Genomic DNA, 53,545 nt, shown 5'->3' with positions numbered 1-53,545 from the left:
AATTATTAATTTCTCAATGAAATTTTTTTGATAATAAAAAAACAACATAATTTAGTCATAAATTATGTTGTTTTTATCTGCTAAAAATTGATCTTAAGAAAGAATTATCTCTTTACCTGTTTTTTCCTTACTTTTTTAAATATAGGTTGTTTTTTATTCAACTTGAAATTAATTCCACATCCCTGGATTTCAGATTGTGTATTTTGGATAAGGATAACTGAAATAGTTGAATTAAGTGGTATGACAACAGATAAATAGGATAATAAGATGGTAGATAGAATAAATAAGTGCTGCCAATCAAGGCAGCATACTTAACAGTAAAGGATTATATCAATAATCCCGATCAGTAGCATACAAAGACCAAATACGACGAATGTGTACAGTAATCTCTTCACGATCGTGATACAGGTGTTTCGCCTGAATCTGCGCATTCACACCATTCTCTTTCAATTGCTGTTCTATTTTTTGCAATAGATGAGCGACTTCCTCATAACGCTTTTTCATCGGCAACTTAAGATTGAATATCGCCTCACGGCACCAGCTTTTTACCAGCCAATCTGTTATCAGATGGGCAACTTTAGCGGGTTTTTCAACCATGTCACAAACCAGCCAGTAAATATTTTTCACTGATGGTTCAAATTTAAAACCATCCACACGATGATGCTTTACCTGGCCTGTTTCCATCAAACTATCAGCCATCGGGCCATTATCTACCGCATGAACCATCATACTGCGTTTTACGAGTTGGTAAGTCCATCCTCCCGGACAAGCACCGAGATCCACTGCATAAAGGCCACTACCCAGACGCTCTTCCCATTCGTCATAAGGAATAAATATATGAAAGGCTTCTTCCAGTTTCAGCGTTGAACGGCTTGGTGCATCCGAAGGGAATTTAAGGCGCGGAATGCCCATATAAAAACGGGAGTTATTATTACTGTAGGAATACCCGACATAGCAGCAGCCCGGAGCAATGAAAAAGACATGGATAACCGGACGACTATAATTTTCCTTTGCCAGCAGAAGTTTTTCCTGACGCATTGCATTACGCAGCGGAACAGTAAACTTACGGCAAAACTTCATCAATTCCTTGCTTTCATTGGTATCCGGTACCTCGACACGCAACTCACCTGCCCTCTCAATAACCCCGCTCAACATGCCAACAATCGGGGTAATGCGATCTTCCTGCGGCAAATCTTTCAGCAATTCTCCCACAACCAACATTTGACGAGCAAAAACCAATTCACCAAACGGTGTTTCACGGATCAGGCGATCCGCATCATCGGGCTGATAACACTCAAACAACACATATCCACTGTTCTCTTTCACACGGGCGAAACCGTAAATTTCTTTTTTACCCGCCTTATCGGTAATCTCTGCCGCACACTCTTTTTCAAAACCAGGGCGGCAATATAAAGCAACTTTATTCATGGCTAAGCGCCGATTTCCTTAGACGCAGAGCGCCAATTAATACACATAACCAACCAATGAGAAAACTGAACCCACCGATTGGTGTCAAATAAACCAAAAATTTTAGCGGTAAAAAGGCCAGACAATAAAGACTGCCACTAAACAGCACAATTCCCGCCGTAAAAAAAATCCCACTCCAACCAAACAGCGCTACAGGCTGGCGCATCAACAAAACAGCCAGAACCATCATGGCGAGTGTATGTAGCCCTTGATATTGCAGGCCGGTATGAATCCATTCCATCTGACGTGGTGTCAGGATAGGTGCCAACATATGCGCTCCCATCGCGCCCAATGCCACGTAGAAAAAACCACTGATCCCAACAAAAATAAGCATGGCTCGACTGCTCATCACAGGCTCCTGTTTCTGTTTGTCAGCTATTGGGTATAACTATTAAGTGTGTTGAGTAATAAATCCTAACCTTTCTTGCTCAGTTGCAGCCTGGGTTAGTATCCATTTGCGGAATGCCGCAATCTTACCCAATTCTGCCTGATTATCGTGACAAACCAAATAAAATGCATTCTTGCTAACCAAAACATCATTAAATGGGCAGACAAGACGCCCTGCATCAATTTCATTTTGTGCCATAACATTATTGGCTAGCGCAACACCTTGACCATGCACAGCAGCCTGAATCACCATCGCACTATGGCTGAATATTGGCCCCTGCTGGACATTAATTTGTTGCTGCATATCAAGCTGGCGAACATAGGCTTGCCAATCCCGGCGGGATGAATCATGCAACAAAGTATGCTTGGCAAGGTCTGCGGGCGTTTTCAATGGGCGATCACCCGTCAGCAGAGCAGGAGAACAGACAGGCAACAGATATTCGGGATAAAGACGATCTGTTCGCAACCCCGGCCAGTTGCCTCTGCCATAAAAGATCGCGACATCAACATCATCAGCCAGTTTATCTTCTTCCCGATCCACTGCCTGAATGCGAACATCAATCCCTGGAAAGCTCTGATTAAAACCTGAAAGCCGAGGTACTAACCACTGAATCGCAAAACTGGGGGATAAACTGACCGTTAACGCCCCCTTGGCACTACGAGCTTGAAGTTTGCGTGTTGCGTCATTGATAGCAGTAAAAATCTCCTTGATGTCGAGATAGTAACTCTGCCCCTCTTCCGTCAACAATAGCGAACGATTACGGCGACGAAAAAGCTTTAATCCCAGGAAATCTTCCAGACTCTTCATTTGATGGCTAACAGCGGCCTGAGTCACAAATAATTCTTCTGCCGCTTTAGTAAAACTTAAATGACGAGCCGCGGCATCAAAAACGCGTAACGCATTGAGTGGAGGTAAACGTTTAGACATGTTCGTTTCTTATGTGTTCTTTTCCTATGTAGTAGTGACGATACCGGTAACTCTTTTCATTCAGTTATTAGTTTTTATAATCCGAAGCATTATAATTTGTCCATTGATGATATACCAGCAAATCCCTATAGTGTGCGCACTTCCTAAGCCGGAACGAAAAGTCTCTTTGTAGCGATACATTGAAGCTTTTGGCTTTGTGGTTGTGATGTTGTGTTTGCAAGTTGTCTGGGAAACCAGGCTTTGTAGCATAAGCTACTGTTTTTTTTCACTTCCTGTACATTTACCCTGTCTGTCCATAGTGATTTTTTATTGCACCGCAGTTGCGGTGCTTTTTTTCCCTGCTTTCTCCTGTAGAATCCTTCTTCTCTTGGTTAAAGAAAAACTTATTCTTTATCACACAACGATTAAATTAGCAGCGTTTATGAAAGCCTTTGACTCAGAAAAATTCCGCCAGCAATTTCCTGCCCTGCAACAATCCACCACATTTCTGGACAGTGCCGCTACGGCATTAAAACCGGCATGTATGATTGAGGCGACCGGGCACTATTACCAAAACCACAGTGCAACAGTACACCGCAGTCAACATGCCACTGCACAGGCTATGACGGCTCGTTATGAACAGGCTCGTTCACTGGTGGCGGAATTAATCAATGCGCCATTGCCTGAAAATATTATCTGGACAAAAGGCACCACTGAGTCCATCAATCTGGTTGCCCAAAGTTACTTTCGCCCTCGCCTGAGTATCGGTGATGAAATCATTGTCAGCGAGCAGGAACACCACGCTAACTTGTTACCGTGGCTGATTCTGGCAGAACAAACCGGCGCCAAAATCGTTAGATGGCCGATTGGCAATCGATGCCAACCAGAAATCGATACCCTGGCAGAACTCTTGAATGAAAAAAGCCGCTTAGTTGCCATCAGCCAGATGTCTAACGTTACCGGCGCCGCAGTGGATTTGGCACAAGTTACCGCACTCGTCCATCAATATGATTGCCGTGTTCTGGTCGATGGTGCTCAGGGTATCGTTCACGCACCGATCAATGTACAACAACTGGATATCGACTTTTATGCCTTCTCTGCACATAAACTGTATGGCCCAAATGGATTGGGTGTGTTGTATGGCAAAAATGAATGGTTGAATGCGATGTCACCGTGGCATGGTGGCGGAAAAATGCTAACTCAAGTCTCGTTCGATGGTTTCACACCGGAAGCCGTACCTTATCGTTTTGAAGCGGGAACACCCAATGTTGCCGGTGTGGTCGGGTTTGCAACGACGCTGGAATGGTTGAAAACGCTTGATATCCAGCTCGCAGAATCCCATGCGATTGCCCTCACGGATTACACCGAACAGCAACTCAGTACGTTGGCGGGATTTAACAGTTACCGTGTGGCGGGTTCCAGCCTGCTAGCTTTCAATATTGCCGGAATACACCACAGTGATTTAGCAACACTGATTGCCGAACAAAATATCTCTCTGCGTTCAGGCCAACACTGTGCTCAGCCATTGCTGAATGCCCTTGGGATCAGCGGCTGTCTGCGCGCTTCGTTCATGCCCTATAATAACCAACAAGATGCAGATAGATTGATAAGTAGCGTAAAGCTGGCGCTAGCGTTGTTGATGGATGATTAATATTGTCTTGTTATTAATTATACCTCATATAAAAACCTATCAAATATATTTTGGTGGGTTTTCAGCTTAATGGCGGATCACTATCAAACTTTAAAACCCCCTTTTGCCGATCAATATTTAATTAAATTATTTTGAGTTTATAAATTTGGTTAATATAATAAATACGACATCATTAATCTAGAAATAAAGTAAAATCTGTACTCCTTTAAATAATCCATAGTAATAGTCCTTGCTGTATAAAACATTACACAGCAAGGACATAGCTTCTATTAATCATGTGGGCTTAACTTAAATTATAGATAATAACGAATTAACTCCATGAACCTTTTCCACCACCAACGCCTACTATAGTGGAAATAGCGGCGCTTTGGAAATGACCAAGCAGATGACTGTGTGAATCAAAGAAAAGTAAACTAAAGTATGCGAGCGTTGCATTAAACTCGAAACTTACCGTATCAGAATAAAGTTTACCTAAATCGTCTGTATAAATATAGCCTTCCATCCAGGCAAAACCAGCAGAAGTCAGCCCACCCGCCTTCCCGCTAAAAGACTTTTTATCAATATCTGTTTCCAGGCTAAACAGCAGGAAAAAAACGATGCTTTGTACATCACCTGTAGCGAAATACTTATCGTTCCTTGGAGAAGCTATTTTTTTTACGGCCTCACCGATAATATCGGGTTCCAATTTACCCTTTGCATCTCGTTTAAAATCTTCAATGATTTTAAATTTTATTTTATTGTGTTCTACTTCGTTCATAATATTATCCTCTTTTATATTCCATAAAGTGGAGAAAAAACAACAGATAAAATATATGATTTTATTATTTTATTTAATAACTTATAATAATAGGACTTCCTATATGTTAGCGTTATTCATGATGATAAAATACATCTATGTAACTATATAGTATGGGGAGTTATTTATCATAGGCCAAATAATATTTTATTATATTTATAATATTCTTATATATAATGATAATAGATGAGTTTTTCCATTGGGAAATATTTATAAAAATCAATAAATAATATCTATTAAAAATAGGAAAATATCCAAATAAACTCTCAAAATATGGTCATGCTCCCAATTTATTGATCATGAAGGATATTAAGATAATGCCTAATAACTTTGTCCAGCATTGTGCTAACGCAACTGTCTGAGGGCGTTGAGTTTCCTGATCCTGATGGGTTATTTTTCGCCCAATCAGCACAAATAACTTTAGCTTAAAAATATAACTGCTATGATCCTGAAACCTCACTCAGAGGAAATCAGCAACAAGCCCACTGTAAGATAAATAACCCATGACACAACTCTCAGACACTATCCTGGCTCCGCATCCATTCGGAACAGAAATTACGCAACAGCAACTTATTGAAAACTTCCAGCAATGCAAATTGTGGGAAGATCGTTATCGGCAGCTCATCGGCCTAGCCAGAAAACTGCCTCCTTTAGCGGATGAACTAAAACAGCAAAATATCGAAAGATCCGGCTGTGAAAATCGCGTCTGGTTGGGGTATCAACCACTTGCAGACGGCCGATTGCATTTTTATGGCGATAGCGAAGGCCGTATCGTCAAAGGGTTATTGGCAATCCTGCTGACTGCCGTAGAAGGCAAAACCCCAGAGCAGGTTGTGCAAATACCTTTGGCCGAGCTATTCCAACAACTCGGCCTGGAACAACAACTCAGTGGCTCAAGGCTCAATGGTGTGAAATCCCTGATAAATGCCCTTCAGGAAATAGCGAGCACTTACATTCATTAGGTTCGTTTAAAGCGCATTTTCCCGTTCAGCTTTCGCCACCATCTTTTTCAATGCGTGGGATACCGCAACAAAACCAAAAGTCGCCGTAACCATCGTTGCGGCACCAAAACCAGAAGCACAATCCATTCGCTTGGAACCCTCCGCAGTGCTTTTGGCAGCGCAAACTGTACCGTCAGATTGCGGATAAACTAACTGTTCCGTTGAAAAAACGCAGTCAATACCTAACTTACCCTTGCCATTTTTCACTACACGGTAATCCGACTTCAAGCGCTCCTTCAATTTCGCCGCTAATGGATCTTGCACCGTTTTTGCTAAATCCACCACCTGGATCTGGGTAGGATCAAGTTGCCCACCCGCTCCGCCCGTCGTCACCAGCGGGATCTTATAGCGGCGGCAATAAGCCAGTAACGCCGCTTTTGGCCGAACGCTATCAATGGCATCGATAACATAACTAAACGCTGTGGACATCAATTCAGCCACATTATCAGGGGTGACAAAATCATCAATGCAAGTGACCCGACACTCAGGATTAATCGCTCGTATCCGCTGTGCGATGACTTCCGTCTTTGGCAAGCCCACATTCTGTACCAACGTGTGCAACTGGCGATTGGTATTGGTGATGCAAACATCATCCATATCAATCAACGTAATAGCACCAATACCGGTGCGCGCCAGCGCTTCTGCCGCCCATGAACCCACGCCGCCAATTCCTACAACACAGATATGAGAGCGGGCAAATAATGAAAGCGCTTTCTGGCCATATAACCGCGCCGTGCCAGCGAAACGCTGAAGATAAGTATCAGAGAGAGAAACTTGCATTGCTAAATAAATCCTGCATAAAACCCACCTCTATTGAGGTAGGTTGTCGATTGATCGTTTAAACTGGGGAGATCTTACTGGTTTGCCGCTAAAAAACCAGATGATGCTTTCTTCAATACCCAAACACGGCCATAGTGATTATAAAAACCCGCCATTTCACCCGCTTTTTCCCCAACACCGTGATAAATATCGAAATGGTTCCCTTTGATGGCACCACCAACATCCAGCGCTACCATCAGGCGCATCCGATACTGGCCGGTAAATTTGCCCTTTTCATCCAGCACAGGCACTTCCGCCAGCAAAGCTGTTCCGGGAGGGATTAATGATTTATCAGATGCTACCGACGCTTTTGCAATAAGAGGCACGGCACTGGCTCCCCTCACAAGCGTATAGGATTCAGGCTTAAAGAAAACGAATGAAGGATTCTGCTCCAACACTTCTCTCACTTCGGCTTCACTATGCTGTTCTCCCCATTGACGGATAGCTTTCATCGACATTTTTTCGCTCGGTACTTCTCCACGGTCGATCAGTACCTTGCCAATACTGCGATAGGGATGTCCATTCTTTCCCCCATAACCAAAAAAGGTCAACGGACGCCCATCGCCAAAATCGACATAGCCACTCCCCTGAACTTCCATCATAAAATTATCCATCAGGGAGTTACTGTACCCGATAATAAATTTCTTGCTCAGTGCGCCTCTGTATATCTCAGCACGACTTGGCAAGCGGGAACGTGAGTAAGCAGGCATACGATACAGTGGATATTTAAACTCGCCTTGCTGAGTATGCCGTGCTTGCAAAACAGGTGTGTAATAGCCGGTAAACTTCACGTTGCCGTATTTATCTTCACCTTCCATCTGATAAGCCAGTAAACCAAATTCATTTAAATCACGAGTATCACCACCAGACAGCATCCAGTGCTCAATTGCATTAAATAATGCACGGTTATTGTCATACAGACGAGGAGAAGATTTGCTGATATATTCAACTTGAGTAACAAAATCCTTGGCATTAACCGGAGAACCTTCGGCATTAGGGATATTAACCAACTGAAGGTTTTGGGTAATTCGTCCATCTTTATACTGCTGCGCCTGATCAGTGGGTCGAAAATGGCATCCCGATAATAACGAAATGAAAAATCCAAATAAAAGATATTTGCCCCAAATTCTCATATTACTGCCTTATCTTTAGCCATCACTTATTCAGATCACGAACAATATCAAACAGTAATAAATAATGAAATGGAGTTAACCCAAATTCTGTTTAAACCATCACGGGAAGATTGTCTTCTAAATAGAAAACTTTCAGTGATGGTTTTTTCCATTAAGGTGGCAAGCAATCAAACCGTCTAAAACGGTAGGACAAGATCGCGAATAGCTTGCCTCATTGTTTTGTCCTTGATGTTGTCCTTGGTGGTACAGAAGGTTGGAACAAGATGGGAAAATCGTTGTAGTGATATTTCCAAAGGTGTTCCAGATAGAAACCGGTTCCAGAATTCGGGTTAGTTAGATAAAACAGCTTACCGTTTTAGCCAAATCAATCGAGCAAAAACAAAACAATCAGGCTGCTTTTAAAGCAAAAAACAAACAAATTTAATAAAAATCAATAAAAAAACTTGCAACCGTGTCGTTCCAGAGTATAGTGTGCCGACATCGGACGCGGGGTGGAGCAGCTTGGTAGCTCGTCGGGCTCATAACCCGAAGGTCGTCGGTTCAAATCCGGCCCCCGCAACCAATTCGATTGCATGTTGCATCGATTTGCTCTGGTAGCAAAGACAATCTGGCAGTAAAAAATATCATCATTTAGTATTTGCATTCATGGTTACTCATCAAGATTTGCAGATAGACGGACGCGGGGTGGAGCAGCTTGGTAGCTCGTCGGGCTCATAACCCGAAGGTCGTCGGTTCAAATCCGGCCCCCGCAACCAACGCTATATGATGTTATTACTCAGTGTTTGCATTCATGGTTTCTAATCAAAATTTGCAGACAGACGGACGCGGGGTGGAGCAGCCTGGTAGCTCGTCGGGCTCATAACCCGAAGGTCGTCGGTTCAAATCCGGCCCCCGCAACCAAATATTTCTTTTTCATTTTTTCCCTTCAATTTTCATCTGATTCTTATTTTCTATTCTATTACCTGATTTTCACTGATGTTTAAATTAATATTTAAATCCGGTTTAAACATGAATATAAAGTAAATAACCATCATTGCATCATAAGCAATAAGCTTTAGCGGATATTTCACCGCCGTGCCAATTCAGCCCCATTCTTGAAATACGCCTTAATGCCAGCAAAAATAGATTCTGCCACTTGTTGCTGGAATTTCGCCGTCTTAAGTTTGCGTTCTTCTTCCAGATTACTGATAAATGCAGTTTCTACCAAAATGGAAGGGATATCTGGCGCTTTCAACACTGCAAATCCCGCCTGATCGACGCTATTTTTATGCAGTTTATTGATTTTTCCCACCCGTTTGAGCACTTCGTTACCAAATTTCAAACTATCATTAATCGTTGCGGTTTGAACCAAATCCAACATGGTATGATCCAAATATTTATCACCACTTTTACTGACGCCACCAATTAAGTCTGCCTCGTTCTGAGTTTGGGCGAGAAAACGGGCCGTATTGCTGGTAGCGCCCTTAGTTGACAGCGCAAACACGGATGATCCCCGTGCAGAACGATTTGTAAAGGCATCCGCATGAATAGAAACAAAGAGATCAGCCCGCATCTTACGAGCTTTTGCCACCCTCACCGTCAAGGGAATAAACACATCTTCATTTCGCGTCATGTAAACTTTCATGCCCGGCTCACGTTTGATGAGCGCCCGTAAACGACGGGCAATTTGCAACACGACATCTTTTTCACGGGTTTTATATTTCCCAATCGCCCCAGAATCTTCACCACCATGACCAGGATCGAGCATAATCACAATCGGCCTGTCTTTGCCTGCCTTGCCGGGTTTGCGTGTCTGTGCAGGTAAATGCTGTTCTAAATTCCCACTGTTGTACTCTTCAAGCAGAGCCAATAAAGGATCATTAGCCACATCAACCGCCTTTTTGGGATACAGATCGAGCACCAGACGATGTTTAAACTTTGCAATTGGTGGCAATGTGAAAATATGTGGGGAAACGGGTTGTTTGATTTCAAAGACTAAACGCACCGTTTTAGGATTAAATTGCCCTGCCCGCACTAATTTTAAGTAAGGATCACGCCGCTGAACCTGTGCCCCCATGCGGCTCAAAATACTGTTAAGCTGGATACCCTGTAAATCAATGACAATACGATTAGGGTTTGCAAGCGAAAATTGGCGATACTTAAGTGGAATATTAGACTCCAGCGTTACTCTGGTATAACTTGATGCAGGCCAAATACGCACAGCAATAACTTTTGAAGTCGCTGCATAACCTATTGGGCTGATGCTTAATAACCATACAGCGGCTGCGCCTTTCAGCAGGCGACGACGTGAAGTATTATGGTCTGAATGACTCATTGTTTATTCCGCTTAAAAACAACCAAACGCAGTAATCTTTACCAAACATAATAGTTAGGCAGGAACTCTAATTAATTAGTAAACGTCTGTCATCAAAAACCGTATTTTCTGATCCTCTCATTTATTTATACCAATATAAATAATAACGTTATTTTTATCCATATTTCCCCTTGCCATTTCCCTTCAAAAGGAATAAAAATACAAAAAATACGAATAAAAATTCAATCAGAGAGGGTTTCATGAACGAACGCAGTACCGAATTGGTTGAAGTCTTACGTCACTCGGTTCCGTATATCAATGCACATCGAGGTAAAACCTTTGTCATTATGCTGGGAGGTGAAGCCATCGCCCATGAGAATTTTTCTAATATCGTCAACGATATTGGATTACTGCATAATCTGGGCATTCGTTTAATCGTTGTTTATGGCGCCCGTCCACAAATCGAACAGAATATTGCCGAACACCATTGCCAATCGGTTTACCACAAACACACCAGAGTAACCGATGCCAAAACACTGGATTTGGTCAAACAGGCAGCAGGCTTATTACAGCTAGAAATTACAGCACGCCTTTCCATGGGATTAAATAATACCCCATTACAAGGCGCTAATATTAGTGTCGTCAGCGGAAACTTCGTTATCGCCCAACCGTTGGGAATCGATGACGGCATCGATTATTGCCATAGTGGCAGAGTCCGTCGTATTGACGAGAAAGCAATCAACCAGCAACTGGATAATGGTGCTATTGTGCTGATTGGGCCAGTTGCCGTTTCCGTTACAGGAGAAAGTTTCAACCTCACTTCCGAAGAAATTGCAACACAACTGGCAATCAAATTAAAAGCAGAAAAATTAATTGGATTTTGCTCATCTCAGGGCGCACTTGACGCTAACGGCAACACTGTATCAGAGATGTTTCTTAATGAAGGAGAAACTCACCTGCACAAATTAGAAAACGCGGGTGACTATCATTCAGGCACCGTGCGTTTCTTAAGGAGAGCGATTAAGGCTTGCCGCCGTGGTGTTCGCCGCAGCCATTTGATCAGTTACCAAGAAAATGGCTCATTGGTTCAGGAATTATTTTCCCGCGAAGGTATCGGCACTCAAATTGTTATGGAACGTTCCGAACAGATACGCCGCGCCAATATTAATGATATTGGTGGCATTCTTGAGCTTATTCGCCCATTGGAGCAACAAGGTATTTTGGTACGCCGTTCACGTGAACAATTGGAAATGGAAATTGATAACTTCACCCTGATTGAACTCGATAATATCACTATCGCTTGTGCTGCCCTATATTCCTATCCCAATGAAAAACTTGGGGAAATGGCCTGTGTTGCCGTACATCCAGACTATCGAAACTCTTCCAGAGGTGAAATTCTGCTAGATGCCATTTCCAGTCAGGCGAAACAAAAAGGGTTGGAAAAACTTTTCGTACTCACAACCCGTAGTATTCACTGGTTTCAGGAAAAAGGCTTTAAGCCCGCAGAAATAGATATGTTGCCTGTGGAAAAACAAGCGCTGTATAACTATCAGCGCCGTTCCAAAATCTTGCTGCTGGATTTACAGGCTTGCTGACGTCAGACTAACCCAATGATCCTTAACCATAGCGCTTTCTATTGCGGGTTGAACCAATCTGCCAACCCGCTCCGCCGCTGTGTTGCTGTAGCTACCGCTCTATCCAAAACGGGCTTATTGGCATAAATCGTCAATTTTTCCCTCGCCCGCGTCAGGGCGGTATACACTAATTCCCGACTGACTATGGGTGAATGTTGGGTCGGCAACACCAAAGCCGTATGCTCAAATTCAGATCCTTGAGATTTATGCACTGTCATCACATAAGCCGTTTCATGTTGGGGCAACCGACTTGGCTGAAATCCTTTAATCTGCCCATCAGACAACTGAAAATAGGCTTTCAACTCATTATCCTGATTTTTAAGCATAATCCCGATATCTCCGTTAAACAGCCCAAGCGTGCTGTCATTACGCAATATCATGATAGGGCGCCCGACATAACCACGGCTCTCCACATTTTTAGGGAGGGTAATGACGCCTTTCCTGTGCAGTAATTGCTCCACTCGTTGGTTCAACCCCGTCACACCAAAAGGACCTTCCCTTAACGCGCACAACAATCGAAAACGGTTAAACGCCGCCAAAATCGCTTCTTCCGCTATCCGTTCATTTGCCATGGCTAAATATTGAGAATAACTCGCCGCGGTTTCCGTCAACAGACGCTGATAATCTTCATCCGCTGCAAGTGGGTAAAAATCAACATCGGGAAAAGATTGATCCAGCACTGCCGTGACGCCTCTGCGATCCCCTTGATTCACAGCTGATGCTAATCGCCCAATGCCGGAAGCCAAGTTGAAGCGATAACTTTTGCGTAGCAAACACAGGCTATCCCGCACGGCAGGCATATTTTTATCGGAATGTAAGGTGGAATAAGAGGTTAACTGACATCCCGTCAGTCGCGCCAATTGCTCAACCCGCTTGGCGCTATAACCTTGTTCAGCAAAACGGCAAATATCGCCCAATACCGCTCCAGCTTCAACCGATGCAAGCTGGTCTTTATCCCCTAAGAAAATCACTTTCGCCCGCGGCGGCAAAGCATCAACCAAGTGAGCCATCATCGGTAAATCCACCATTGAAGCTTCATCAATGATCAAAATATCAAGGGACAGCGGATTATCACGCCCATAACGCAGTTTCTGGCTATCGGGTTGCGCGCCCAGTAAACGATGGAGAGTTTGCGCCTGTTCTGGAATGCTATACCACTGGTCTGGCGTCAAATCGAGTTTCTTGACCGCTTCCCTCAGCGATTCAGTTAATCTGGCCGCTGCCTTGCCGGTTGGCGCAGCCAATTGAATACTTAATTTTTTCCCTTCATGCAACTTGATCAAGGCGGCCAGCAACTTAGCGACTGTCGTGGTTTTGCCGGTTCCTGGCCCACCAGAGATCACCGAAATACGGCTCGTTACCGCCACGGCTGCGGCAACCTTCTGCCAATCAATTTCCCCTTCAACAGTGACACCAAAAAGCGCATCTAAAATGCGACGTAACTGGAGTTCATCAAGCGCCGTTTGATCGTGGGAAGGTTGAGCAAAAGTGTCGGTCAACTCCACAGCAGCAAAAAAATCTGCAACCCGCCGTTCACTTTGCCACATACGTTGTAAATACAGGCGGTAATCACGCTTTTTTTGACAGGAAAGGATCATCGGTGCCGGCGTTTCCCCCATACTGACCGCCGGACATGTCTGCAAGACAGCCAGAATTTGCTGTTGATCAGGTTCGCCGGCCAAAGACCAAAGCGATGCAGCCAACTCCGGCTGCCTGCCTTCAAAAAAATATTTTGGCGAAATCCGCTCCAGTGGCAAACAGACATGCCCCGCGCCTGATTCAGCACTTAACAAGGCCGTAATCAACAGTAGTAGCGGGTTTTCATTTTCAATCATCGCATAAGCAAACTGCACATCCAAAGGACGTAGCAGCTTCTGGTTCACCGCCTGTTGCAAGAATGACATCATGAAATTCATACGCTTTGTTCCTCACCAACAGCACTGAAAAGCGTATCCAGTTCGTCAATAAATTCAAAGGGAGGCAAGTAGGAGTAAATACCATGTCCTGGATTATCTTTATCAATACCCCGCAGAAATAGATAGATCACGCCACCAAAATGGCGGCGATAATCATAATGAGCTAACCGATGACGCAAATAACGGTGCAGCGCTAAGGTATAAAGCTGATACTGGAAATCGTAACGGTGCTCTATCATCGACCTTGCCATCGCTTCTTGTGTATACGACTGGCTATTCTCACCTAACCAGTTTGATTTGTAATCCACGACGTAAAACTTATCTTGCCAGCAAAAAACCAAATCAATAAAACCTCTTAACATGCCTTTGACTTGATGAAAGGATAACGGAGCACATTGCGCAGACAGCGGATCATAACGACGGGTTAGTGCATCCATTTCCTTTGCATGTAATAACTTATCTACTGGCAGGTAAAACTGCATTTCACTTTGCTGGTGATGACGGGGTACATCGGCAAGTTTCATTCCCTGCTCATTGAGTTCTGCGCCCAAAATATCCTCTGTCCACTGTTCCAATACCGGTGCCCAGTTTTCATCAAATCCTGATGCTGTCAGTTTTTCCACCAACCACATCTGATCCGGGGGATTGCCGAAATCCAGATCTTCTAAAATACTGTGCAGGAATGTGCCCGCAGACGCCCCACGTGGAAAAGTATGCGGAGTCATCTGTAACGATTGTTCTTCCTGCTTTTCACCACTCGCTTCAATATCCAGCTTAGGCGAAATGGATTGCACAATCACATCAACTGATTCCCCAAGTGCACCCGCATAAGTGGAAGAAGTGGCATGGGAAGCGGAATATTGTAACCCCGAATAACTCGTTACCCGCCAATCATCCCGAACAGGACGTTGCAATTTTTTGGCTTCCAGCGACAGCGTATTTTCACTTTGTGGGCACCATGGCAAGTCAGTGGTATCTCCCACTTGCCTTACCTCAATGCCGTTATCGCAAAGCTCATTCAAACTGTTAATCAAAAGTTCTGCATCACCTTTCTGTCCCTTTTGCAGCAAGTACCCAAGGGCAGATAAATGCAAATCAGTATCGCCTGCTTTCCCTCTATTTCCTTTAATCAGCGGGGCTACCCCGACGCTACAGTGATAAACCGAACGTGTTAATGCAACGTAGAGCAAGCGTAAATCCTCAGCCAGGCGTTCTTCATCAGCCAGCTCCAACGCTTCTTTCAACGCTTCATCATCATGAGAAATATTAAGATGAGTCTCAAAGTTATGGCGATCATGATAAACCGCCTGCTTCTGCTTTCTGTAACCACAAACAAAAGGCAAGCAAACCAACGGATATTCCAAGCCCTTAGATTTATGTATGGTACAGATCTGCACCAGATGCCGATCACTCTCCAGTCGCAGTTGCTGATTTTCTGATTGCGGATTTGGGCGTGAAATCTGTTGTGCCAGCCAGCGGGCAACGGCATGTTCGCTATCTAACTGTTGAGATTCCTCCTGCAACAGCTCACCAATGTGCATAACATCGGTAAGCCGGCGTTCACCGTCATCACCTGCCAGCAGATTTTCTGCTATCCGGTATTTCACCATGACTGCCCGCAACATGGGTAATACGCCACGAGTACGCCATAAACGGGCATAGCCATCAAATTCATCAACCAGACGATCCCACGCCCTTTCGTCATTATTCAACTGGTCAATTTGTTGTGCACTTAAGCCAAATAGACTACTGGCTAATGCACTTCTCAATTCGCGTACTTTTTCAGGTGCCAATACTGCCTGTAATAACCACAGCAAATCTTTCGCTTCCGGGGTATCAAACACACTTTCTCGATTGGAAAGATAAACCGACGGTATCTTCAATGCGTTCAATTCATTACGGATCAATGCTGCTTCTCGGCGATCACGCACCAACACGGTAATATCTGCCGCCATCACTGGTCGGCTTGCTTCTGTTGGTTGATTTTTTGCCTGATATAAAAGCGCTTTCCCTTCTTGCCCAGCCTGCAACCAATCCCGTATTTGAGCAGCACATTGTCGGGCCATGGTTTGCTCATATTCCCCTTTGGAAACACCATCACCCGACTGTAACCAAAATCGTAAAGCAGTTTGATCTTCACCATACAAGGAAAATCTCAAACCCTGATTTTTCTCTGCGGCATTAACGTCAATAAAAGGGATTTGTGCAAACAAAAATGGGCGCTCTGGGCGAGAAAACAGTGTATTGACAGCCTGCACCATTGGTGCAGAAGAACGCCAGTTCGTTTCCAGCGTGTAACGGGCCTTAACGTGAGAACGCGCACGAATGTAAGTAAAAATATCTGCCCCACGAAACGCATAAATCGCTTGTTTGGGATCGCCAATAAACAATAAGCCAGTTTCGTTTTCAGCCCGTTCATTTTCTGCTTGATGGCAATATATGGCCTGAAAAATGCGATATTGTTGTGGATCGGTATCCTGAAATTCATCAATCATTGCAACGGGATAACGCTGCCGAATGGTTGCTGCAAGCTGTTCTCCTCCTGCTCGTTGCAAGGCACTGTCCAGACGGGTCAGCAAATCATCAAAACCCATGTAACCACGGTTAAGTTTCTCCTGATTAACCGATTGGCGAACTTCAACAATTGCTTTGGAGAGAAGGATATCTTTCAACGTCAATGGGTGCTGATATAAACCCTCAATGGCTGCAAACAACGCATGTTGAGGAGCTTCCCCTTTTTTCGTTTTTTCTAACAAGCGTGACTGACAAAATTTATCCAACTCTTTGGGCAACAGGTAATCTTCGGTGAGTGATTTAGCCCACTCAGAAACACTATTCAGCCAGTTAGGTAAATGTTTTTTGCTGTAACTGCGCTTATCAACACCTGAATGAGTAATCAGCTCCTCTAACCCAGAAGCGGCGCTATTCCACTGGTGCTTTATCGCCTCAATCTGCTCAATGATTTTCTGATGACGGCTAAACAGCGTTTCATCACCATCAGGGGCATTGACAATATAAGGCATGTCTCCGTGCAAGTAGTCTGAAATATCTTTCAATAATGCTTCCGGCCCATGCCATATCCGGCTGATTTCCGCAGCAATGGGCAATGGCAGGGGATAGCAGTGACGGCGCCAAAAATCAGCGCAGCCTTGTTTACGTAACGGGTTTTCATCCTGAATTAAGGTTTGATCAAACAGGACACCAGACTCAAACGCATTGTGGACCAACATGCGCTGGCAAAAGCCGTGGATGGTATAAATCGCCGCCTCATCCATCTGGCGTTCAGCAGCTAATAACCAGCTGGCCGCGATTTCCCTATCAGGAATTTCAGCCAGTAGTTGCTGATAGATAGGATCGCTAGCCGCTGTTTCTTGCCGTATACAAGCCAAACGGAGCTGGTGGATGTTTTCGCGGATACGTCCACGCAATTCATCCGTCGCTGCTTGCGTAAAAGTCACAACCAGAATCTCTTCGACATTCAGCGGGCGGGAAAAGGCAGCAGAGCCGCCTAATCCCAGTAATAGCCGGAGATACAACAAGCCTATCGTGTAAGTCTTTCCCGTTCCTGCTGACGCTTCGATCAGCCGCTGACCATACAGCGGCAGTGTTAACGGGTTAAGCTTATGAGAGGGTATTTCTTTGCTCACTGAGCATTCACCTTAACCGGTAATTGTTTCTGGAAATCTGACACATAGTCGTAAGTTTTCCAGCCTTTCAGCTCGGCATATTGATGAGCCATCCCTTTTTTCCCAGTAATTTGGGAAACCAGCGCCAATCCCTGACGTTTAAGCACGGCTTTTTCATAAAACGCAATCACCTGCGCTTTAGTGGCTTTCTCCATCGCTGCGATGATTTTCTCACGGGTATCAAATTTGAAATTATTGCGCCCAAAATCGGCATCAAAGCGAGCCACTTCTGAATAGAAAGTCTGTGGCGGCCCACGCATTTCTGTTAGCTGCGATTTTTTATACTGTTCAAATTCAGCATCAGACATCGCTTTCAGTTTTTTATCAGCCTGTTGATAAAAGCTTTGGTAGCGTTGATGCAGGTAATCCGGTTGCTTGCTGTTACTTTGCAGCAAGAAACCCAATCCCCACTGTTTACCTATATTTCCGTTGAAAGCAAAAACGGCATAACCAAGCTGTTCTTTCGTCCTCAATTGATCATAGAACCACGGCGACAAAATGCTACTCAGCAAATTGGAATAAACCGATCCCTGGATACGGTCATACCCTGTTGGAATAAAGATTTCTTCCAGAGCGTTATCCGTGCTGCTCGCCGTTCCATTGAAATTAACCGCATAATTACGATCAATAACAATGCGCTTGCCAGTCCACCATACCGTTCCCTGATTAGCGAGCTGCTTCTGTGCTGACTGAATGATGTTAATACTCTGCTGTTCAGTGAAATTACCGAAGACCAAAGCCTGTAGTGCCGAGTGTTGGATCATGCTCTGACGGTAGTTGACAATATCGTCAACGGTGATGGTATCCAGCACTTTTAATTTTTCTGCCTGTTCAAAGTAAGGCACACCAGAGAGACGGGAAATGGGTTGCATCGCCATTTGAAAAGCTTTGCCATTATTGGCGACTTCCATTTGTTCCCGATACCGCGATTTCGCCTGATCCAGTTCTTCTTGAGTCGGTGTAAACGAAATATATTGATCAATTGCTGAAGTTAACAACGCTGGTAAGTGCTGTGTATAACCATTGACGCCGATTTTCAAACCATCAACATAACCTGTATAAACGCCCATTCCCCCAACCGATGCCTGGTAACTCAGTTGATCAAGTGCAAGCCCAGACAAATAGTTCAATAAGGTATCTGAAACCTGATCTTTGATGTTTTGTAATCCATTTGGATTGCGCATCTCCAGTGCAATACTGCCTTTAGGTTCATCGGCAAAATATTGGCTCGGCATATACAGCAAGCGAACATTTGGCTTTTCCAAAATCATGTTAGGGTGTTCTTGGCTACCCGATGTTTTAACCAGGGATAAATCATCAGGAATATAAGGATTCAACTCAGGTAAAGAGAATAAGTCTCCTTGTTCGAGCTTTTTCCATTCCACCCGCTGTCTTGGCGTAATTTTATTGACTTGATACGGAGCCTGCACAAAGTAAGCTTCTTTATTATGTGGCTCTGTTGGGCTGATAAACCAGATACGCGCATTTTCCGGCGTTAATTCGTCCAGACGACTCGCTATTGCTTTTGGATTGAACTCATCTGCAACATAACCCGCATCCAGCACACGGGATATAGGTAATACCAGCATGGCATCAGACAGCCCTTCAATATAGTCCATATTGCGTAAAATGGACGCATACTGGAAAGACAAATTCAGGACCTTAGCCATTTCATCGAAATAGCTCTTGTTGATCCCCTGTTGTTTTAGCAGGTTAATGTAAGAAAAGATGGCTGCGATAACTTGATCACGCTGTTCAAGGCCCTTATCCGTTAGCGAAACATAAATATTAAACGTCCCGGAATTACCATCAGTTTTGGGATTCGCCCCAGCATCGATACTTTCGATTAATCCCTGCTTTTGTAACCAATCAGACAAGGTATTTTGGCTACGATTGCCAATCAAATACCCGACATAAGCGTCCGTCTTGCTGCGAAAATCTGCGCTGTTGTCAGCAATGCTAAACTCCAGTCGCAACGCTTTGTAAGGTTGTGCAGGCACATAATGGATAATGGTGCCTTTTTCTTTATCTGTGATTGCCGGTACGGTAATGGCAGGCACGGAAGCATGTCGGTTCGGAATACGGCCAAAGGTTTCTGTCGCAATCTGAGCCAATTTGTCGATGGATTGATTGCCGTATACTACCCCTTTCATCAGATTAGCGGAGTAATAGCGTTGGTAAAAATCAATCAGGGCCGTCTGTAATTTGCTGTCGGGTTTGTCTTTGAGCGTCTCTAAATTTCCACCCGCAAAGCGGGCATTGGGGTGAGCTGGATTGATGGTCTCAGAACGGATTTGCCATAAACGATGCCCTTCACCCGCACGAGCGATGGTCATTTCATTATCAACGGCATGGCGTTCACGATCCGCATTAACTGGCTCCAGCAAAGGTTCAGCCAGTGCATCCGCAAGACGATCAACCGCTTCTGTTAAGGCGTCATTTTCAACTTCCAGATAGAATGCAGTACGGTTGGCATTGGTACTGGCGTTACGGTTTCCCCCATGTTTTTGCAAGAATTCAGCAAATCCGCCGGGTTGCGGGTAACGCCTTGAGCCCATCAATACCATGTGCTCAAGATAGTGGGCGAGACCAAGCTGATTATCTGGATTTTCCATATGGCCAACCGGAAGAGAGACGGCAGCCAATGATTTAATCGCTTTTTCATCAGAAACCAGCAGAACGGTCATGCCATTTTGCAATTTAATCGCTTTATATTGACGAAGATCGCGATCACTTTTGTGGATCGTATCTGGCAATGGCTGCCAGGGCGATTGTGCATATACAGTAGCGCCAAAAAATAGCAGAAAGAGCACCGTCATGATGCGGATAAGACATTTAGGCATAACCTAATATTCTCCCTAATTATTTAAATAATGATCCATTGGAATAGCGTGCCATCGGCAGTAAATAGCGCTGAGTTTCACGCTTCATTCGCTCCAAAAGTGATTGATCAACTCGCCGGAAAGCCCTTTGTACGTAGTGATCAGCGCTTTCCCCTTTTCTGTCATGTGTTCCCAGCCAGTGTTCCATTAATTTATTTTCAGCACTTTGTTGAGTCTCTTCGCTAAAATCGATTTCACCCGTTTCCTTATCAAAACAGTCAACTAGCCATGCCCAACCGCTTCGGCAAAACAAAGGAAGAGGTTCAGACATACCTTGAAAATAACCCTCTATCATCTGGTTCAAATAGTGTTTCGCCTCCTCCTGTTTTAACGCTAAGAAGCGATATTCTGACACCTTTTTATCTTCCTTCTCTTTTTTGTCCTTTTTACCTGTTCCATATATGCGGCTTTCACTACTTCCACCTGAAAGACAATAGGCAAGGTGTTCAATCCATAATTGGATACCATCATTGGCCGTTAAGTTCGCTGGTCGCCAACGTAAAATTCCATCCGGCTGTACCTGACTGATTCTGCCAGTCAACACTACCGTGTCTAATGGCTCATATAGGTCAATAGAAGAAGAGGTCATTCTCTCTTCACGCACCCTGGCGGCCAAAGGCTGCATGGATTCCAGTTGCTCCATCCAATAAACTTCACCAAAGGAGCCATAGGGCAGCCCTCCCGACGCACGAAGATGATGAAACAGAGATTCAGGTGCTCCCTGTTCAATCAGGATGCTTAACAGTAGTTGGTTAAATTGGTAACGTTGCAGGTTATCCAGCACAAAAGGTTCTTCTTCAGGTAACTCCATCTCTTCAATGACAAAATGTACCTTCAACCTTTGCTGAAAAAATGCACGGATAGGGTGTCGATAAAAGCGGATCAACTCATCTAATGCAATTTCTTTTACCCCACTGCGATCAAACGCAATCGGCTGGCAAAAATCAGTTGCTGAAATCCCCTGTTGTGTTGCGGCTGGCAACCATTCTGTAGCATAACTTTGTAAGTGATGATTAGGTAAGAAATTTTCTGTCGCAAAAGGCACACGGGTATGCTGTGACAGCAGATATTTTCTGACATTTTTGGCGCTGTCATCAACATTCAACATTTCATCGCCGGATAAGCAAAAACTTTGACAAATATAATCCAGTAATTCGTTGATCAATACAGAGGGATTGCACTCAGTATCATCGCGAATCGATTTGCCAATATAGCTAATATAAAGAAATTGTTCAGCCGAAACCAATGCTTCCAGAAAGAGATAACGGTCATCGTCGCGCCGTTTCCTATCCCCTCGCTGAGTCTTTTCTGCCATCAGATCAAACCCAAGTGGCGGGATAGTACGTGGATAAACCCCATCATTCATTCCCAACAAACAAACAACCTTAAAAGGAATGGAGCGCATAGGCATCAGAGTACAAAAATTGAGTGCTCCGGCGAGGAAACGCTGGCTGATCTTTTCATCATCAAAACGAAGCACCAGCTCATCGCGCAGCAGCACCAAAGGGATGCTTTCGTCATAATGTGCATTCAGGCCATTATCAACGACTTTTTGCCATTGCTGTGTAATAAGCGCCAAAACCAGTTCAACTTCATCATCCACTGCAAAAAAAGTGTCCAGCAGTTGCGGGCATATAACCAACCAATCCGTCAATCGCTGTTCTTCGCTCAAAATTTTACGCCAGCGATTCAGTGCCATTAAAAACTCAGCTAATTGCCCTGCCAGTTCGGCTGCAAGACCACTGGATTCATCATAAGGCAAAACATCATTCCACGGCCCGGCATGGCTATCCATCGCATAACCCAACAGCATACGCGTCAAACCAAAGCGCCAGGTATTCTGCCCTGTGGCAGGCAACGATAATGCTTCAATATTGTCATCATCCAACCCCCAGCAAATTCCCGATTCTTTTACCCAACGCCGCAATAAACGCAACCCTTCTTCCTGAATCGAGAATTTGTTAGCTAAAGCAGGGACTTCCAAGAATGCCAACACCTGTTCTGCTGTAAACCGACTCTGCGGCAAATCCAGCAAGGTAATAAATGCCTGCAAGACAGGATGCGCCTGACTAACTTTACGGTCAGAGATGGCAAAGGGGATATAACGATCATCGGGTGCATTACCAAAAACAGCCTGAATATAGGGGGCATAGTTATCAATATCTGCCATCATCACAATGATGTCCCTCGGTGTCAGTGAAGGATCATCATCCAATAAATGCAGGATTTGATCCTGCAATACTTCGACTTCCCTTTGCGGGCTATGGCATGAATGGAAAGTCAGTGAGCGATCAGCGCCATCAAATGGGCGCTTTTTCAGGCTGTTTTTGAAGGAATTTTCGGTAGAACCAATCTGGGCATGATCTTCAAGATTAAGGATATCTTGTTGAATTTGGTGCAAGACAGAATCTGGTTCTGATTCAACAAAGGCATGAATATCGGAATCTGGCTCCAATTGTGACAACAGGTAGAGGTTATCCCTGCCCAATTTTCCCCAAGATGCCAGCAATGGATTATTCAACTCCTGTTCCCCTTCGGCATTAAACAGCGATGGCACCTCTTCGGGATTTTTGAATCTTTCCAGCAATTGTCTGCTTTTATAATGTCTTGGCTTACGGCTAGTTAACCTGGCAAGAAAAGCGTAACTCTGGATATCACCCCAATAATATTGGCATGGATTCGTGAACATAAGATGAATATCAATATGTTTACCCAATACCTTTAATACTTGCAGGTAAGCGGGAGGCAATACAGATATGCCGCAGATAAAAATACGCGAGGGAAGAGCCCCTAATGGAAAACTCCCTTCTTCTAACGTCGAGATAAATCGTTGGTATAAATTGGCGCGGTGCCACAAAGGTTGTTGTAGCTGGCGGGTATAAGCTGTCAACTCAAACCATAGCCTTTTTTGCCATAACTGGTTACTACCCAAGCCATCAATTAATTGACCCTCTTCCCAGCTTTCCAACCACTGGGGGCGATAAACCAGATATTGGTCAAACAGATCGGCAATTCGGCCAGCCAACTGGTGAATTTTGCGTTTATCAATATCTTGGTCAAGATAATGCCTAAGCGCTGAAAACTCCGGCTCTGTCAACAAATCGGGTAGTAAGGTCATTAACTTCCACTTCATGGCATCCTTACTGAAAGCGCTGTCTTTGGGAACATCAGGCAACACTTGGGTAAACATCTGCCAGATAAAAGTTGCAGGCAGTGGGAATTCCATGTTCGCAGCAATTCCCAGTTTTTCTGCCAACTGAATTTGCAACCACTGTGACATCCCTGGGCTTTGAACCAAAATCACTTCTTTGCCAAATGGGTCAGAAAGGGGATCTTCCCCGATCAATATCGCCATCAATTCCTTGAGAATATCGAGCTGATTCGAATGATAAACGCTAAACATCAATGCTCCCACTGGAATAGAAACAACTAATTAAAACATCCAAGAATAACTCTCTCTGTAAACTATCCGTTATTTTGTCACGCCTCCGTTTCAAACAATATCGTGTTTTTCACTACTGCGATTTGAGATATCAGCAGTGGTTAATCAGCTCACTTCAAGCGTAATAATAGCAACTGGAAAATATTTTTCATCTGACAGGCTGTTCCCTTAAAGAGGGTTGGTGACTTTGCGGGTATCGTGCGTTATTCAAAGTTATCCTGACAGGCAAGGGAGCATGTTCGTAGAAAAAGATATTAACGTCAGACAGGAGGGAGCTAAACCGTTAACGATTCCTGTCAGCCTGATTTTTGCCTGAATTACCGTGCATATTCCGATAATCCCCCTATATCCCGCCAAAACCAGTCAAAAATTGGATTTAATTCGTTAATTAATTTGATGGATTAATGTGTAGAATAAATGTGCTTTACTGTTCAATTACGCATTTGATCTCGCTGATATTCAGCATAATACCGAACTCCAATGGATAAATCATAAGTTAAATTCAATGAAGCACGTCGATGAATTACGTTTTACCTGCCGTATCGCGGGTGTGCCGGAAGACACCTTTGCAGTCGGCGACTTCACTTTGCAAGAACAACTCTCTGAACTGTTTACCCTCAATCTGACGCTGGTCAGGGCTGGTAACGCGACCCCCTTTAAGCCGCAAGCGGAGATTGATTTGGCTTCGCTGCTGATGCAGGAAGCGGTGTTGCAGGTTTTTTATGGTGAAACAGATGTGGCACCATTGCCAATGGTGGAGTTTCCGGCTAAACCGCCATGTGCGCTTCTCGCACAGCAGGAAGAAGAATGATGGAACCGACCGATTGGAAAACCTAGCTGTCCCATCAGGACAGAGGCAATTGCTATTTTTTGGTTAACAGCCTAGCAGAGCCGAATCCCATCCAAACTTTTTACCTTAACGGCTGGACAGAGCGGGCATTTCCGCTCTACAGCGGTACACCAATGAATGCCACCTATGATAAAAGGAAGAAAAGAATGAGTCAGCTAGAACCGACGGATTGCATTGATTGCCAAAAAATACTGAAACACTGGATTGAATTTCAGCTTGTGGATGAAGAAGGTAAGCCATTGACAGGCATACCTTATAAATTAACCAGTCGGGGAAATAAAAGCGTTGTACGAAAAGGCACGACTGATGGTCAAGGGCTATTACGTGAATACGATCTTCCTCCTATGCCTGTCACCTTATCCATATCAGCACAACCACTGGCTGATGAAATTGTCAAACGGACTCCTCGCCTGAAAACGGGAGAAGCAAACTCCTATGTTAAGCCAAATACTTTATCGAATGGGCATGAATACCAATACATCACATTGGGTATGCTCAGTGATGGGTATCCTACAATTCAAGGATGGCAAATGCAGGAATTACAGAATTCAGAACATTTCCGTGGTTCGACGTTACAGGGACTGTCAACCTACCGACTTAAGCAACGGCATGTATTGGAAATGCAGGTAATTCAAGGATGTGCATGTGATAGAGATATTACTCTGGATGAGTTTAAACAAATTGCGATTTATACGAAACAAAAAATATTGCAAGATCACTTAGAAGGATTTAATCAAGGGTTTAAAAAATTTGATATTACTACATGCCGGGAAAAATCTCATTTTTTAGCTCAGATACTCCATGAAACGGGGGGATTACGAGCGACTAAAGAAATTGGAGGAGAAAAGAAATCATATAATCCTTGGTATGGTCGGGGATTCATACAATTAACATACGAAGATGCCTATAGGCGTTATGGTAAATATATTGGTGAAGACTTCACATCTTCTGATCAGGCAAGGGATAAGCTATTGTCTTTACCTCACAACGTGTTATCTGCATTCTGGTTTTATAAAAAATACAAATCATGTGTTGACTCGGCTAAAAATGATGATTTTAATAAAGTAACCGCGCTTATCAATGGAGGATTTAGTCATTATAATGATCGCTTAGATTATCTAAAAAGGGCTATTAAGGCATTCAAAGCTGAACATCTTAATCAATTATTAGATGGTGAAAAATTCGAGTTTGCTAGTAGTGCTATCTACAATAATAGAATTAATTCATTTGCATGGGGACTTTGGCATGATCCTGACAAAAAAGTATTAAAAGGAACATTGAAGGACAAAAATGAAGCTTTGAAAGGTTATGAAAGAGCACAGGAATTGATAACAGCGAGTCCTTTTGGAAAAAAACTTAAAGATAATAAAATATATGGAATATACTATTCTGATGTTCTTTCCTATATAAATAAAAGAATTATTAATCTAAAAGGAAATCAAAATGGTTAAAAAAAATACTCTTTTTTTGTTGGTGCTATTATCTTTTAAGACGTTAGCTTTTGAAGATTCCACTGAGACTATGTGTTTTACTTCATATGGTGAAAAACCAATAAATATAAAATATGTCACTTTATATTCAGAAAAAGATAAAACCTATCTTGGCTATGTTAAGTATGAAAAATCTGATACAGCCATACCTATTAATTTTGTTAAAGATAATGAAATTCCAATAGAAACAAGGCCATCTATTTATACTATAGTGTGGAATGAAATAATTAAAGGGGAAATTAATGGAACATATACAGTTATTTCACAGGGAGCAAGATTCTCAAGATTCACATATAAAAATAAAGAAGGTAAAGAAATTGAGTTTAATGAAAATTGGCGTGCTTATGATGAAAAAATAGGTGATTGCATCTGGAAATAGGAGCTTGTATCCAAATTTGTGTGATCCCTTCTCGAGCCTGTATTGCATTTTGTGCAAATGCAATACAGGCTCTTTTATTTAATTAATTTACTTTAGTAGACCATATTAGATTTCAGTTTTATGCCGCCCATCTGCACAAAACCAGCGTTCCAATTTACTTGGTTTATTGTAATGTACTGTCAGATTAACCGTTACCTGATAGCACCCCCAAGAACGAAATTCTCGCTGAACTTCCACTTTCCATCCCCGTTGTATAACTGTCTCTTCTTCTTTCTGCAAATCAATCTGGCCTACCAAACGTTCATACTGTTCCAACTGATTATGGACATATCGTACCGCCTTAAGCTGCCCCCAATATTGTTGGAAATTAGCTGACAGTGCTTGGTGGTAACGCATTAAACCCAATAAAGAGATCGCAAATACGGCAGACGCAATCATGACTTCCGGTAAACTCATTCCCTCTTGTCGTCTGGTTTTCATAAACAAAACTCAGCTTGAGCAACAGGGCAAAAATCCAACCAACCGCTTTCAATAGGAATAAGTGTATCTTGATTTAAAGGTTTCATCTGTTTCATCCATTGATAAAGTTCGAGCTTTTCTCCTGATGCAAATTGAGCAATACCTTTTAATAAAAAAAGATTGTCTGAATAATACCTAAGGCAACTTTTTAAATTAAATTCAGTGTCTTGTAGACAAATCCAAGCCCCTATTTCTTGCTGATTGATCTGCCATAACTGCGCCTTTCCCCATATCAATGATGATTCAGCTTGCCAAAAAGCCCGCAAATAATTTTGTTCATCCATCATCATAAGCATCGCACTTTCCTGTTGGTAATGGAGCGCTTTCAACATCATCAAACTCAGCGCCAAGAGCATCATTATCGATATCAGCAGAATATTTCCCTGTTGTTTATCTGCCATCTATTTTCTTTTCCCAATATCTTTATTTTCGGATATTACGCAGCCGAATTGTGGCTTGGTGGCGGTACACAATTGATGGGGATTTCAACCAATGGGTATCAATGGACAAAGTGACAAAAATCACCCCGTCTTTTGCTTGTGATTTCTCAAGACGGAAGGCATCAATGACGATCTCTTTTGGATCAAATAACCTTTCCCAACCACTTTCCTGACAATCACCTACCCCTCTCCCCCACTCAAGAGCTCGATTATTTAAACGATACCCAAAAAATTCAGATTCAATGTGGCCCGGTTTTTCCCATTGATTATTTAAATTGAGATCAAAAGCAACAATAAAACAGGAGTTAGTCATTTCTGTATTTTTATTGCTAATTATCAATGGATCACCTTTGCACTGTTCTCTATCCCGACAATAACCTGCCCGCCGAATATCTTTCTCCATCAAATAGGCCGTTCTGTTCACCAAATAATGCAATCTATATTTACGATAGAGATCGAAAATTTGGCTTGATAAAACCGGATACGTTTTTGTCATGGCAACAAAAATCACGCTACTGATTAGCAGAGCTACCATTATTTCCAATAAAGAAAATCCCGCCTGTTTTTGCTTGCAACAGAAAATAGTCAGAATCATGGGGTTTTTAGCCCCTCACATTTAGGAAACGAGTTAATTGTATTGCTGCATGTCCTGATTCGCCCACGTCCAGAAACGATGACACTAATTTCACCTGCTGAGTTTGCCAGCGTGAAACTGGCTGGCATTGCGGTATTTCTGACCCCGTAAAAATCAATGCGATCAATCGTAGAAAATGACACAAACACATCTTCGTGAGGAGAATGAACGCGTTCCCCATCGCCTTCATCACAAGCAACGATTTTGGTGACAGACGATATTAAACACCAAGGCTGCCCTATTACTAACCATAAGGTACGATCCTGATTTAAATAATTTGCTAACGCCTGCTGCCTTTCCATAAAAGACAACACATTATGTACTGCTGATTGCAAACGCTGGCGACTTTGATATTTCCCCCAATGATACAATCCCCAAGACAAGCTAATCGAAATGATGAGCATTGCTATCATTAATTCTAATAAAGTAAATCCATTGTGATTGTTGATATGTTTATATTCCATTATTTTCTGACATCTATATTCAACTCAATTTTTCTCAAGGGGAATATCGACGATTAGAAACTAAATGAACAGTGTCACGATTTAATTATGCGAAGAGCTTTGAAAGGAAAATAGATATTTTATTTTGTTGCATTTTAATTGCGTGATGCTTCACAAAATTAATCAGGTGAGCTATTAATACAGATTAAATGAATTTTCCATCCCCAGATTTGAGGATGGAAAAAGAAGATTAAATGGCAACGGGTGCTTTAATACCGGGATGCGGATCGTAATCCACAATTTCAAAGTCTTCGAATCGATAATCAAACAATGAGTCTGGCTTACGCTTAATCACTAACTTAGGTAATGCACGTGGCTCACGGCTTAATTGCAGTTTGGTCTGTTCCAGATGGTTGCTGTAAAGATGGGTATCTCCCCCCGTCCAGACAAAATCACCGACTTCAAGATCGCACTGTTGGGCCATCATGTGCACCAACAGGGCATAGCTGGCGATATTGAATGGCAACCCTAAGAACACGTCACAAGAGCGCTGGTAAAGCTGGCAGGAAAGTTTACCGTCGGCCACATAGAACTGGAAAAAAGCATGGCACGGCGCCAAGGCCATTTTATCCAACTCCCCAACGTTCCATGCAGAAACGATGATCCGACGTGAATCAGGATCACTTTTCAACTGCTCAATAACCTGGGTTAATTGATCAATTTGACGACCATCCGCAGAGCCCCAGGCACGCCACTGTTTACCATAAACAGGCCCCAAATCGCCATTTTCGTTAGCCCATTCATCCCAAATAGACACGCCATTATCATGCAGGTATTTGATATTGGTGTCGCCATTCAAGAACCAAAGCAATTCATGGATAATGGAACGAATATGGCAACGCTTAGTTGTTACCAACGGAAAGCCTTCTTGCAAATTGAAACGCATCTGATGACCAAAGATAGACAGGGTTCCCGTCCCCGTGCGGTCGTCTTTTGCCGTGCCCTCTTCCAGCACTTTTTTCATTAAATCCAGATACTGTCTCATTTTGCCTCTTGTACCTTGTTATTGCGTGTTTTATTGCCGGGGCATTTATGCGCCCATATCATCAAAAATATTCCCGCTAAAATCATGGGGACAGAAAGGATTTGCCCCATACTGATCCCTTCAAACAGCCCAAGCTGGGCGTCAGGCTGGCGGAAAAATTCGACTATTATGCGAAATGCACCGTAACCAATCAGGAATAAGCCTGAAACACTCCCCATCGGGCGCGGTTTACGGATAAATAAATTGAGGATGATAAATAATACGATACCTTCAAGCACCATCTCATAGAGCTGTGATGGATGGCGGGGCAGGACACCATATTTTTCCAGAATTGGCCATAACGAAGGATTGGCGGTGGCTATTGCAATATCTTCACTGCGGGAGCCTGGGAATAACATCGCCCACGGCGTATCAAGCGTAACACGCCCCCACAATTCTCCATTGATAAAGTTACCAATACGCCCCATCCCCAAACCAAACGGAACCAATGGCGCAACAAAATCGGAGATTTGCAAGAAGTGGCGCTTGGTGCGGCGCGCAAACCACCACATGGCGCAGATAACCCCTACTAGTCCACCGTGGAAAGACATTCCTCCATCCCAAACTTTGAATAGATAAAGCGGGTTATCAAGGAACATTGGAAGATTATAGAACAGGACATAACCGAGGCGCCCACCGACGAAAACCCCGACAAACCCTGCATATAGCAAGTTCTCAACTTCGGTTTTGTTCCAGCCACTGTTTGGCTTTGCTGCACGGCGATTTGCCAGCCACATGGCAAAAACAAAGCCAACCAAATACATAAAACCGTACCAGTGAAGGGATACAGGTCCGATTGAAAATATGACTGGGTCAATATTAGGAAATGCCAGATAGCTAGTGCTCATCGTTCCCCACTAAAAATAATGTTGTGTGAATGAATGATCTTGTGCGAATAAATTATATGACTTGAATGGGTTAAGACAAATAATCGCAGATGATAACACAGGCGAGTGACTTGCTCCCACCATTAGACCACAAGTGATTGTAGTGACTCTTCTTATAAACCCTATTGGTGAGCGCCAATACAAAAAATAGCCATTTTTGTATAACTTCTCTAAATACCCCCCCGAACCAAGCCTCCCAAACCCTGCGATTCCATAAATTCGGCTGACAATACTTTTACTTCATGGCTGGTTTCAGCTTTCAATATCAACTCAATAAGATATTCAAGTTCTTTGGCATCCAAGTGGCGCAATAAATACTTAATACGCGGAATACTGTGACCACTCATGCTCAGGCTACGGTAACCTAAGCCAAGCAATATGAGTGTCCCCATTGGTAAACCTGCCATTTCTCCGCATACGCTAATTGGGAGATCAAAACGCTGACATTCATCAAAGGCGAGTTTCAAGGCCCTAATCACCGCAGGATGCAAATTATCATATAGCGAAGCAACGTGGGTATTATTGCGATCCACCGCAAGCAAGTATTGGGTTAAATCATTCGTACCAATAGAAACAAAATCAATCCGTTGCTTTAATTGGGGCAGCAAAAAAAGGGTAGAGGGAACTTCAAGCATAATACCAATTTGGGGCATTGTGATTGTCTCGGCTAGCATCTGCTCTACTTCGACTTTCGCTCTCTCAATCAGTTTTCGGGCTTCATCAATTTCTTCAATACTGGTTACCATCGGCAAGAGTATTTTTAAATTGCCCGTCTGTGCATTGGCTTTTAGCATCGCCCGAAGCTGAATCAGGAATATTTCCGGTTGATCCAGCGTGATGCGAATTCCCCGCCATCCCAGACAAGGGTTTTCTTCATTGATGGGCATATAGGGAAGTTGTTTATCAGCGCCAATATCCAGTGTCCTCAATATCACTGGCTTATCAGGAAAAAGTTCCAGTATCTCTTGATAGCGATTTTTCTGTTCATCTTCTGATGGAAAACCGCTATGCACCATAAAAGGAATTTCTGTGCGGTACAGCCCAATGCCATCAATATTGTCTTCTATCTGTCGTTCATGTTTCAAACTCAAGCCCGCGTTGAGCTGCACCGATACTCGTTCTCCGCTTTTTAATCGCGCTTGCTTCTGCTGTTCATGCTCAGCAAGCTTACTGAGAACCTGTTCCTCCTCGATGATTTGTTGGTATTCCTGGGTAATCAGAGGCTCTGGTTCAATAAAAATTTCTCCTCGATAACCATCCAGGATGAGTGTCCGATTGTGTAATAGCTCAGGCTGGATATCCGCTCCCATGATAGCCGGAATTCCCATCGCACGGACCAATATTGCAGAATGAGAATGAATCGCGCCATCTCGTACAATCACACCAACCAATTGATCTTGTGGCAACTCAGCCAACAAGTTGGCACTGAGTTCGTCAGCAACCAGTATAAAACGCGCCGGCCACGGTCTGATTCCCGTAGCGGAACCATTCAGATGAAACAGCACCCGCTGACCGAGCGCGCGCAGATCCGATGCCCTCTCGCGCATATAAAGGTCTTGCAAGCTGGCAACCTGTTCAGCATATTTTTCAATCACCGTTTTAATCGCCCATTCCGCCACAAAACCGTTATCCACGGAACAAAACAGATCCCGTTTGAGCTGAGGATCATTTAATAGATGGGAATAGAGATCAAAAATGGCGGCGCTTTCTTTCTGTGAACTGGTAGTAAAGCGCTTACTGATACGACGACATTCAGCGGTTGCTTCTTCAAGAGCCAAAGTCAGCCTGGAGCGTTCAGCCTGACAATCCGAGGTCAATGCTTCAGTCACTTGTTCCAACAAAGGTTGGGAGCAATCTTGCCATCCCGGTGCCATAACAATGCCATTAGAAATAGCAAGTGCCTTAATACGGGTCTGACGATACTGGCCGAATAATCCTTTGGTTTGTGACTGAGCGAGAACAGCAGCAAGCTGCATCGCCAGTGTCACCATGAAAGATTCTTCACTTTCATTAAATAACCGTCGTTCATATTGCTGAACAACGAGTATTCCCTGCAATTGGCGACGATAAATAATCGGTACACCTAAAAAAGCCCGCAGACTTTCTTCTCTTACTTGAGGAATATATTTAAAACTGGGATGGTCACGGACATCAGCGAGATTAATTAATTCGGACAAATGCCCAACTTGCCCCACAACACCTTCATTAAAGGAGAGGCTAATTGCTTGCCCCCTGGGTTTTCTCAACCCTTTGGTTGCCATCAGGTAATAACATTGCCGCTGATGATCCGCCAAATAGATAGAGCAGACATCCGTGTTCATTGCCAGACGTGTTTCATTGACTAATAACTCAAGCGCTTCGGATAAATTAGCCGCCATCGCAACCTTTTCGACAATTTCCCGTAAGCGCATGAGCATAGCTTTGACCTAACTTTTTCTACGACGATGTAAATAAGGTGAATGGAATAATGAAGCCGGCTCCTGCGTTGACATCACAATAGAAGAGAATTCTTTCATCACGCGGCGATAGACATCTCGTTTAAAAGAAACGACCTGCCGAACAGGATACCAATAACTGACCCAACGCCAACCATCAAACTCAGGTATCTTACTGCGCTGCACATTAATATCCGCTTCATTGCACAATAACTGCAATAAAAACCAACGTTGCTTTTGCCCAATACAAACAGGCTTTGTATCCCAACGCACCAAACGCTTGGGTAATTTGTAACGCAACCAACTCCGGGTTGAGGCGAGAACCCGTACATCTTTGCGATTTAAACCAACTTCTTCGAACAACTCGCGATACATCGCTTGCTCTGGTGATTCCCCTGGATTGATACCCCCTTGAGGAAACTGCCAGGAATGTTGCCCATAACGGCGGGCCCACAGAACTTGCCCTTGGCGATTACAAATTACAATTCCTACATTCGGGCGGTAGCCATCATCATCGATCACCAGACTACCTCTCGATAGAACAAATTTAAAAAGATAGCTAATTGTTTCACACTCATCTCAAGCGGTAAACCTCTATGATTAGACTTTGCAGACGTAGCCGAAGTCTCTACAATACCGCTATCTCAACGGGGTGCGGCTGTCGCAAAACAGTACTGCTGAGAATAAACCCGTCGAACCTGAACCGGTTAGTACCGTCGTAGGGATTTGAGACGCTACTCATTGATATAATAGATGTCATTTTCATTTAGCACCTTCTCAGATCCTTTGCTATCTGCTAATAACAAACATTAAGTAATTGATGTATACAACTATCAATTTTTTTAACTATTGATATATGCAACTATAGGAGAGCAAAGTGTTTACGAAATTATTTTCCTGCTTTATGGCTATCAGCCTGATGTCTATTTCTGCCTGTGTTTTTGCTCAGACAAGCCAGGCAAAACCTACCCTGACAGTTTATACTTATGATTCATTTGCCTCTGAATGGGGGCCAGGGCCTGCCATCAAAAAAGCCTTTGAGGCAGAATGTGGCTGTGAGCTGAAACTGGTTGCATTGGAAGATGGCGTATCCTTGCTGAACCGTTTGAGGATGGAAGGCAAAAAAACATCCGCAGATATTATACTGGGGTTAGATAACAACCTGATTCAATCCGCTCAGCAAACCGGATTATTCACACCAAGTCACGTCGATACCTCAAAACTGAAATTACCCATTGCATGGCACAACACGACGTTTATTCCTTACGATTACGGTTATTTTGCCTTTATTTACAACAAAAATACCCTGCCTCATCCACCCAAAAGTATGGACGAATTAATCAATAGTCACCAGAATTGGAAGATTATTTACCAAGATCCACGTACCAGCACACCAGGCTTAGGGCTACTGCTCTGGATACAGGAACTCTATGGCGACAACGCCGCTCAGGAGTGGCAAAAAGTGGCCCAAAAGACACTCACCGTCACTAAAGGCTGGAGTGAAGCCTATGGCCTGTTTCTGAAAGGTGAAGGTGATATGGTGCTGAGCTATACCACATCACCTGGCTATCACATTATGTCAGAGAAAAAAGATAACTACGCAGCCGCTATCTTCAAGGAAGGACATTACTTGCAAATTGAAGTGGCCGCTCAGGTAGCTTCAAGCAAACAGCCAGAACTGGCACAGAAGTTTATGAATTTCATGCTCTCACCAGCATTTCAACAGGTACTGCCAACAACCCAATGGATGTATCCTGTCATTGATATCCCTTTACCCGACGTTTTCAAACAACGTCCTGTTCCTGAGAAATCCCTGCTATTTAACGCAGATGATGTGGCAAAACACCGTACAAAATGGATACGTACATGGCAAAGCGCTGTCAGCCGTTAATTGCGGGTTGGTTATTGCCGGGGGTTATTGCCTCCGGCCTGTTAATTATGGTTGCCCTGTCAGCATTCGGGACGCTGTGGTTCAATGCACCTGAAAGCCATTGGCAAGCATTCTTGCATGACAGTTATCTCTGGCATGTCATTCGATTCACTTTCTGGCAGGCATTTCTCTCTGCCGTCTTATCGGTGATCCCTGCTATTTTTCTGGCTCGGGCACTTTATCGTCGCTCCTTTCCCGGAAAAACACTCTTTCTGCGCCTATGCGCCATGACATTGATTCTTCCTGTTTTGGTTGCCCTGTTTGGTATTCTCACCGTTTATGGTCAGAGCGGCTGGCTGGCTAATATTTCCCAATGGATAGGCGTTGAATATCGTTTTACGCCTTATGGTCTACAAGGGATTTTGCTGGCACATATTTTCTTTAATATGCCAATGGCAACACGGTTATTACTGCAATCTCTGGAGAGTATTGCTATTGAGCAGCGCCAACTTGCCGCCCAGCTCGGGATGAGTGAATGGCAACATTTTCGTTTTATTGAGTGGCCTTATTTGCGCCGCCAAATTTTACCGACGGGTGCGCTGATTTTCATGCTGTGCTTTGCCAGCTTCGCAACGGTTCTTGCCCTCGGCGGTGGCCCAGCCGCAACGACCATTGAACTTGCCATTTATCAGGCACTTAGTTACGACTACGATCTTGGTCATGCCGCCCTGCTTGCCTTGATACAACTTTTTTGTTGTCTCGGTTTGGTGCTTCTTAGCCAAAAACTGAAAGGCGCACTTGCTGTTGGTTATGGACATCAACAACAATGGCGTAATCCACAGGATTCATGGCTGAAAAAATTATCTGATGGTTTACTGATTAGTATAGCGCTACTGCTGTTACTTCCCCCTTTATTAGCGGTCATCGTGGATGGCCTGAACCGTAATATTTTTGAGGTCTTAAGCCAGCCCGCTTTATGGCAAGCCCTGACGACATCCATCATTATTGCAGTAGGTGCAGGATTGCTGTGTGTTATTTTCACCATGATGTTGCTATGGAGCAGCCGTGAATTACGCTTACGCCACTCTCCGCGTTGGGGCCAGGCAATGGAAACCAGCGGATTGTTGATCCTTGCTATGCCGGGGATCGTCCTTGCCACAGGCTTTTTCCTCTTGCTGAACACAACCATGGGTATACCTCAATCACCTTACGGGCTGGTTATCTTGACCAATGCATTAATGGCGATCCCCTACGCGCTAAAAGTATTGGAAAACCCAATGCGTGATCTGGCAGAGCGTTATAATCCCCTATGCCGCTCCCTCAATATTCAGGGAATGCACCGCCTGTATTGGATCGAGCTTAAGGCATTAAAAATGCCATTGGCGCAAGCGTTAGCTTTCGCCTGTGTATTATCCATTGGCGATTTTGGCGTGATCGCCTTATTTGGCAATGAAGATTTCCGCACTTTGCCGTATTACCTTTCTCAACAAATTGGGGCATATCGTAGTCAGGATGGTGCCGTGACCGCATTTCTGTTGCTCCTGCTGTGTTTTGTTTTATTCACTGTGATTGAACGCTTACCGAGCCGACGCCATGATTAAACTTGAAAATGTCATTTATACTTATGAACACCTTGCCATGCATTTTAATGTGAGCGTCAAAGCCGGAGAACGTATTGCAATCCTCGGCCCTAGTGGGGCAGGTAAAAGCACCTTGTTAAGTTTGATGGCGGGTTTCCAGTTTCCAGCACAAGGTAATATTTGGCTGGATGGCGAAGATCATACGCATACCTCACCTTCCAAGCGGCCGGTTTCGATGCTGTTTCAGGAAAATAACCTGTTTTCCCATTTAACCATCGCACAAAATATTGCTTTGGGATTACATCCTGGCTTGCGGTTAAATGCTGAACAAAAGAAAACGCTGCAACAGATTGCCTCCCAGGTATCATTAGAAGCGTGTCTATCACGTCTGCCCGCTCAACTTTCTGGCGGACAACGCCAACGGGCAGCGTTGGCACGTTGTTTAGTTCGCCATCAACCGATTTTATTACTGGATGAACCCTTTTCGGCACTTGATCCGGCTTTACGCAATGAAATGCTGGAATTACTGGATCAAATATGCAGTGAACGACAAATCACTTTACTTATGGTGTCCCATAATCTTGATGATGCCGCCAAAATAGCCCCACGCTCTTTGCTGATTGTGGATGGAAAAATTTATTACGATGGCGCAACGGCGAAGTTGGTGAGTGGGGAAGCTGCTGAGGCGGTGGTTTTGGGGATAGGTTGATGTTGGCGGGTAAAAGGAAGCAAGAGTAAATATTATGGCTTTACATTTTAAGCACAAGACGCCCCGATAATGGGGCGATAATCAAAATATAAGGCTAACCTAACACAGATTACTCATTATTTTTTATGTCACCCATCCCCACTTTCTTATAAACAACCAAATTCTCACGATCACGAGTTGGCCTATGTCCATGCCAAAATAACGCCATCCCTTCGGGAGCGGGTTCTATTTCTTCGGATAATACAATCAACCAATCACATTTTTCAGGCGTTTCAAATTTACGCTGTTGTTGATGCAAGACATGGGCAAAGTAATAAAGCATTGGCGCTTCTGACTCCCCAATATAATACGACGCCATACAATCATGATCTTTATACACTCCCGCCAACTGCTGTTTTAGGTCAAGAAACGCCTCTTTATATCCTTTAGTGTAATCAATCCAGCCAACAAATAATGTAAATACTAATCCCCAAACCGTAGCAATCCCTAAAACCCAATTCTGGGCAGCGTGCAAGTCTGGTGATTTAGCAAGGAGCCAATTTTTAGCTATCCATATCGCAGTGATCAAGGCAGCGGCAACAACAATAAATCCCGAAAAATGCATTTGATAACTCATTGGCAACCACCGGCTAAATGGCATTAACCAATGTTTGTAATCAGTGGAAAGGGATAAAAAATAACAAGACCATAAAAATATAATCAGGACAGACCAAAATAAGGAGGAAAATAGAGTTAAATATTTATAGATTATTTGCGGCATTTTAATAAAAATCCCTGTAGCCAGGATCGCCATGGGTGCAATAAAAGGCAGCAAATATAATGCTCGACCAGAAGCTGATATTTGCAATAGCACAACCCCTAATACAACAAAAGCAGCACACAAGAAATAATGTTTATCCGACCAAATCTTAATTGGGTTGGTTAATATAAAGAGAAAAGCCAATATTCCTGATGGCAAGGCAAACAACAGCACTGCCTCAGGGATCATGGTCAAATTCCCCCTTGCCCCAAGATCTTCAACAGAAAAACCTAAAAAGCGACCGATATTGTTATCCCAAATCCAGATTTTAAATAAATCAGGATGTTCAATAAGCAACATAATCGGCCACGGCAAGATTAAAACCAGTGCAATGATGCCTGACAACAAAGCCCTTAGCCAATATTGTTGGGTTCGGCAATGTTTAAGGAACACGGGAGCTAAAACAAGGCAAATCCATAATAATCCCGGAATAAATACCCCCTTTGATAAGAGTGTTACAGCCGTACCGATAATCAACCATAAACAGGAGTAATTTGTTTTTTCATTTTTGATTAATCCCAGTAAGCCATATAATCCGATAGTTGTTCCTGTTACTAATGAAGTATCAGTAAACATATCGTGGCTGTGGCGAACTAATCCAGGCGCACTTGCATACAAAGCAAAAGCTATCCATATTCGACTGTCGGTAAAGTTTTTGACATCAAATACGCGACGCGCCAACAGAACAAAAAAGGAAAAATTGATCACCGAAAAGAATAAAGAGGCGGTTCTGGCTGCATCGTGCATTGGAAGCCAATGGGATAACAAATGAACAAATGAAGTAGCTGTCCAATAATACAATGGAGGCTTTTCCATAAAAGGTTGTCCGGCATTCATGGTTACCAACCAATTCCCTGTTTCATACATGGTATGAATAATGCCAAAACTGTAATTTTCATCTTGTTTCCAGGGTGTATGTCCATAAACACCTGGCAACAAATACAGCAGAGTAAAAGCAATAAATAATAGTAAGGCTTTGATATCTGTTTGAGTCAATTTATTGGGATTATTCATCAATATTTACCAGATTCAATTAATGTTTCATTTTCTCAGTAAAAAATCGATAGAATATTACCCAATTAATAATAACAACAAAAGTGACTGACATATAAAAAACAATTTATCTTTCTGATGATTTTAAATAGTTAATATTTCTCTGGTAAAAATTTATTTATTATATTTGGATTAGACGAATAAGGGCAGCCGTCAAAGTGAACATAGCCGCGCTTTTGCGCGGCATTGACTGACCGTTTTATGCCTAAGATGATACTGAGCTCAACCCCCGATAACAGCCAGCATCTCTTCAACTTCCTCATCCATACCTACTTCAACGAAACCCAAACTAGCATAAAGATTTTTCGCAACAAGATTATTCGGATTATAACCGATTGCTATTGCTTTCAACGGATCTGTGCCTCTAATTTCATCAATGGCCAGCGATAGTGCTTTACGCCCAATCCCCTTGTTTTGATGGTTTTTATCCACCATAAACCGCCAAATTGTTATTCTTTGATCATCATCGGGCACCCACATGAAAAAACCAACAGGCTCTCCATCCAGACAAATAGCCCGTGTTTGGTATGAAGGAAAAAATTTGGATTGGGCAATGGAGTACGCATTTTCTGCAATATAGTCAAGTTGGTCATCAGCAACTGATAGTTCGCAGACAGCGTCATAATTGTTTTTATTTACGTCAGTTAAGGTAATCAACATACACCGCTCCTAGGTGATGGATAATATAGGCGATCATGCGTAAGTTGTTCCCACCTATGTCTATTACCCACCATTTATTTCTGTATTTAAAATTATAGAGGCTAGGAAACAGTTTTTGTAGTTCCGCCTAACTATAGAAAATAAGCCAACACAAATACTGTATAAATAACCATAACTGATGCTATGATTGAAATGCCCCTGTAAAGCTAAATAGGGTTGGTTTCTCATAAGAGAAAAATTATGCAGATAAATCACGTTGAACAAGGCTTTATCCTGACCCGTCACTGGAAAGATACACCAACGGGTATTGTAAAACCTTTACTCACACAAGAGCGAAATTGTGAATTAACAGCATTGCCATTGAAAGATTTCAATCGCCAACCTGTTGCTGTGCTGTATTGCCGGCATTACCGCCAATTGCAACACTTAGAGCACATTTTCAAGGAACAGAATATTCCCCACTACGAAACCGATATCCGCCCACCCGACAGATTAAGGGTAACTAACAATCTCTCAATTTCAAATTAGAGTATGTTGCCAGTCGTCCAATGATGCTGGGGAAACTCAATGCATGGCTGACATATTATGCTCCTGATGTCATTATTGGCTTGAATCTGGTTCAGTTTGATTTAAAAGAGTTACAGCAGTTAGCGGTGGATCTGTAGCGGCATTCACGCATCTTTCCACCAGTGATTTCTATTATTTTTGGATAGGGATAAATAAAATATTTTGAAGTCGCAATTACTCTTTATAAGTTAGTGAAATTGATTCTAATAGTTCACTACCCTTTGATTAATATAGCATTTTTATATAAAAATGTTATATTATAGAAATTAATATGAATATACTAATCTAACTTCAAGATGTGTATATATTGTATTAATAGCAATAATAAATTTATGCAGGAAATAAGTTAAAATTGAAACAATATTAATATCAAAATATAAAAGGAGTTATTATATGAAATACGATCCTCATTTAAGAACATTTGTTCCTGATGATTTTAGACTAAAAGATCATGCTAATTTTCAAAAGCAACTGGATGATTTAAATCAAAAGAAGATGGAGAATCAACTAGATGAAATGGAAAAACAGTTAGGAACGGATCTAGAGCTTTATGTTTTGTTTAATGAAAAAAAAGAAAACAAAATACATGTAACTTTATGGAATAAAGTTTTTTGCATTGTAATGTCAGTTTTTTTCTTGTTTATTACGACATTGTTTTTATATTTTTCCTGGAATGATATGTTGTCATTAATTAACATGAAGGAAACAATATACTTTTCTTGGCGGGTATTTGTTGCATGTTTTGGTTTGCCCATAGTTTATTATATGTTTATTTTAGCAATCAAAAATTGTTTGATAAATACGCCATCTCCATTTAGTGGTTTTTTTGTAAATTTGTTTGTATTGGTTTTTTTAATTTCTTTTGTGTTGAGTTTTCCTGTGTCTATTTATGTTGATTCTAAGTTAAAAAATGTCGGGTATGTTAAATGTTATAGAACGTCGTTTGTTGCTCCAAATAAGTATGTTAAAGATATAAACTTGTGTCGCTAAACATATACCAATCTAACTTCAAGATGCGTGTTGTCAATGGCAACTTGAAGTTTAATGCGTATATATGCTCAGATTACTGACAAGGTGCTGATTTTTTTCCGGTACTTTGATTTAATCAGATCTCGTTCACCCAACGGAGCTTGCCGCCATAGTAAGAATACCCCCTCTCCAGACGTTTTCCCTCTGAAACACGCTCACTCGATGACCTCGCGCCGCAAAATCTCTGGTTCGCACAATCGATGCCGCCATTGATTTCGAATTTATCCGTGACTTAGTGGCCCCGTTGTATTGACACAATAAGCAATTGAAGCCAATTGCCGACGCTATCTTGCCATTTGTTCAAGATGACTTTATGCCTCTGCTGACAGGGCAAATGAGCATCTCTTTCGAATAATGGATATTTTTGCAGGTGACGGCTTGCCCGGCTTCAATTAACATATCGCCCCTCTAATGGGCCATTGTACTTTTGCGATCCCTTTATCAAAAAACAGGCGTTGTAAAGTGCAATTGAAAACTATCCCTATCGATAACCAATAACGATCGATATCCAACAAAAGCAGCCATCCTGCAACCATAAATAATATTGTCTAACAGAAAACTGAGCCAAAATTTATGCCATTTACTCTTGGTCAACGCTGGATAAGCGATACAGAAAGCGAACTTGGATTAGGAACAGTCGTGGCGCTTGATGCGCGCATGGTAACGTTACTTTTCCCTGCCAGCGGAGAAAACCGCCTTTACGCACGCAATGATTCCCCCATCACCCGCGTTATGTTTAATGTGGACGATACCGTAACCAGTCACGAAGGCTGGAAACTCAAGATTAATGATGTCCAACACGATAATGGCCTGTTGATCTATGTTGGTACACGTCTGGATACGGAAGAAGAAAATATCTGCTTGCGGGAAGTTTTTCTGGATAGCAAGCTGACGTTTAACAAGCCACAAGATCGCCTGTTTGCCGGTCAAATTGACCGCATGGATCGCTTTGCTTTGCGTTTTCGCGCCCGTAAGCACCAAAGTGAGCAGTTCCGTCTGGCAGAAAGTGGGCTGCGTGGTATCCGTGCCAGTTTGATCCCTCACCAATTACACATCGCCAATGAAGTGGGCAAACGCCACGCACCACGTGTATTGCTGGCGGATGAAGTCGGCTTGGGTAAAACCATTGAAGCCGGGATGATTATCCATCAGCAATTGATGGCCGGACGGGCTGAACGTGTGTTAGTTATTGTGCCTGATAGCCTGCAACACCAATGGCTGGTAGAAATGCTGCGCCGTTTCAACTTGCGTTTTTCGCTGTTTGATGATGGCCGATATAGTGAAGCGCTGCATGACAGCGACAATCCGTTCGAAACCGAACAATTGATTATCTGTTCCTTAGATTTTGTTCGCCGCAATAAGCAACGTTTTGAACTTTTGCTGGAAGCAAGCTGGGATTTGATGGTGGTGGATGAAGCTCACCATCTGGCATGGAGTGAAAAATCGCCAAGCCGCGAATATCAAGTTATCGAACAATTGGCAGAACAAATCCCATCCGTCCTATTGTTAACGGCAACACCAGAGCAGTTGGGGCAAGAAAGCCACTTTGCCCGCCTGCGCCTGCTGGACCCAAATCGTTTCCACGATTATCAGGCTTTTCTTGATGAACAACAGAAATACCGCCCTGTCGCGGATGCGGTGACATTGCTGTTATCCGGTGACACCCTGAACAATGACCAGCAAAATGCCATTGTCGAACTGATCAGTGAACAGGATATCGAGCCTTTGCTGAAAGCCGCAAACAGCAATCAGGATGGGGAGAGCGAAGATGCGCGCCGCGAACTGATCACTATGTTGATGGATCGTCACGGCACCAGCCGCCTGCTTTTCCGTAATACCCGTGGTGGTGTGAAAGGTTTCCCGCATCGTGAATTACACGAGATCAAGTTACCATTGCCAGCCCAATATCAGACGGCAATTAAGGTTTCTGAAATCATGGGGGTCAAAAAGACGGTGGAGTCTCGCGCCAAAGATATGCTCTATCCTGAGCGGATCTATCAGGAATTCGAAGGGGAAAATGCCACATGGTGGAATTTCGATCCCCGCGTAGAATGGCTGATGGGTTTCTTGATGGCAAACCGCGATGAGAAAGTGCTGGTGATCTGTGCCAAAGCAGAAACTGCACTGCAACTGGAACAAGTTTTGCGTGAACGCGAAGGCATCCGCAGTGCTGTGTTCCACGAAGGTTTGTCTTTGCTGGAGCGTGACCGTGCCGCCGCTTACTTCGCTTCTGAGGAAGACGGCGCGCAAGTGCTGCTCTGTTCTGAAATTGGCTCAGAAGGGCGTAACTTCCAGTTTGCTAATCAGCTTGTCATGTTTGATTTGCCATTCAATCCTGATTTGCTGGAACAGCGTATCGGTCGTCTGGATCGTATCGGTCAAAACCGTAATATCAAAATCAGTGTGCCTTATCTGGAAAATACGGCGCAATCCATTCTCCTGCGCTGGTATCACGAAGGGCTGGATGCCTTTGAGCATACTTGTCCAACAGGCCGCGCCATCTATGACAAGTATTATGAAAACCTGCTCAATTTCCTTGCCAAACCCAATGAACAAGCTGGATTCAGTGAGTTTATTACCGAATGTCGCGGGCATCATGAGAAGCTTAAACAGCAATTGGAACAAGGACGTGATCGCCTGCTGGAGATGAACTCCAATGGTGGCGAGCAAGGCCAGAAGCTGGCAGAAAAGATTGCTGCGCAAGATAACGACACGGATTTGGTGAATTTTGCCCTGAATCTGTTTGATATCATTGGTATCAATCAGGAAGATCGCTGCGACAATATTATTGCTCTGCATCCATCCGATCATATGCTGGTGCCTGATTTCCCTGGGTTACCCAAAGATGGTTGCTCGATTACGTTTGACCGTGAAAAAGCCCTCTCCCGCGAAGATACTCAGTTCCTGAGTTGGGAACACCCAATCATTCGCAATGGCCTGGATTTAGTCCTGTCGGGAGATACGGGAAGCTGTGCCGTTTCCATCCTGAAAAACAAAGCGTTGCCAGTCGGTACGCTGTTGGTTGAATTGATTTACGTTGTTGAAGCCCAGGCACCGAAGCACCTGCAATTGACCCGTTTCTTGCCACCAACGCCAGTGCGCCTTTTGTTGGATCTGAAAGGCACCAACCTGGCACCCCAGGTTGAATTTGAAAGTTTCAACCGTCAGCTAAACGCGATTAACCGCCATAACGCCAGCAAGCTGGTTAATGCGGTACAGAAAGAAGTTCATGCTATCTTGCAACAATCTGAGCCTCTGGTTGAAGAGCAAGCGCGTGCGTTGATTGAGAAAGCGAAGAAAGACGCTGATGAAGCGCTGTCGGCTGAATTGTCACGTCTGGAAGCGCTGAAAGCGGTTAACCCGAATATCCGTGATGATGAACTGGAAGCGATTAGCTCCGAGCATAAGCATCTGTTGCTCAATCTTGATCAGGCCAACTGGCGTCTGGATGCGATTCGTTTGGTGGTTATTTCTCACCAATAAGCAGACATCAATAACCTGTCATTCGGTAAACTCAGGGGTATTTTTCGCAAGATGCCCCTGGGAAGCCAATTTTTTCCGACCCATTGGAGCCACTATGCTGGAGTCTTATAATCCCCCGACAGATCCTTGGTTATATGTGCTGTATCAGGACGAGCACATTATGGTTGTCAACAAACCCAGTGGATTACTTTCTGTGCCGGGTAAAGCGGAAGAGCACAAGGACAGTATCATGACACGGATACAAGCTGAATTTCCGGCCGCCGAATCAGTCCATCGATTGGATATGGCCACCAGCGGTATTATGGTCGTGGCGCTGACGAAGGCCGCCGAGCGTGAGTTGAAACGCCAGTTCCGTGAGCGTGAGCCGAAAAAAATCTATATCGCGCGGGTATGGGGAAAGCTGGAGCCGGAAAAAGGCTTGGTAGATCTGCCCCTAATCTGCGACTGGCCGAATCGCCCAAAACAAAAAGTCTGTTTTGAAACGGGCAAATCCGCACAAACTGAGTATCAGGTACTGGAATATGAGGGCCAGGCAACGCGCGTCAGGCTCGCACCAATCACAGGACGCTCTCATCAGCTTCGTGTGCATATGCTGGCACTGGGTCATCCCATTCTGGGAGATAAGTTCTATGCTCATACGCAGGCAAGGGAAATGGCGCCTCGCCTACAATTACATGCTCAAGAACTGTTTATTACTCATCCGGCTTATGGCACACCCATGCATTTTGAGTGTAAGGCCGAATTTTAACGAGCGCTATTTAAAACCTCGCTCCTTTTTAATCAAATCGTAAGCCGACTGGATGGATTGCGTTTTCTGTTTCGCCAGTTCCATCATTTCTGGTGGTAAACCTTTTGCCACCAGTTTATCGGGATGGTGCTCACTCATCAGTTTTCGATAAGCCCGCTTAATGGTGGTCGCATCATCCTGCTTATTGACGCCCAATACCTTACAAGCATCTTCCAATGTCGCACGCTGCTGTTCATGGCCTTGATGACGCCCATACTGCTGGTGCTGTCCATTGAAATGGCGTCCACCTTCCATCATGGCAAGGAATCGTTCAAATTGAATACGGGAAATACCTAACTCTTCGGCAATGACAAACAGAACTTTTCTTTCATTGGGATGCAGTTCGCCATCAGCAAATGCTGCTTGTAACTGAATTTCCAGAAACATTCGGATCAGGTCAGAACGACCGAAGCAAGCACGGCGTAATTGTCGCATTGTTTCACGCAAAAGAAATTGAGACTGTTTGCCCTCACGAAACGCCTGCTGCGCGGAAAGCCGTGCCTCACCATGCAGTTGCATTCTGTTCATCAATTGGGTGGCGAGCTGGATATCCGTTTCTGTTACCCGACCTTTTGCTTTGGTTAAATGCCCCAATACTTGAAAAGTACTGCGGAAAAACAGCGCCTGGCGGGTTGGGCCTTTCGTCGTTCTCCCCAATTTCTGCATCCTGATTTTGTCAAAGATATGACCAAGCACTAAGCCAATCACAATCCCCCAAAAACCCGCACCAGATGCAATCCCAAATATCAATCCGAATAATTTTCCCCAATACTGCATATAGTCTTCAATTCCCCAATGCTCTGAGCGCAATTTTGCATTATCATACTATCCATTAAGCTCTGTGCCTAACAACAAGATTAGCAAAGTTAAACTTTGCTCTGGCGCATATCTCTCAACTACGTTAGTCTCTGAGCGTTTGCCGGCACGATGCCACTGATGACGGAACCGCATAAACATCTATGAATAAATGTTATCCTACCCTGCTGGCCACAATGGTATGGGCAGCACTTTATAGTCAGCAAGCCCATGCTGACCTTGCAGCACAATGTATGCTGGGCGTACCTGTCTACGATAAGCCGATTATCACAGGCGATCCTAATAAACTGCCAGTTTATATTCAGTCCGATGATTCTCACGGTGAATATCCCAATGCGGCTGAGTTCATTGGCAATGTGAATATCCAACAGGGAAATAAAACACTGATAGCCGATAAGGTTCGGCTCGAACAGACACAAGAGCAGGGTAAGGAACCTGTGCGCACTGTTACCGCTGTGGGTAATGTCAGCTATGATGACCCTCAGATCATTTTGAAGGGACCCCGCGCCTGGGCGAATCTGAACAATAAAGATACCGACGTTGAACAAGGCAAGTACCAGATGGTTGGCCGTCAAGGACGTGGTAGCGCCGATAAGATGATGCTGCGTGATGAGAACCGCTATACCATCATGAATAATGGGATATTCACTTCCTGTCTGCCCGGTAATGACAGCTGGAGTGTCGTGGGTTCTGAGGTTATCCTTGACCGTGAAGAAGAAGTCGCCGAAATCTGGAATGCCCGTTTTCGTGTTGCTAATGTGCCGGTGTTTTATACGCCCTATTTGCAATTGCCCATCGGGGATAAACGCCGTTCTGGTTTCTTAATTCCTAATGCCAGTTTTTCCAATAAAGATGGCTTCCAATTCCTGCTGCCATACTATTGGAACATTGCACCCAACTATGATGCCACGATTACCCCACATCTCATCACGATGCGGGGTTTGAAGTTGGATAATGAATTTCGTTACTTAACCAAAGCGGGGACAGGTACAGTTGCGCTGGATTGGATTGGGCGTGATCGTCTGTATGAAGAGGATAAAAGACTCAAGGCCAGACCTGAGCGGGATAGCAACAGCCGCTGGTTGTTCTACTGGAATCACAGTGGTGTCATGAATCAGGTTTGGCGTTTCAGTGCTGATTATACCAAAGTCAGTGATCCGAACTATTTCAGTGATTTCAACTCACAATACGGTTCCAGTACCGACGGCTATGCCACCCAGAAATTCAGTATTGGCTATGCCCAGCAAAGCTGGAATACCACACTGACAACCAAACAGTTCCAAATCTTTACCCCCAGTGAGAGCAAAAAAGCTTATCGGGCTGCCCCTCAGTTAGACTTTAATTACTATAAGAATAATCTGGGACCATTTGATTTTCATACTTATGCCCAAGTAGCGAAATTTACCAGTGTCGGCAATCAGTGGCCGGATGCAACACGCTGGCATCTGGAACCAGCCATTAACTTACCACTCTCTAATGGCTGGGCGAGCATCAATAATGAACTTAAATTGATGGCGACACACTATGAGCAAGATATTTCAGAAGCGACCCAAAATCAGTCTAATACGGCGTCATTGGAAAGATCAGTCAACCGTGTCCTGCCAGTATTTAAATCAGATGCGAAGATGGTGTTTGAACGCGCCATGTATTTTAACCAGCATTATACCCAGACGCTGGAGCCACGTGTTCAATATCTCTATGTGCCTTATAAGAATCAAAACAATATCAATAACTTTGATTCTTCTTTACTGCAATCGGACTATACCGGGCTGTTCCGCGATCGCTTCTACAGTGGCTTAGATCGCATCTCGTCTGCCAATCAATTTACCACTGGCGTGACTACCCGTATTTATGATGAAGATTTAGTTGAACGTTTTAGCATGTCCGTAGGTCAAATCTACTACTTTGAACGTCCACGTACCGAAGATACTCAGTCTGTTTCAGGTAGCAAGGATATCATCGGGAATAAAAAAGGAACGGGAGCGACAACCTGGGCTGGAGATGTACACTGGAGAATCAATGATTCCTGGGGCATCAAAGGCGGGCTACAATATGATAATCGTCTGAACAGCTTCACTATGGGTAATGCCGTCATGGAATACCGTCGTGATGCTGACCGCATGTTGCAGTTAAGCTACCGTTTTGTTGACCGCGATTATATTCAAGCCACACTCAAGGGAGGTGCGCCCGCTTACCAGCAGGGAATTTCTCAGATTGGTATGGTGGCAAGCTGGCCGTTGTCAGATCGTTGGGCGTTCGTCGGGGCTTATTACTACGATACCAAAGAGAAACAGCCAGCAAACCAGATGGTCGGTTTGCAATACAACACCTGCTGCTGGGCAGTCAGTGTAGGTTATGAACGCAAGATCACCGACTGGCGCTTCGACAGCAGTCAATATGACAACAAATGGTCATTCAATGTTGAACTTCGTGGCTTAAGTAACAATCATAGTTTAGGTAGTCAGAAAATGTTGCAGCAAGGTATTCTTCCATACCAACATGCATTCTGATACCGATAAACACAATGTAAACAAAATAACCCCGCCAAGGCGGGATTGATATGATGGGAAATGTATGAAGAACTGGAAATCGCTCATTTTCGGATTGATGTTTTCAGTAAACTCTGTCGCAATGGCTGCTCCGCAAGCGCTGAATAAGGTCGCTGCCGTCGTGAACAATGATGTCGTACTGGAAAGTGACGTTAACAGCCTTTTACAATCCGTTAAACTCAATGCAAAACATGCAGGCCAGCAATTACCGGATGAGAAAACATTGCGTCACCAAATCATTGAGCGCCTGATTATGGATGATATTGTTCTGCAAATGGCAAACCGGATGCAGCTAACTATCCCTGATCAAGCCTTAGATTCTGCGATCACGAATATTGCGGCTCAAAACCACTTGAGCCTTGCTCAGTTAAAACAAAATCTGATCGCAGAGGGTATGAGCTTTGATACTTACCGTAATCGGATCCGCAAGGAAATGATGATTGCAGAAGTACGTAACAATGAAGTGCGCCGCCGTATCACTATCCTGCCACAGGAAGTTGATTCACTGGCTAACCAAATCAGCAACCAAAACAGTCAGGACTTTGAGGTAAACACCAGCCAGATCTTGATCCCTCTGCCAGAAAACCCAAGCCAGGAGCAGGTAGAAAAAGCGGAAACCACGATCAAAAAAATCTTATCTGAACTCCAGAATGGCGTAGATTTCGGCAAATTAGCCCTCTCCTATTCCGGCGATACCCAAGCCCTGAAAGGGGGAAATATGGGTTGGAGCAAACTGCAAGAATTGTCATCTTTATTCGCTGCACAGCTCCAATCTGCTCATAAGGGACAGATTATTGGCCCAATCCGTTCCGGTGTTGGTTTCCACATTCTGAAAGTGAATGATATCCGTGGTGGTCAGATGCCAATTGCCGTCACCGAAGTAAATGCTCGCCATATTCTGCTGAAAACATCACCTATTATGAATGACGAGCAGGCACGCAACGAGTTGATGAAACTCAGAGAAGAGATCTTAAGTGGTAAAACCTCATTCGAAGAAGCAGCAAAAGCGCATTCTGAAGATCCAGGTTCTGCCATGCGCGGTGGAGAACTGGGTTGGAATTTGCCAAGTGCTTACGATCCTGCTTTCCGTGATGCGTTGATGAAGCTGCAAAAGGGTGAGATCAGCCAGCCTGTCCATTCCTCTTTCGGCTGGCACTTAATCCAACTGCTGGATAGCCGCAAAGTTGACAGAACAGACGCCGCACAGAAAGATCGCGCCTACCGCCTGCTGTTCAACCGTAAATTCAATGAAGAGGCACAAAACTGGATACAGGAATTACGTGCCTCTGCTTATGTGAAAATTTTAGATGGTAGCAATGCACAATAATAAACCCATCGTCATTACCCCCGGTGAACCTGCCGGGGTTGGCCCTGATTTAGTCATCGCTTTGGCTCAAAAAGAGTGGCCTAGCCAACTGGTTGTCTGTGCTGATCCAGAGCTAATGCTTTCCCGAGCTAAGCAACTGAATTTACCCCTGCAACTGCAAACTTATTCTCCAGAACACATTTCTTCATCACAAGCAGCCGGAACCCTGACCATCCTGCCCATTAGCCTCCACTCCCCGACGATTGCTGGGGAATTAAACCGGAAAAACGGTACTTACGTCACGGAAACCTTAGCAAGAGCTTGCGATGGCTGCCTAAATGGGGAGTTCTCAGCATTAGTAACAGGGCCTGTACATAAAGGTGTCATTAATGATGCAGGCGTACCTTTTACCGGACATACTGAGTTTTTTGCTGACCACAGCCAATGCTCAAGGGTGGTCATGATGTTGGCAACAGAAGAGCTACGGGTCGCGCTGGCAACCACGCACCTGCCGATTCTGGATGTCCCCAAAGCGATTACGTTTGATTCCCTCCGGGAAGTGATTACTATCCTTAATCATGATCTAAAAACCAAATTCGGTATCCCTCGTCCCCATATCTATGTTTGCGGTCTGAATCCTCATGCCGGTGAAGGAGGGCATATGGGGCATGAAGAAATAGATATCATCATTCCTGCCTTAGACAGTCTGCGAGCAGAAGGGATATGGTTAGAAGGTCCATTACCTGCGGATACCCTGTTCCAACCCAAATATTTAGATCATGCTGATGCCGTGCTTTCGATGTATCACGATCAAGGGTTACCCGTGTTAAAATACCAGGGTTTTGGCAGGGCCATAAATATTACCTTGGGACTGCCATTTATCCGAACTTCTGTCGATCATGGCACAGCACTGGAGCTGGCAGGGACAGGTCAAGCTGATGTGGGTAGTTTTATCACCGCATTGAATCTAGCAATTAAAATGATACAAAACAGTAATGAATAACAAAGTCCATCAAGGGCACCATGCCCGTAAACGTTTCGGGCAAAACTTTTTAACCGATCAATTTATCATTGATAGCATTGTCAATGCGATGAACCCACAGGCTGGCCAAGCCATCGTGGAAATCGGCCCAGGTCTGGGGGCACTGACAGAGCCAGTGGGTGAACGCATGGATAAGATGACTGTCGTCGAGCTTGACCGTGATTTAGCCGCTCGTCTGCATGTCCACCCCAAACTGAAAGATAAGCTAACAATCATTCAACAAGATGCGATGACCGTTGATTTTAGTCAGATTGCCAAAGAACATGGGCAACCCCTGCGTGTATTTGGTAACTTGCCTTATAACATCTCTACGCCGTTAATGTTCCATCTTTTCAGCTATACTGATGCTATCGCTGATATGAACTTTATGTTGCAGAAAGAAGTTGTGAATCGTCTTGTCGCCGGGCCTGACAGTAAAGCTTATGGACGCTTAAGTGTGATGGCACAATACTACTGTCAGGTAATACCTGTTCTTGAAGTACCGCCAACGGCATTTACACCAGCGCCAAAAGTGGATTCTGCTATTGTGCGTTTGATCCCACACAAGAGTATGCCTTATCCTGTTCAAGACATTCGCATGTTAGCCCGGATCACAACTCAGGCATTTAACCAACGGAGAAAAACGATCCGCAATAGCCTTGGGAACATTTTTTCTGTTGAACAGTTAACTGAATTGGGTGTTGATCCAAACACGCGGGCTGAAAACATCTCTGTCGAGCAATACTGTAAGATGGCGAACTGGTTATCCTCTCAACCTAAAACTGCCTAAACAAATAAACAGCCGTTGCAGCAACAGGAGGTACCTATGCTCAATGAACCAAGAATTCATATTCAAGTACAAAGTACTTACGTAGAAAGTCAATCACAGCCGGAACAACAACGTTTTGTGTTTGCTTATACTGTATTAATTCGTAATCTTGGGCATTCCCCTGTGCAACTTATTAGCCGTTACTGGCGCATTACTAACAGTGATGGTCACCTAACCGAAGTTCAGGGTGAAGGGGTTGTGGGAAAACAACCTTTGATCCCACCGGGAACAGAATATCGCTACAGCAGTGGCGCTATTTTGGAAACACCTCTGGGGACAATGGAAGGTCACTATAACATGATCGATCACGATGGTCGTCCATTCCGTGTCGCCATTCCTGTGTTCCGGCTGGCTATTCCAACACTGATAAATTAATTATGGCTACATACCTTATTGGCGATATTCACGGCTGTTATCGTGAATTTCGCGCCTTGTTAGAGCAAGTCGATTTTAATTCCAGTGAAGACACTTTATGGTTAACTGGCGATCTGGTCGCTCGTGGCCCCGACTCATTAGCAGTACTTCGCTACATTAAGCAACTCGGCTCCGCAGTTAAACTGGTACTGGGTAATCACGATCTGCATCTGTTGGCGGTTTACGCTAAGATCAGCCGCAATAAGCCGAAAGATTTGCTGGATGAATTACTCGCGGCACCGGATGTTGATGAATTAATAAATTGGTTGAGAAAACAGCCAATGCTGCAAATCGATGAAGAACTGAAACTCGTCATGGCACATGCCGGACTCACCCCACAATGGGATCTGGCAACAGCCAGAATATGTGCCCGTGAAGTGGAAGCCATTCTTCGCAGTGACAGTTATCCCTTGTTTCTCAATGAAATGTATGGGGATATGCCGAACAATTGGACACCAGAGTTAAGTGGTCTTGCTCGATTACGTTACAGTACCAATGCGTTGACCCGAATGCGTTATTGTTTTCCACAGGGTCAATTGGATATGAACTGCAAATCCAAACCGGAAAATGCGCCTGCCCCACTAAAACCTTGGTTCGAATTACCACGCAGCATTCCTGAAGACTATTCAATTGCCTTTGGTCACTGGGCAGCCCTGGAAGGTCAAGGCACACCTGCTGGCATCTACGCCTTAGATACGGGGTGTTGTTGGGGAGGTAAATTGACCCTGCTTCGTTGGGAAGATAAGCAGTATTTCAGCCAGGATCCATTATCCAAATCATAAGTCTGTGTCTAGTCCTGATATACGTTGACACTATTTTTACTTAACGCCTGATGATGTACTTCATCGGGCGTTTGATATTTTAGCGCTAAGTGTGGCCTAGACCGATTATAAATATC

At 43.9% G+C, this 53,545-nt stretch carries 41 protein-coding genes, 3 tRNA genes, 2 pseudogenes and 1 riboswitch; of the genes and pseudogenes, 23 read left to right on the top strand and 23 right to left on the bottom strand.

Annotated elements, in window-relative coordinates:
* Positions 1-330: 330 nt before the first annotated feature.
* Genes rlmM through IQ209_RS13715 form a run of 3 tightly spaced genes read right to left on the bottom strand, consistent with a single transcriptional unit; the run spans position 331 to position 2,782 of the window.
* Positions 331-1,428 carry a 23S rRNA (cytidine(2498)-2'-O)-methyltransferase RlmM gene (gene rlmM / locus IQ209_RS13725; RefSeq protein ID WP_193851830.1) on the bottom strand — a complete coding sequence of 366 codons (1,098 nt, stop codon included), beginning with the start codon at positions 1,426-1,428 and terminating at the stop codon, positions 331-333.
* The gene (locus IQ209_RS13720) at positions 1,421-1,816 is read right to left on the bottom strand and encodes a DUF423 domain-containing protein (protein WP_193851829.1); all 396 of its coding nucleotides are present in this window, start codon (positions 1,814-1,816) and stop codon (positions 1,421-1,423) included. The genes rlmM and IQ209_RS13720 overlap by 8 nt, the downstream gene beginning before the upstream one ends.
* Positions 1,817-1,858: 42 nt before the next feature.
* The gene (locus IQ209_RS13715; protein ID WP_193851828.1) at positions 1,859-2,782 is read right to left on the bottom strand and encodes a transcriptional regulator GcvA; all 924 of its coding nucleotides are present in this window, start codon (positions 2,780-2,782) and stop codon (positions 1,859-1,861) included.
* A gap of 421 nt (positions 2,783-3,203) precedes the next feature.
* Between IQ209_RS13715 and csdA the strand changes: the two genes are divergently transcribed.
* Positions 3,204-4,412, top strand: a complete 1,209-nt coding sequence (gene csdA / locus IQ209_RS13710) for a cysteine desulfurase CsdA (protein ID WP_193851827.1) — start codon at positions 3,204-3,206, stop codon at positions 4,410-4,412.
* Between the two features lie 310 nt (positions 4,413-4,722).
* On the opposite strand, the gene IQ209_RS13705 is transcribed toward csdA, so the two are convergent.
* Positions 4,723-5,169 (bottom strand): VapA/VapB family virulence-associated protein, encoded by a 447-nt coding sequence (locus IQ209_RS13705; RefSeq protein WP_193851826.1) that lies wholly within the window; start codon positions 5,167-5,169, stop codon positions 4,723-4,725.
* A 542-nt stretch (positions 5,170-5,711) separates the two neighbouring features.
* On the opposite strand from IQ209_RS13705, the gene csdE reads away from it, so the two are divergent.
* The gene (gene csdE / locus IQ209_RS13700; RefSeq protein ID WP_193851825.1) at positions 5,712-6,170 is read left to right on the top strand and encodes a cysteine desulfurase sulfur acceptor subunit CsdE; all 459 of its coding nucleotides are present in this window, start codon (positions 5,712-5,714) and stop codon (positions 6,168-6,170) included.
* Between the two features lie 6 nt (positions 6,171-6,176).
* On the opposite strand, the gene tcdA is transcribed toward csdE, so the two are convergent.
* A complete protein-coding gene (gene tcdA / locus IQ209_RS13695) occupies positions 6,177-6,989 on the bottom strand; it encodes a tRNA cyclic N6-threonylcarbamoyladenosine(37) synthase TcdA (RefSeq protein WP_193851824.1) in 813 nt (270 codons plus the stop codon).
* A 74-nt stretch (positions 6,990-7,063) separates the two neighbouring features.
* Positions 7,064-8,161 carry a murein transglycosylase A gene (gene mltA, locus IQ209_RS13690; protein ID WP_193851823.1) on the bottom strand — a complete coding sequence of 366 codons (1,098 nt, stop codon included), beginning with the start codon at positions 8,159-8,161 and terminating at the stop codon, positions 7,064-7,066.
* A gap of 485 nt (positions 8,162-8,646) precedes the next feature.
* On the opposite strand from mltA, the gene IQ209_RS13685 reads away from it, so the two are divergent.
* The 3 genes from IQ209_RS13685 to IQ209_RS13675 all read left to right on the top strand — a co-directional run bounded on the left by IQ209_RS13685 (position 8,647) and on the right by IQ209_RS13675 (position 9,061).
* A tRNA-Met gene (locus tag IQ209_RS13685) sits at positions 8,647-8,723 on the top strand.
* Positions 8,724-8,839: 116 nt separating this feature from the next.
* Positions 8,840-8,916 (top strand) — tRNA-Met (locus tag IQ209_RS13680).
* Positions 8,917-8,984: 68 nt separating this feature from the next.
* Positions 8,985-9,061, top strand: a tRNA-Met gene (locus IQ209_RS13675).
* A 166-nt stretch (positions 9,062-9,227) separates the two neighbouring features.
* On the opposite strand, the gene amiC is transcribed toward IQ209_RS13675, so the two are convergent.
* Positions 9,228-10,475, bottom strand: a complete 1,248-nt coding sequence (gene amiC, locus IQ209_RS13670) for an N-acetylmuramoyl-L-alanine amidase AmiC (RefSeq protein ID WP_193851822.1) — start codon at positions 10,473-10,475, stop codon at positions 9,228-9,230.
* Between the two features lie 239 nt (positions 10,476-10,714).
* Here amiC and argA point away from each other — a divergent pair, with 239 nt between their 5' ends.
* The gene (gene argA / locus IQ209_RS13665) at positions 10,715-12,049 is read left to right on the top strand and encodes an amino-acid N-acetyltransferase (RefSeq protein ID WP_193851821.1); all 1,335 of its coding nucleotides are present in this window, start codon (positions 10,715-10,717) and stop codon (positions 12,047-12,049) included.
* A 38-nt stretch (positions 12,050-12,087) separates the two neighbouring features.
* On the opposite strand, the gene recD is transcribed toward argA, so the two are convergent.
* From recD to recC, 4 genes are read right to left on the bottom strand one after another with little or no spacing between them, the layout of a single operon-like run.
* Positions 12,088-13,995 carry an exodeoxyribonuclease V subunit alpha gene (gene recD, locus IQ209_RS13660; RefSeq protein ID WP_193851832.1) on the bottom strand — a complete coding sequence of 636 codons (1,908 nt, stop codon included), beginning with the start codon at positions 13,993-13,995 and terminating at the stop codon, positions 12,088-12,090.
* A 5-nt stretch (positions 13,996-14,000) separates the two neighbouring features.
* A complete protein-coding gene (gene recB, locus IQ209_RS13655) occupies positions 14,001-17,651 on the bottom strand; it encodes an exodeoxyribonuclease V subunit beta (protein WP_193851820.1) in 3,651 nt (1,216 codons plus the stop codon).
* On the bottom strand, positions 17,648-20,533 hold the full coding sequence (ptrA, locus tag IQ209_RS13650; protein ID WP_193851819.1) for a pitrilysin: 2,886 nt from the start codon (positions 20,531-20,533) through the stop codon (positions 17,648-17,650). The genes recB and ptrA overlap by 4 nt, the downstream gene beginning before the upstream one ends.
* Positions 20,534-20,552: 19 nt before the next feature.
* Positions 20,553-23,975 (bottom strand): exodeoxyribonuclease V subunit gamma, encoded by a 3,423-nt coding sequence (gene recC / locus IQ209_RS13645; protein ID WP_193851818.1) that lies wholly within the window; start codon positions 23,973-23,975, stop codon positions 20,553-20,555.
* A gap of 544 nt (positions 23,976-24,519) precedes the next feature.
* Between recC and IQ209_RS18785 the strand changes: the two genes are divergently transcribed.
* From IQ209_RS18785 to IQ209_RS13630, 3 genes are all read left to right on the top strand, one after another.
* Complete coding sequence (locus IQ209_RS18785) at positions 24,520-24,825, top strand: hypothetical protein (protein WP_193851817.1); 306 nt, start codon at positions 24,520-24,522, stop codon at positions 24,823-24,825.
* Positions 24,826-25,010: 185 nt separating this feature from the next.
* Complete coding sequence (locus IQ209_RS13635) at positions 25,011-26,315, top strand: hypothetical protein (protein WP_193851816.1); 1,305 nt, start codon at positions 25,011-25,013, stop codon at positions 26,313-26,315.
* Entirely contained in the window at positions 26,308-26,733 is a 426-nt protein-coding gene (locus IQ209_RS13630; protein WP_193851815.1) for a hypothetical protein, read from the top strand. The genes IQ209_RS13635 and IQ209_RS13630 overlap by 8 nt, the downstream gene beginning before the upstream one ends.
* A 105-nt stretch (positions 26,734-26,838) precedes the next feature.
* Here IQ209_RS13630 and IQ209_RS13625 read toward each other — a convergent pair whose 3' ends face one another.
* The 8 genes from IQ209_RS13625 to rppH form a co-directional block, all read right to left on the bottom strand.
* Positions 26,839-27,213, bottom strand: a complete 375-nt coding sequence (locus tag IQ209_RS13625; RefSeq protein WP_193851814.1) for a prepilin-type N-terminal cleavage/methylation domain-containing protein — start codon at positions 27,211-27,213, stop codon at positions 26,839-26,841.
* Positions 27,210-27,653 (bottom strand): YgdB family protein, encoded by a 444-nt coding sequence (locus tag IQ209_RS13620; RefSeq protein WP_193851813.1) that lies wholly within the window; start codon positions 27,651-27,653, stop codon positions 27,210-27,212. The genes IQ209_RS13625 and IQ209_RS13620 overlap by 4 nt, the downstream gene beginning before the upstream one ends.
* 22 nt (positions 27,654-27,675) lie before the next feature.
* A complete protein-coding gene (locus IQ209_RS13615) occupies positions 27,676-28,287 on the bottom strand; it encodes a prepilin peptidase-dependent protein (protein WP_193851812.1) in 612 nt (203 codons plus the stop codon).
* Positions 28,284-28,790 (bottom strand): prepilin peptidase-dependent protein, encoded by a 507-nt coding sequence (locus IQ209_RS13610; RefSeq protein ID WP_193851811.1) that lies wholly within the window; start codon positions 28,788-28,790, stop codon positions 28,284-28,286. Before IQ209_RS13610 ends, IQ209_RS13615 begins: the two co-directional genes overlap by 4 nt.
* A gap of 229 nt (positions 28,791-29,019) precedes the next feature.
* Complete coding sequence (thyA, locus tag IQ209_RS13605) at positions 29,020-29,814, bottom strand: thymidylate synthase (protein WP_193851810.1); 795 nt, start codon at positions 29,812-29,814, stop codon at positions 29,020-29,022.
* On the bottom strand, positions 29,811-30,701 hold the full coding sequence (gene lgt / locus IQ209_RS13600) for a prolipoprotein diacylglyceryl transferase (RefSeq protein ID WP_193851809.1): 891 nt from the start codon (positions 30,699-30,701) through the stop codon (positions 29,811-29,813). The genes thyA and lgt overlap by 4 nt, the downstream gene beginning before the upstream one ends.
* Positions 30,702-30,910: 209 nt before the next feature.
* On the bottom strand, positions 30,911-33,157 hold the full coding sequence (gene ptsP / locus IQ209_RS13595) for a phosphoenolpyruvate--protein phosphotransferase (protein ID WP_193851808.1): 2,247 nt from the start codon (positions 33,155-33,157) through the stop codon (positions 30,911-30,913).
* Positions 33,158-33,166: 9 nt separating this feature from the next.
* Positions 33,167-33,697 (bottom strand): RNA pyrophosphohydrolase, encoded by a 531-nt coding sequence (gene rppH / locus IQ209_RS13590; protein ID WP_193851807.1) that lies wholly within the window; start codon positions 33,695-33,697, stop codon positions 33,167-33,169.
* A gap of 116 nt (positions 33,698-33,813) precedes the next feature.
* A riboswitch (TPP riboswitch) is annotated at positions 33,814-33,918 on the top strand.
* A 161-nt stretch (positions 33,919-34,079) separates the two neighbouring features.
* On the opposite strand from rppH, the gene thiB reads away from it, so the two are divergent.
* From thiB to thiQ, 3 genes are read left to right on the top strand one after another with little or no spacing between them, the layout of a single operon-like run.
* The gene (gene thiB, locus IQ209_RS13585) at positions 34,080-35,066 is read left to right on the top strand and encodes a thiamine ABC transporter substrate binding subunit (protein WP_193851831.1); all 987 of its coding nucleotides are present in this window, start codon (positions 34,080-34,082) and stop codon (positions 35,064-35,066) included.
* On the top strand, positions 35,042-36,646 hold the full coding sequence (thiP, locus tag IQ209_RS13580) for a thiamine/thiamine pyrophosphate ABC transporter permease ThiP (RefSeq protein WP_193851806.1): 1,605 nt from the start codon (positions 35,042-35,044) through the stop codon (positions 36,644-36,646). The genes thiB and thiP overlap by 25 nt, the downstream gene beginning before the upstream one ends.
* Positions 36,639-37,334 (top strand): thiamine ABC transporter ATP-binding protein ThiQ, encoded by a 696-nt coding sequence (thiQ, locus tag IQ209_RS13575; protein ID WP_193851805.1) that lies wholly within the window; start codon positions 36,639-36,641, stop codon positions 37,332-37,334. The genes thiP and thiQ overlap by 8 nt, the downstream gene beginning before the upstream one ends.
* A gap of 109 nt (positions 37,335-37,443) precedes the next feature.
* Here the strand turns inward: thiQ and IQ209_RS13570 are convergent, their stop codons facing one another.
* The 3 genes and pseudogenes from IQ209_RS13570 to IQ209_RS13560 all read right to left on the bottom strand — a co-directional run.
* Entirely contained in the window at positions 37,444-39,147 is a 1,704-nt protein-coding gene (locus IQ209_RS13570; RefSeq protein ID WP_193851804.1) for a glycosyltransferase family 39 protein, read from the bottom strand.
* A 261-nt stretch (positions 39,148-39,408) separates the two neighbouring features.
* On the bottom strand, positions 39,409-39,846 hold the full coding sequence (locus tag IQ209_RS13565) for a GNAT family N-acetyltransferase (protein WP_193851803.1): 438 nt from the start codon (positions 39,844-39,846) through the stop codon (positions 39,409-39,411).
* A pseudogene (locus IQ209_RS13560) lies at positions 39,827-39,970 on the bottom strand (type II toxin-antitoxin system HigB family toxin); the annotation flags it as partial. The pseudogene IQ209_RS13560 and the gene IQ209_RS13565, both read right to left, overlap by 20 nt.
* A 116-nt stretch (positions 39,971-40,086) precedes the next feature.
* Here IQ209_RS13560 and IQ209_RS13555 point away from each other — a divergent pair.
* The 5 genes and pseudogenes from IQ209_RS13555 (at position 40,087) to rluA (ending at position 45,673) form a co-directional block, all read left to right on the top strand.
* The gene (locus tag IQ209_RS13555; RefSeq protein WP_193851802.1) at positions 40,087-40,374 is read left to right on the top strand and encodes a hypothetical protein; all 288 of its coding nucleotides are present in this window, start codon (positions 40,087-40,089) and stop codon (positions 40,372-40,374) included.
* Positions 40,375-40,806: 432 nt separating this feature from the next.
* Entirely contained in the window at positions 40,807-41,403 is a 597-nt protein-coding gene (locus IQ209_RS13550) for a DUF1240 domain-containing protein (protein ID WP_193851801.1), read from the top strand.
* A 148-nt stretch (positions 41,404-41,551) separates the two neighbouring features.
* Positions 41,552-41,692: pseudogene (locus IQ209_RS13545) on the top strand (IS5/IS1182 family transposase); the annotation flags it as partial.
* Between the two features lie 323 nt (positions 41,693-42,015).
* Positions 42,016-44,925: an RNA polymerase-associated protein RapA gene (rapA, locus tag IQ209_RS13540; RefSeq protein WP_193851800.1), complete on the top strand. Its 2,910-nt coding sequence runs from the start codon at positions 42,016-42,018 to the stop codon at positions 44,923-44,925.
* A 94-nt stretch (positions 44,926-45,019) separates the two neighbouring features.
* On the top strand, positions 45,020-45,673 hold the full coding sequence (gene rluA, locus IQ209_RS13535; protein ID WP_193851799.1) for a bifunctional tRNA pseudouridine(32) synthase/23S rRNA pseudouridine(746) synthase RluA: 654 nt from the start codon (positions 45,020-45,022) through the stop codon (positions 45,671-45,673).
* Between the two features lie 6 nt (positions 45,674-45,679).
* On the opposite strand, the gene djlA is transcribed toward rluA, so the two are convergent.
* Positions 45,680-46,489, bottom strand: coding sequence for a co-chaperone DjlA (djlA, locus tag IQ209_RS13530; protein WP_193851798.1), 810 nt, complete (start codon positions 46,487-46,489; stop codon positions 45,680-45,682).
* Positions 46,490-46,671: 182 nt separating this feature from the next.
* Here djlA and lptD point away from each other — a divergent pair, with 182 nt between their 5' ends.
* The 6 genes from lptD (at position 46,672) to apaH (ending at position 53,429) form a co-directional block, all read left to right on the top strand.
* A complete protein-coding gene (lptD, locus tag IQ209_RS13525; RefSeq protein WP_193851797.1) occupies positions 46,672-49,038 on the top strand; it encodes an LPS assembly protein LptD in 2,367 nt (788 codons plus the stop codon).
* 64 nt (positions 49,039-49,102) lie between these two features.
* Positions 49,103-50,404 (top strand): peptidylprolyl isomerase SurA, encoded by a 1,302-nt coding sequence (gene surA, locus IQ209_RS13520; RefSeq protein WP_193851796.1) that lies wholly within the window; start codon positions 49,103-49,105, stop codon positions 50,402-50,404.
* Complete coding sequence (gene pdxA, locus IQ209_RS13515; RefSeq protein WP_193851795.1) at positions 50,394-51,386, top strand: 4-hydroxythreonine-4-phosphate dehydrogenase PdxA; 993 nt, start codon at positions 50,394-50,396, stop codon at positions 51,384-51,386. Before surA ends, pdxA begins: the two co-directional genes overlap by 11 nt.
* Positions 51,379-52,194: a 16S rRNA (adenine(1518)-N(6)/adenine(1519)-N(6))-dimethyltransferase RsmA gene (gene rsmA, locus IQ209_RS13510; RefSeq protein ID WP_193851794.1), complete on the top strand. Its 816-nt coding sequence runs from the start codon at positions 51,379-51,381 to the stop codon at positions 52,192-52,194. Before pdxA ends, rsmA begins: the two co-directional genes overlap by 8 nt.
* A gap of 36 nt (positions 52,195-52,230) precedes the next feature.
* Positions 52,231-52,608 (top strand): Co2+/Mg2+ efflux protein ApaG, encoded by a 378-nt coding sequence (gene apaG / locus IQ209_RS13505; protein WP_193851793.1) that lies wholly within the window; start codon positions 52,231-52,233, stop codon positions 52,606-52,608.
* Positions 52,609-52,610: 2 nt separating this feature from the next.
* Positions 52,611-53,429 carry a bis(5'-nucleosyl)-tetraphosphatase (symmetrical) ApaH gene (gene apaH / locus IQ209_RS13500; protein ID WP_193851792.1) on the top strand — a complete coding sequence of 273 codons (819 nt, stop codon included), beginning with the start codon at positions 52,611-52,613 and terminating at the stop codon, positions 53,427-53,429.
* Positions 53,430-53,545 lie beyond the last annotated feature (116 nt).

This window comes from Xenorhabdus sp. BG5 (genome assembly GCF_015163665.1).
Taxonomy (GTDB): Bacteria; Pseudomonadota; Gammaproteobacteria; order Enterobacterales; family Enterobacteriaceae; genus Xenorhabdus.
This window is presented reverse-complemented; position numbering and strand designations above follow the sequence as displayed.

Coding starts and splice junctions, on each gene's coding strand:
- argA (WP_193851821.1), top strand. CDS start 10,715: ATGAACGAACGCAGTACCGAATTGGTTGAAGTCTTACGTCACTCGGTT.
- IQ209_RS13615 (WP_193851812.1), bottom strand. CDS start 28,287: ATGATTCTGACTATTTTCTGTTGCAAGCAAAAACAGGCGGGATTTTCT.
- IQ209_RS13630 (WP_193851815.1), top strand. CDS start 26,308: ATGGTTAAAAAAAATACTCTTTTTTTGTTGGTGCTATTATCTTTTAAG.
- surA (WP_193851796.1), top strand. CDS start 49,103: ATGAAGAACTGGAAATCGCTCATTTTCGGATTGATGTTTTCAGTAAAC.
- rapA (WP_193851800.1), top strand. CDS start 42,016: ATGCCATTTACTCTTGGTCAACGCTGGATAAGCGATACAGAAAGCGAA.
- IQ209_RS13720 (WP_193851829.1), bottom strand. CDS start 1,816: ATGAGCAGTCGAGCCATGCTTATTTTTGTTGGGATCAGTGGTTTTTTC.
- IQ209_RS13635 (WP_193851816.1), top strand. CDS start 25,011: ATGAGTCAGCTAGAACCGACGGATTGCATTGATTGCCAAAAAATACTG.
- ptsP (WP_193851808.1), bottom strand. CDS start 33,157: ATGCTCATGCGCTTACGGGAAATTGTCGAAAAGGTTGCGATGGCGGCT.
- thiP (WP_193851806.1), top strand. CDS start 35,042: ATGGCAAAGCGCTGTCAGCCGTTAATTGCGGGTTGGTTATTGCCGGGG.
- thyA (WP_193851810.1), bottom strand. CDS start 29,814: ATGAGACAGTATCTGGATTTAATGAAAAAAGTGCTGGAAGAGGGCACG.
- rsmA (WP_193851794.1), top strand. CDS start 51,379: ATGAATAACAAAGTCCATCAAGGGCACCATGCCCGTAAACGTTTCGGG.
- IQ209_RS13715 (WP_193851828.1), bottom strand. CDS start 2,782: ATGTCTAAACGTTTACCTCCACTCAATGCGTTACGCGTTTTTGATGCC.
- thiQ (WP_193851805.1), top strand. CDS start 36,639: ATGATTAAACTTGAAAATGTCATTTATACTTATGAACACCTTGCCATG.
- tcdA (WP_193851824.1), bottom strand. CDS start 6,989: ATGCAAGTTTCTCTCTCTGATACTTATCTTCAGCGTTTCGCTGGCACG.
- apaH (WP_193851792.1), top strand. CDS start 52,611: ATGGCTACATACCTTATTGGCGATATTCACGGCTGTTATCGTGAATTT.
- IQ209_RS13705 (WP_193851826.1), bottom strand. CDS start 5,169: ATGAACGAAGTAGAACACAATAAAATAAAATTTAAAATCATTGAAGAT.
- IQ209_RS13570 (WP_193851804.1), bottom strand. CDS start 39,147: ATGAATAATCCCAATAAATTGACTCAAACAGATATCAAAGCCTTACTA.
- IQ209_RS18785 (WP_193851817.1), top strand. CDS start 24,520: ATGAAGCACGTCGATGAATTACGTTTTACCTGCCGTATCGCGGGTGTG.
- mltA (WP_193851823.1), bottom strand. CDS start 8,161: ATGAGAATTTGGGGCAAATATCTTTTATTTGGATTTTTCATTTCGTTA.
- IQ209_RS13555 (WP_193851802.1), top strand. CDS start 40,087: ATGCAGATAAATCACGTTGAACAAGGCTTTATCCTGACCCGTCACTGG.
- lgt (WP_193851809.1), bottom strand. CDS start 30,701: ATGAGCACTAGCTATCTGGCATTTCCTAATATTGACCCAGTCATATTT.
- rlmM (WP_193851830.1), bottom strand. CDS start 1,428: ATGAATAAAGTTGCTTTATATTGCCGCCCTGGTTTTGAAAAAGAGTGT.
- rluA (WP_193851799.1), top strand. CDS start 45,020: ATGCTGGAGTCTTATAATCCCCCGACAGATCCTTGGTTATATGTGCTG.
- IQ209_RS13620 (WP_193851813.1), bottom strand. CDS start 27,653: ATGGCAGATAAACAACAGGGAAATATTCTGCTGATATCGATAATGATG.
- IQ209_RS13610 (WP_193851811.1), bottom strand. CDS start 28,790: ATGGAATATAAACATATCAACAATCACAATGGATTTACTTTATTAGAA.
- lptD (WP_193851797.1), top strand. CDS start 46,672: ATGAATAAATGTTATCCTACCCTGCTGGCCACAATGGTATGGGCAGCA.
- ptrA (WP_193851819.1), bottom strand. CDS start 20,533: ATGCCTAAATGTCTTATCCGCATCATGACGGTGCTCTTTCTGCTATTT.
- apaG (WP_193851793.1), top strand. CDS start 52,231: ATGCTCAATGAACCAAGAATTCATATTCAAGTACAAAGTACTTACGTA.
- amiC (WP_193851822.1), bottom strand. CDS start 10,475: ATGAGTCATTCAGACCATAATACTTCACGTCGTCGCCTGCTGAAAGGC.
- pdxA (WP_193851795.1), top strand. CDS start 50,394: ATGCACAATAATAAACCCATCGTCATTACCCCCGGTGAACCTGCCGGG.
- recC (WP_193851818.1), bottom strand. CDS start 23,975: ATGTTTAGCGTTTATCATTCGAATCAGCTCGATATTCTCAAGGAATTG.
- IQ209_RS13625 (WP_193851814.1), bottom strand. CDS start 27,213: ATGAAAACCAGACGACAAGAGGGAATGAGTTTACCGGAAGTCATGATT.
- csdA (WP_193851827.1), top strand. CDS start 3,204: ATGAAAGCCTTTGACTCAGAAAAATTCCGCCAGCAATTTCCTGCCCTG.
- djlA (WP_193851798.1), bottom strand. CDS start 46,489: ATGCAGTATTGGGGAAAATTATTCGGATTGATATTTGGGATTGCATCT.
- recD (WP_193851832.1), bottom strand. CDS start 13,995: ATGATGTCATTCTTGCAACAGGCGGTGAACCAGAAGCTGCTACGTCCT.
- IQ209_RS13550 (WP_193851801.1), top strand. CDS start 40,807: ATGAAATACGATCCTCATTTAAGAACATTTGTTCCTGATGATTTTAGA.
- thiB (WP_193851831.1), top strand. CDS start 34,080: ATGGCTATCAGCCTGATGTCTATTTCTGCCTGTGTTTTTGCTCAGACA.
- IQ209_RS13565 (WP_193851803.1), bottom strand. CDS start 39,846: ATGTTGATTACCTTAACTGACGTAAATAAAAACAATTATGACGCTGTC.
- csdE (WP_193851825.1), top strand. CDS start 5,712: ATGACACAACTCTCAGACACTATCCTGGCTCCGCATCCATTCGGAACA.